Source organism: Amphritea opalescens (assembly GCF_003957515.1).
GTDB classification, from domain to species: Bacteria; Pseudomonadota; Gammaproteobacteria; order Pseudomonadales; family Balneatricaceae; genus Amphritea; species Amphritea opalescens.
In genome coordinates, this window is record NZ_RQXW01000001.1 from 1 (window position 1) to 57,671 (window position 57,671).

51 protein-coding genes (1 of these 51 running past the window's edge) are annotated in these 57,671 nt (G+C 49.0%); 39 read left to right on the plus strand and 12 right to left on the minus strand.

Annotated features, from left to right (window positions below):
- Nucleotides 1-381 precede the first annotated feature (381 nt).
- The 12 genes from EH243_RS00005 to EH243_RS00060 all read left to right on the plus strand — a co-directional run bounded on the left by EH243_RS00005 (nucleotide 382) and on the right by EH243_RS00060 (nucleotide 10,501).
- Nucleotides 382-1,479 carry a hypothetical protein gene (locus EH243_RS00005; RefSeq protein ID WP_164549003.1) on the plus strand — a complete coding sequence of 366 codons (1,098 nt, stop codon included), beginning with the start codon at nucleotides 382-384 and terminating at the stop codon, nucleotides 1,477-1,479.
- Entirely contained in the window at nucleotides 1,472-1,993 is a 522-nt protein-coding gene (locus EH243_RS00010) for a hypothetical protein (RefSeq protein ID WP_126156585.1), read from the plus strand. The genes EH243_RS00005 and EH243_RS00010 overlap by 8 nt, the downstream gene beginning before the upstream one ends.
- A gap of 18 nt (nucleotides 1,994-2,011) precedes the next feature.
- Nucleotides 2,012-2,635 carry a hypothetical protein gene (locus EH243_RS00015; protein ID WP_126156586.1) on the plus strand — a complete coding sequence of 208 codons (624 nt, stop codon included), beginning with the start codon at nucleotides 2,012-2,014 and terminating at the stop codon, nucleotides 2,633-2,635.
- A gap of 14 nt (nucleotides 2,636-2,649) precedes the next feature.
- Nucleotides 2,650-3,138, plus strand: coding sequence for a hypothetical protein (locus EH243_RS00020; protein ID WP_126156587.1), 489 nt, complete (start codon nucleotides 2,650-2,652; stop codon nucleotides 3,136-3,138).
- Nucleotides 3,139-3,179: 41 nt separating this feature from the next.
- Nucleotides 3,180-3,740 (plus strand): hypothetical protein, encoded by a 561-nt coding sequence (locus EH243_RS00025; protein WP_206441454.1) that lies wholly within the window; start codon nucleotides 3,180-3,182, stop codon nucleotides 3,738-3,740.
- 25 nt (nucleotides 3,741-3,765) lie between these two features.
- On the plus strand, nucleotides 3,766-4,323 hold the full coding sequence (locus EH243_RS00030; RefSeq protein ID WP_126156588.1) for a hypothetical protein: 558 nt from the start codon (nucleotides 3,766-3,768) through the stop codon (nucleotides 4,321-4,323).
- A gap of 56 nt (nucleotides 4,324-4,379) precedes the next feature.
- Nucleotides 4,380-5,312, plus strand: a complete 933-nt coding sequence (locus EH243_RS00035; RefSeq protein ID WP_126156589.1) for a coiled-coil domain-containing protein — start codon at nucleotides 4,380-4,382, stop codon at nucleotides 5,310-5,312.
- Nucleotides 5,313-5,333: 21 nt separating this feature from the next.
- Nucleotides 5,334-5,996 carry a hypothetical protein gene (locus EH243_RS00040; RefSeq protein WP_126156590.1) on the plus strand — a complete coding sequence of 221 codons (663 nt, stop codon included), beginning with the start codon at nucleotides 5,334-5,336 and terminating at the stop codon, nucleotides 5,994-5,996.
- A 3-nt stretch (nucleotides 5,997-5,999) separates the two neighbouring features.
- The gene (locus EH243_RS00045; RefSeq protein WP_126156591.1) at nucleotides 6,000-7,280 is read left to right on the plus strand and encodes a PASTA domain-containing protein; all 1,281 of its coding nucleotides are present in this window, start codon (nucleotides 6,000-6,002) and stop codon (nucleotides 7,278-7,280) included.
- Nucleotides 7,281-7,297: 17 nt separating this feature from the next.
- Nucleotides 7,298-7,873, plus strand: coding sequence for a PASTA domain-containing protein (locus tag EH243_RS00050; RefSeq protein ID WP_126156592.1), 576 nt, complete (start codon nucleotides 7,298-7,300; stop codon nucleotides 7,871-7,873).
- 18 nt (nucleotides 7,874-7,891) lie between these two features.
- On the plus strand, nucleotides 7,892-8,242 hold the full coding sequence (locus EH243_RS00055; protein ID WP_126156593.1) for a hypothetical protein: 351 nt from the start codon (nucleotides 7,892-7,894) through the stop codon (nucleotides 8,240-8,242).
- 111 nt (nucleotides 8,243-8,353) lie between these two features.
- Complete coding sequence (locus tag EH243_RS00060) at nucleotides 8,354-10,501, plus strand: hypothetical protein (RefSeq protein ID WP_126156594.1); 2,148 nt, start codon at nucleotides 8,354-8,356, stop codon at nucleotides 10,499-10,501.
- Here EH243_RS00060 and EH243_RS00065 read toward each other — a convergent pair.
- On the minus strand, nucleotides 10,498-11,388 hold the full coding sequence (locus tag EH243_RS00065; protein WP_126156595.1) for a DMT family transporter: 891 nt from the start codon (nucleotides 11,386-11,388) through the stop codon (nucleotides 10,498-10,500). The two genes, EH243_RS00060 and EH243_RS00065, sit on opposite strands and share 4 nt — an antisense overlap.
- A 58-nt stretch (nucleotides 11,389-11,446) precedes the next feature.
- Nucleotides 11,447-11,908: an Lrp/AsnC family transcriptional regulator gene (locus tag EH243_RS00070; protein ID WP_126156596.1), complete on the minus strand. Its 462-nt coding sequence runs from the start codon at nucleotides 11,906-11,908 to the stop codon at nucleotides 11,447-11,449.
- 285 nt (nucleotides 11,909-12,193) lie between these two features.
- Between EH243_RS00070 and EH243_RS00075 the strand changes: the two genes are divergently transcribed.
- The 4 genes from EH243_RS00075 (at nucleotide 12,194) to EH243_RS00090 (ending at nucleotide 24,785) form a co-directional block, all read left to right on the plus strand.
- Nucleotides 12,194-16,987, plus strand: a complete 4,794-nt coding sequence (locus EH243_RS00075) for an NAD-glutamate dehydrogenase (RefSeq protein ID WP_126156597.1) — start codon at nucleotides 12,194-12,196, stop codon at nucleotides 16,985-16,987.
- A gap of 393 nt (nucleotides 16,988-17,380) precedes the next feature.
- Nucleotides 17,381-18,850 (plus strand): sodium/proline symporter PutP, encoded by a 1,470-nt coding sequence (gene putP / locus EH243_RS00080; RefSeq protein ID WP_126156598.1) that lies wholly within the window; start codon nucleotides 17,381-17,383, stop codon nucleotides 18,848-18,850.
- Nucleotides 18,851-19,170: 320 nt separating this feature from the next.
- The gene (gene putA / locus EH243_RS00085) at nucleotides 19,171-22,794 is read left to right on the plus strand and encodes a bifunctional proline dehydrogenase/L-glutamate gamma-semialdehyde dehydrogenase PutA (RefSeq protein WP_126156599.1); all 3,624 of its coding nucleotides are present in this window, start codon (nucleotides 19,171-19,173) and stop codon (nucleotides 22,792-22,794) included.
- Nucleotides 22,795-23,132: 338 nt separating this feature from the next.
- Nucleotides 23,133-24,785, plus strand: coding sequence for a putative bifunctional diguanylate cyclase/phosphodiesterase (locus tag EH243_RS00090; RefSeq protein WP_126156600.1), 1,653 nt, complete (start codon nucleotides 23,133-23,135; stop codon nucleotides 24,783-24,785).
- 93 nt (nucleotides 24,786-24,878) lie between these two features.
- On the opposite strand, the gene EH243_RS00095 is transcribed toward EH243_RS00090, so the two are convergent.
- The gene (locus tag EH243_RS00095) at nucleotides 24,879-25,583 is read right to left on the minus strand and encodes a TatD family nuclease-associated radical SAM protein (protein ID WP_126156601.1); all 705 of its coding nucleotides are present in this window, start codon (nucleotides 25,581-25,583) and stop codon (nucleotides 24,879-24,881) included.
- 326 nt (nucleotides 25,584-25,909) lie between these two features.
- On the opposite strand from EH243_RS00095, the gene EH243_RS00100 reads away from it, so the two are divergent.
- From EH243_RS00100 to EH243_RS00125, 6 genes are all read left to right on the plus strand, one after another.
- Nucleotides 25,910-26,440 carry a dimethylamine monooxygenase subunit DmmA family protein gene (locus EH243_RS00100; RefSeq protein ID WP_126156602.1) on the plus strand — a complete coding sequence of 177 codons (531 nt, stop codon included), beginning with the start codon at nucleotides 25,910-25,912 and terminating at the stop codon, nucleotides 26,438-26,440.
- Entirely contained in the window at nucleotides 26,440-27,393 is a 954-nt protein-coding gene (locus tag EH243_RS00105; protein WP_126156603.1) for a PDR/VanB family oxidoreductase, read from the plus strand. The genes EH243_RS00100 and EH243_RS00105 overlap by 1 nt, the downstream gene beginning before the upstream one ends.
- 12 nt (nucleotides 27,394-27,405) lie before the next feature.
- Nucleotides 27,406-28,425, plus strand: a complete 1,020-nt coding sequence (locus tag EH243_RS00110) for a heme-dependent oxidative N-demethylase family protein (protein WP_126156604.1) — start codon at nucleotides 27,406-27,408, stop codon at nucleotides 28,423-28,425.
- Nucleotides 28,426-28,602: 177 nt separating this feature from the next.
- Entirely contained in the window at nucleotides 28,603-28,917 is a 315-nt protein-coding gene (locus EH243_RS00115; protein ID WP_126156605.1) for a DMT family transporter, read from the plus strand.
- Nucleotides 28,918-29,610 carry a type 1 glutamine amidotransferase gene (locus tag EH243_RS00120; protein WP_126156606.1) on the plus strand — a complete coding sequence of 231 codons (693 nt, stop codon included), beginning with the start codon at nucleotides 28,918-28,920 and terminating at the stop codon, nucleotides 29,608-29,610.
- Nucleotides 29,611-29,665: 55 nt separating this feature from the next.
- On the plus strand, nucleotides 29,666-30,124 hold the full coding sequence (locus tag EH243_RS00125; protein ID WP_126156607.1) for a GNAT family N-acetyltransferase: 459 nt from the start codon (nucleotides 29,666-29,668) through the stop codon (nucleotides 30,122-30,124).
- Nucleotides 30,125-30,377: 253 nt separating this feature from the next.
- Here the strand turns inward: EH243_RS00125 and EH243_RS00130 are convergent, their stop codons facing one another.
- Both EH243_RS00130 and EH243_RS00135 read right to left on the minus strand, forming a co-directional pair.
- A complete protein-coding gene (locus EH243_RS00130; RefSeq protein ID WP_126156608.1) occupies nucleotides 30,378-30,914 on the minus strand; it encodes a DUF6515 family protein in 537 nt (178 codons plus the stop codon).
- Entirely contained in the window at nucleotides 30,911-31,165 is a 255-nt protein-coding gene (locus EH243_RS00135) for a hypothetical protein (protein ID WP_126156609.1), read from the minus strand. The genes EH243_RS00130 and EH243_RS00135 overlap by 4 nt, the downstream gene beginning before the upstream one ends.
- 301 nt (nucleotides 31,166-31,466) lie before the next feature.
- Here EH243_RS00135 and EH243_RS00140 point away from each other — a divergent pair, with 301 nt between their 5' ends.
- From EH243_RS00140 to EH243_RS00160, 5 genes are all read left to right on the plus strand, one after another.
- A complete protein-coding gene (locus EH243_RS00140; RefSeq protein ID WP_126156610.1) occupies nucleotides 31,467-32,150 on the plus strand; it encodes a response regulator transcription factor in 684 nt (227 codons plus the stop codon).
- A gap of 8 nt (nucleotides 32,151-32,158) precedes the next feature.
- Nucleotides 32,159-33,586 (plus strand): ATP-binding protein, encoded by a 1,428-nt coding sequence (locus tag EH243_RS00145; protein ID WP_126156611.1) that lies wholly within the window; start codon nucleotides 32,159-32,161, stop codon nucleotides 33,584-33,586.
- Between the two features lie 249 nt (nucleotides 33,587-33,835).
- Nucleotides 33,836-35,059, plus strand: coding sequence for an efflux RND transporter periplasmic adaptor subunit (locus EH243_RS00150; RefSeq protein ID WP_126156612.1), 1,224 nt, complete (start codon nucleotides 33,836-33,838; stop codon nucleotides 35,057-35,059).
- Nucleotides 35,060-35,065: 6 nt separating this feature from the next.
- The gene (locus EH243_RS00155) at nucleotides 35,066-37,078 is read left to right on the plus strand and encodes a MacB family efflux pump subunit (protein WP_126156613.1); all 2,013 of its coding nucleotides are present in this window, start codon (nucleotides 35,066-35,068) and stop codon (nucleotides 37,076-37,078) included.
- A gap of 17 nt (nucleotides 37,079-37,095) precedes the next feature.
- Nucleotides 37,096-38,484, plus strand: a complete 1,389-nt coding sequence (locus EH243_RS00160; RefSeq protein ID WP_126156614.1) for an efflux transporter outer membrane subunit — start codon at nucleotides 37,096-37,098, stop codon at nucleotides 38,482-38,484.
- Nucleotides 38,485-38,497: 13 nt separating this feature from the next.
- Here EH243_RS00160 and EH243_RS00165 read toward each other — a convergent pair whose 3' ends face one another.
- The 6 genes from EH243_RS00165 to EH243_RS00190 form a co-directional block, all read right to left on the minus strand.
- Nucleotides 38,498-38,725, minus strand: coding sequence for a hypothetical protein (locus EH243_RS00165; protein WP_126156615.1), 228 nt, complete (start codon nucleotides 38,723-38,725; stop codon nucleotides 38,498-38,500).
- A 477-nt stretch (nucleotides 38,726-39,202) separates the two neighbouring features.
- Nucleotides 39,203-39,553: a cupin domain-containing protein gene (locus tag EH243_RS00170; protein ID WP_126156616.1), complete on the minus strand. Its 351-nt coding sequence runs from the start codon at nucleotides 39,551-39,553 to the stop codon at nucleotides 39,203-39,205.
- A gap of 90 nt (nucleotides 39,554-39,643) precedes the next feature.
- Complete coding sequence (locus tag EH243_RS00175) at nucleotides 39,644-41,011, minus strand: flavin-containing monooxygenase (protein WP_126156617.1); 1,368 nt, start codon at nucleotides 41,009-41,011, stop codon at nucleotides 39,644-39,646.
- A 102-nt stretch (nucleotides 41,012-41,113) separates the two neighbouring features.
- Entirely contained in the window at nucleotides 41,114-41,905 is a 792-nt protein-coding gene (locus EH243_RS00180) for a PAS domain-containing protein (RefSeq protein WP_126156618.1), read from the minus strand.
- Complete coding sequence (locus EH243_RS00185; protein WP_206441456.1) at nucleotides 41,905-42,585, minus strand: response regulator; 681 nt, start codon at nucleotides 42,583-42,585, stop codon at nucleotides 41,905-41,907. The genes EH243_RS00180 and EH243_RS00185 overlap by 1 nt, the downstream gene beginning before the upstream one ends.
- Before the next feature lie 70 nt (nucleotides 42,586-42,655).
- A complete protein-coding gene (locus tag EH243_RS00190; protein WP_126156619.1) occupies nucleotides 42,656-43,816 on the minus strand; it encodes a sensor histidine kinase in 1,161 nt (386 codons plus the stop codon).
- Between the two features lie 309 nt (nucleotides 43,817-44,125).
- On the opposite strand from EH243_RS00190, the gene EH243_RS00195 reads away from it, so the two are divergent.
- From EH243_RS00195 to EH243_RS00225, 8 genes are all read left to right on the plus strand, one after another.
- Complete coding sequence (locus tag EH243_RS00195; protein ID WP_126156620.1) at nucleotides 44,126-46,429, plus strand: DUF1989 domain-containing protein; 2,304 nt, start codon at nucleotides 44,126-44,128, stop codon at nucleotides 46,427-46,429.
- A gap of 486 nt (nucleotides 46,430-46,915) precedes the next feature.
- Entirely contained in the window at nucleotides 46,916-48,268 is a 1,353-nt protein-coding gene (locus EH243_RS00200) for an ammonium transporter (protein WP_126156621.1), read from the plus strand.
- A gap of 11 nt (nucleotides 48,269-48,279) precedes the next feature.
- Nucleotides 48,280-48,447 (plus strand): hypothetical protein, encoded by a 168-nt coding sequence (locus EH243_RS18485; protein WP_164549005.1) that lies wholly within the window; start codon nucleotides 48,280-48,282, stop codon nucleotides 48,445-48,447.
- A gap of 130 nt (nucleotides 48,448-48,577) precedes the next feature.
- Nucleotides 48,578-49,960: an ethanolamine ammonia-lyase subunit EutB gene (locus tag EH243_RS00205; RefSeq protein WP_126156622.1), complete on the plus strand. Its 1,383-nt coding sequence runs from the start codon at nucleotides 48,578-48,580 to the stop codon at nucleotides 49,958-49,960.
- 82 nt (nucleotides 49,961-50,042) lie between these two features.
- Nucleotides 50,043-50,870 carry an ethanolamine ammonia-lyase subunit EutC gene (gene eutC, locus EH243_RS00210; RefSeq protein ID WP_126156623.1) on the plus strand — a complete coding sequence of 276 codons (828 nt, stop codon included), beginning with the start codon at nucleotides 50,043-50,045 and terminating at the stop codon, nucleotides 50,868-50,870.
- Between the two features lie 264 nt (nucleotides 50,871-51,134).
- Nucleotides 51,135-51,473 (plus strand): P-II family nitrogen regulator, encoded by a 339-nt coding sequence (locus tag EH243_RS00215; RefSeq protein WP_126156624.1) that lies wholly within the window; start codon nucleotides 51,135-51,137, stop codon nucleotides 51,471-51,473.
- Between the two features lie 9 nt (nucleotides 51,474-51,482).
- Nucleotides 51,483-52,736 carry an ammonium transporter gene (locus EH243_RS00220; protein ID WP_126156625.1) on the plus strand — a complete coding sequence of 418 codons (1,254 nt, stop codon included), beginning with the start codon at nucleotides 51,483-51,485 and terminating at the stop codon, nucleotides 52,734-52,736.
- A gap of 100 nt (nucleotides 52,737-52,836) precedes the next feature.
- On the plus strand, nucleotides 52,837-53,421 hold the full coding sequence (locus tag EH243_RS00225) for an IclR family transcriptional regulator (protein ID WP_126156626.1): 585 nt from the start codon (nucleotides 52,837-52,839) through the stop codon (nucleotides 53,419-53,421).
- Nucleotides 53,422-53,603: 182 nt separating this feature from the next.
- Here EH243_RS00225 and EH243_RS00230 read toward each other — a convergent pair whose 3' ends face one another.
- Nucleotides 53,604-54,200 carry a helix-turn-helix domain-containing protein gene (locus EH243_RS00230; RefSeq protein WP_126156627.1) on the minus strand — a complete coding sequence of 199 codons (597 nt, stop codon included), beginning with the start codon at nucleotides 54,198-54,200 and terminating at the stop codon, nucleotides 53,604-53,606.
- Nucleotides 54,201-54,475: 275 nt separating this feature from the next.
- Here EH243_RS00230 and glnT point away from each other — a divergent pair, with 275 nt between their 5' ends.
- The 4 genes in view from glnT to EH243_RS00250 are tightly spaced (at most 40 nt apart) and all read left to right on the plus strand, a layout consistent with a single transcriptional unit that may run on beyond the window.
- Nucleotides 54,476-55,807, plus strand: coding sequence for a type III glutamate--ammonia ligase (gene glnT / locus EH243_RS00235; RefSeq protein WP_126156992.1), 1,332 nt, complete (start codon nucleotides 54,476-54,478; stop codon nucleotides 55,805-55,807).
- Between the two features lie 40 nt (nucleotides 55,808-55,847).
- A complete protein-coding gene (locus EH243_RS00240; protein ID WP_126156628.1) occupies nucleotides 55,848-56,765 on the plus strand; it encodes a class II glutamine amidotransferase in 918 nt (305 codons plus the stop codon).
- A complete protein-coding gene (locus tag EH243_RS00245; protein WP_126156629.1) occupies nucleotides 56,765-57,448 on the plus strand; it encodes a GltB/FmdC/FwdC-like GXGXG domain-containing protein in 684 nt (227 codons plus the stop codon). The genes EH243_RS00240 and EH243_RS00245 overlap by 1 nt, the downstream gene beginning before the upstream one ends.
- 22 nt (nucleotides 57,449-57,470) lie before the next feature.
- Nucleotides 57,471-57,671 carry the 5' end (the start) of an FMN-binding glutamate synthase family protein gene (locus EH243_RS00250; RefSeq protein WP_126156630.1) on the plus strand. It continues 1,128 nt past the right edge of the window, so 201 of the gene's 1,329 nt are visible here — the first part of the coding sequence; it begins with the start codon at nucleotides 57,471-57,473; the stop codon falls past the right edge of the window.

Consider the following 57,671-nt stretch of genomic DNA (forward strand, 5'->3'; position numbering starts at 1 on the left):
GATCTTTAGGCACAAGCTCATCAATACAGACAAACTCAAGGGTGGACTGGGTTTGGGGGCGTTCTTTTAACATGGCTCTATTATAAAAAATCCTCGTCATTTGACGAGGACTTTTTCAGCAGTCTGAAACCGCTCCGTTGAGCGGTTTTTTTTGTTCTCGACATGATTAATTATTGTTGCCCCTTTTTTATTTTCAAACTTATGTTTGATTCTTTCAGATTCTGTCCTAAGCTTTTTTTACCCGTCATGAAGATGGGGTGCAAAAAGCATCGGTCGTGGCTGTCCCGGATCCGTAAGTTTGTAAAAAACCGGTTATAGCTGAAAAATCACTTTTTCAAGAGTGGCTATATCGTGCATCAGCAAAGTTACCAGGTAAGGGTTTTGGGTGTCGGCAATGCCGATGTTCTGTCAATCGGACGCTTTCATCAGCGCTTGGGGTTAAGCCGTCAAGATTGTATTCGGCGCATTTTGACAGCCCCCTCTATATTGCAAGCTAAGCTAGATATTCATAGCGCGGAAGAGATGGTGAGTGTGCTTAAAGAGGCAGATCTCCCCTGTGACCTCTTACCGCAAAGTGAACAGTGTTTGTCTCCCCCTGAACGTTTTGAATTAGCCGTTTATATCTCTGATTTCACTCACATCACCTCATTTATCACCGATCTTGCCCTATTTACCGGCCAAAGTAGCGAAGAGCTGCTGAGTTGTCTGAGTAAAACTCCCGCCATTATTTTAGGAAATCTCTCTGAGCAGGTGGCGAATGAACTGATTGCGCGCTTTAGTAAGCCGGGTATTGAACTGATGAAGTCCTGCAGTGATACCGCGAAATATACAGTGGTGGCTTACGCGCCTGGTGGTGACCGGGGTCTCATTGCTTATTATCGAGAGTTCGGCTTACAACAAGCCGGTGCTCAGCCAGAGCAGTCGCAGTGTTGGCAATTGACCGATTTAACGGTCCAAAAAGCCCAGGCTTTATGGCAAAAAGCGAATGAATTACACCTGCCCTTGGTGATTCATAATCAGGATTATTATCGTTTTGACCTGTTGCTTAAGTCAGTACCTGAATCGGCTCAGCAGCAACAGGCGATCTCGACGATTCTGTCGTCACAGCTGAGTATTCCGCTACATCTTCATCCGCGCCTTTTTACCAGTCTACCCATCATCTTAAAACGCTCCGCGTCGATAGCAGATTATGAGCCCATTATGAATGCGTTGGTGGCGCAGGGCTGCGCCGTCACTGCTGAATGGGTTGGGGGCATTCGTTTCAACCTCCGGTTTGAAAATATTACCGATGCGCCGGTGCAATGCGCTCGGTTAGAAAAGCTTTGCACTGCGATTATGGGACGTTCAGTTAACTTTGTTGAAACAACGGAGGGTTGGTCTGTCAAGGCGGATGCCAACCTTCATCAAGGGTTGTGGATTCAATATGAAGCTCATCAATTTGATGTTCACTGCCGCTTAATGAGAAATACCCATGAATAAAACAACGATCCCGAAAATAAAGCTGGAGGTTGTACTCCAGGATGTTGGTAAACAGTTACGGCAACAAAAATATGAGGCCGCGTTACTAACATTACAAAAATTATTACAGGCGGGGATGGCACAGCAGTTTCCCTTGATGTTACAGCGTTATATATCGGAGCTGGTCTTTGAATGTCTTGAGCAGGCGGGCGAAGAGGAGGCCGCGTTGGATTATTGTGAGCGGGCCATCGCTGAGTATGAAGCCCAGACGCTACCGGTTTCGGTGGCGGTGGAAAATGATCTAGCGGTATTGAAGTTTCGCCGGATCTGCCTATTGGTCAAGTTAGATCAGCATCTGCAGGCACGGGATGCGGTGTCCGAATATCAGCAGAGCAGGGTGCAGGATAAGTCGCGCTATACCAAAGCCTTCACACGCATTCTGAAGTATTCCAAAGCAACCAAAAATCAGTTGTTAAAAGAGCAGAAACAGATGGGGTCGTTTCAGCTATCACAACAGTTAATTGTGTCAGGTTAATTCAGAGAGGTGAGGGAGATGAATTTTGATAATCAGGTAGCTGGGATGACGCCGGGACAAGCGTTAATGGATGTCCCCATCCCTAAGTTAATTGAAAATACCGCGAAAGCGATTGCCGCCGCGCAATATGAACTCGATTCCACTTCGGTGCGTGCGGCGACGATGCTGAGTGAAACGCGGATTAGTTTTAATGATGCGGATGGCACGTCTCGGGAGAGAAGCCTGCTAGAACTGGGTTTTATACCGCAGTTTTACCACTTCAAAGAAACCGAGATGGAATTTAAGGTGACGATCTCTGTACGAGTAGAGTCAGGAATCGATTTTGGGGTTGAGGCAGGTTTAGGCAGTACCGAAAGTGCCGGTCTGCCGGTGGCTTTTGCTGGCACTATCTCCTTTGATCTGCACCATAAATATGAGTTCGATATGGAAGCGGTGTCGCGGATTAAAACGACCATGAAGTCGATACCCCCACCGCAGGCGTTTCTGGATGCTATTCGTAATCATGCGGCTTCCGGAGGCGGCACCATTTCCGCCCCCGATGGCCCTGCCGTGACACCAGAGCCCGTTGACCCTGTTGATCCAGTGCCAGCAGATCCTGATCCGGCACCAGCGGATCCCGTAGATCCTGTCGATCCAGGCTAACAGAGGATAAAGCGATGTCGAATAGCAAAGTGATGGCCTCATTAGAGAAGTCACCCCTGCCTGGGTTGCTAACTCAGCTGGGTACTGCGATTGCGTCGGCTCAACGAGCCCTCGATGATAATTCGATTCAGATGGCGATGCAACTGGGCGATGCTGAGGAGCATGGGGTTGATATCGGAGATGGTGAACGGGTGTCGCTTATCTCGCTAGGGTTTGCGCCGGTGTTTTATCACTTCAATGAGGCGACCATCGATATTCGGGTGTCATTGTCCACCTCAACCACCACTGAGACTAAATTTGGTACCTCTGCCACGGTGGGCGGCGCCGTATATTTTGTCATGTTCGCAGCGACGGTCAGCGCTGAATTTAGTAATAAATACAGTTTTTCATCCGAGGCCAGTAGTTCGATTACGGCACGGATCTCATCCATTCCGCCACCTAATGCTTTTCAAAACTGGATCGCCAGTCGGCATCAGGCAGCTCAGTCCACAGAGACGGAATAACGTTTATTTAATCACCGCTAACGGTTAGCAAGGAGTTAACTATGTCGATTGGTCAGGAACTACTCAACGTCCCCATGGGGGAGATGATCAGAGAGATGGCGTTCGCCATTGCCGATGCGCAATACGAATTGGATGAAGCCAGTATCAGAGTGGCCCAGATGATGGGGGGACGTGTCCCTATTCTCGATGAGGCGGGTACGGTTACCGGTTCCGAGGATTCGCGTGTCTATTTTGGTACGGATGCCGAGGGCAAGGCGCAGAAAGTCAGCATGTTGGAGCTAGGCTTTTCACCAACGTTTTATCAGTTCACCAACAATATTATTGAAGTCAAAATCGCCATTAAGATAACCCGGGAAAGTTCCTATACCCGGAATACCAAAACCACCGGTACTAAACGCAGCAAACCTGCATTTGGTGGTTTTTTTGGTGGTAGTTCCAAGCTTAAAACCACCACCGTGGATGCCACTTACGCCAGCAAATATAGCTATAGCGCAGAGGGTGCGAGTTTATTGCGTTGTAATCTCGTTCCGATTCCACCGCCAGCTATTTTTGAAGAGCGAGTAAGGGATCTGTTCGATACTGAGGATGAGACAGAAGCCTAATCGTGCCAGCTGAAGGAGAATAACAATGGCCAGACCAAGTATTGGACGTGAACTGAGTGATGTGCCCTTTGGGGAGATGATTACCAGTATGGGGCTTGCGATCGCGGAAGCCCAGTATGCCATGGATGAAACCAGCCTCAGACTCGCCCAGATGATGGGCGGCGAATATGAGGTACCAGAGGTCGACCCGATTACGGGTGAAGTCACCACGGTGACTAAAAAATCACTGGTTAAATTTGATGGTGAAGAGATGTCACTGTTAGAGCTGGGTTTTACGCCCACCTTCTATCAATTTACGGAGTCATTGATTGAGATAAAGGTATCAATCAGCTTCACACAGAGCTCCGAGTTTGAACGTAAATCATCGACCAAAACGATCAGTGCGATGGCCGGTGGGTTTCTCGGGATGGGGATGGCAAGAGCAAGAACGACCTCCGTTAGCGCCCGTTATGCGAATAAATTTAATTACAGTGCAGAGGGTTCGAGCTTAATGCGCACGAAGATTTTACCGACACCGGCCCCCGCGGTATTGGAGGAACGTATTCGCGCAATCGTGGAGAGGAATAAGGTTGCTGAGGGCTGATCGGTGTTGTTTGATCGCGGCTTAGCTAGAGATAAACAACCGTGCGAGGGACGCTGATGTCGAGTGAATATCTTGATTGGACGGCACTGGATAGTCGTGCAGAACCTAGGGCTGATTCTAACAAATTAGCCTCTTCGGTGCGTAGCGCTGAGGCAGGCATTTCTGCTTTGACGACCGCTCCTGATACTGCGCAGCGACCGCTGACGCAGTTGTTGGAGATGGGCGATGTGCCGGATGAGTTAAAGGCGTTGGTCAATCGGCAACAGCTGTTAGCACAGCAACTTGATGAACTCACGGGACATACGGTCGCCCCTGATTGGAATGAGCAACGCTTTTCGATGCCGCAGCATTCGGCTCAATCCCGTCTGGCCGATAAGCAACAGGCGCAGCGGCAAGAGTCTTGCCGTAGTCGGGTTAGGCAGCAGATCAATCAACGGTCGCTCACGCGTCTGCGCCTTGATCGAGGGTTAAAAGAGGCGGAGCTAGCGCGGCTGGAAAAGCTTAAGCAGAAGAAGCGTCAGGCGTTGCAGATGCAACAACGACTTGCCCAGCTTGAACAGCAGAAACGTAAAGCGCTGCAAGACAATGCTCAACGTCGATTGAAGGAGGTGCAACGGCAGTGGGAACAAGGCTATCAGCGGCATCAGCGTATTTTGACGCAAGCGTTAGAACGTCGGCAAGCGTTGATGAAAGCTTATGAAGCGGATGGTCAAAAGAGGCAACGCTTAGAGCAAGCTTGTTTATTACAACGGCAGGAGCAGCAAGATTGGCAAGCGCAGCGGGAGCGACAGTTACAGGCCCGCGAAAATGCCAGCTCAGATGCCCGTATAGCAGCAAAGCGACAGCAGGATATATTAGCTGAACAGCTTGCAAAATCAGAGGCTAAACGGGAGCAGCGATTGGCTAACATTGCCCGTGATCGACAGATAGAGCGTTTAGCTGCGCGAAGAGCGATGGCCAAGCAGGAAAAAAAGCTTTTTTTTAGTTGATCAGTACCAGGAGATATTTGAATGGATGACGTAGCTAAAGGGCAAAACCTGGATGACTTTTTGATTAATCTGGCGGATGGCCTGAGTAAAGCCCAGAGTCGGTTGAATCAGTATCCGGTGATGAACGCTATGGGTCAGCAAAGTATGGTTTATCACATCCCTCGGATGGAGTTTGAGTTGAAGTTACAGATGACGGCGTCAGGTACGGCACCGGTTGGTGCGGGTCGCAGCCAAGCCTACCAAAAGAAAGCCCGTCTACAGTTCTTACCGATTAAAACCTCACAGCAGAGCAGCAGCTCAGCCACTAGTATTATTAAAGGTGTCATGGTGGCCGCACCAATGGATGCAACGGTACCGCAGATTCAATTGAGTCTCAGTGTCGAAAAAACGTCAGCCCGTAAAGCTGAGGTGAAGGTGCTTGCGCAGACATCAACCGACAGTTCGCTCAAGGGTGCGGTGGTGGAGTTGAATATTGATCGAGAGCTGTCCGAAAAGATGGGTAAGGGCGCCCTCAAAACATCAACCCGGTTGGAACGTGCCGCGCTGGTATTAGATGAAAATGGCCGTGCTGAAGCCGGCTTAGTCATCTCAAACCAAGAAGCGGAAGGGCAGATGATTGCTCTGACGGCGGATCTGTTCGGGCAGTCTCAGACGTTACTGTATCGCTTTGAACAAGGACGATAATTTATGGCTACCAATATTAAGGCCGTGTTACGAGATAGCAACAACAAACCATTAGCCAACATCGATGCTCAGTTATTTTTCTACACGATGAACGGTGGGGTAACAGCGGTCGCCAAGGGCAAAAGTGCCGTTAATGGGGCGTTGAGTATGGTCTGTGGTAGTCGCTTTAGTGGCTTTCTACCGCGGGTTTTGCTCAAAGTGAAGTTGAATAGCCAATGGGTGAATGCCAGTAATACCCCTAAAACTTATAGTCAGAAAACCATCGACTTCGGCACGATTAAATTGAGCCATGAGCCCGTGATTACCTTGGCGTCAACGGTTCTATATAGCATTCCTGCGGGCACGGTTCCGAAAGCTGCACTCAATACAGTAGCGAGCAAGCAATCTAAACTGCTAGAAACACAAAACCTAAAGCTAAATGAAGAAACCAAAGCGCTAACCTTGCAGTTGAGACGACAGGAACAGGCGCGTAAAGCGTTAGAAAGTGAATTGCAGGAAAGGCCAACACAGCAGATGCTTAAGGCTGAAAAAACTCAGGTAACGCAGTTAGAAACGCAACTGAAACAGCGGGATGAGCGTATTCGGTCGTTAGAGCGAAACGGTAGTCAACTGAGTGAAATAAGCCAGCAGTTAGCGTCAAATGAGCAGCTGCGTAAAAAGCTTGAGAGTGAGTTAAAACAGCGGCCAACGCTTGAAGGGTTAAACTTCGAAAAGCGGCGGGTGACGGAACTTCAGAACCAGTTAACACTGAAAGATAATCGTATCGGCGAGTTGGAAGGGTTGATTAAAAAGGGAAGTGGCGTTGTGCCGATTAAGTCGAAAATAGTTAAGAGTGAAGATCTTATCTTTTCGGCTTCAGATGCGATCTCTCGGGCCAGTACGAAATTGGCGAAGCAGGGAGGCTATCGTATCAGCAAGGCCAGCGTTGATCTGAAAGTGGTGGCGGCGGCGAACCATACCGATTTGATGTTATTTGAAACCGCCGATGATCTCGCCCGCATCCCATCAAACTGTTTTGGTAATGTCCGCTTTGATATTGACCTCACCGACAAGGACGAGAGTGTAGAAACGGTTGATAGCGCCGCGAAGATGCCGGATGTCAGTGGTTACACCCGTCAGTTAGCGGAGCGCAAACTAGGTGAACTACAAGATCAGACCTTTTGGTATGAGCAGCAGCTGTCTGAAAAAGATCCTTTCTCGGCAGGACAGATCATGAGTCAGCACCCTAAAGCGAACACCCCATTACAACCTGATACTCAGATCATCCTGATTATCGGTGTCTGAGTCTCAAGGAGAGCGTTATGGCAGAGAATCCTTTTACAAAAGTATTGGCGACGCCACTAGGCGATATGATCGCGGAGATGGGCATCGGTGTGGCGCAGGCGCAATACGCGATCGACGCAAAAACCATCGAAAACCTGAAACAGATTTATAGCCTTGATGATGAATTACTCAAAGAGATGCGTCGGATCGGTTATCGCCCTACTTGGTATGTTATTCCCGAAGCGGAAGCTGAAATCAGTATGGCGTTAACCGTGCAGCAGTCTATCGGCAGTGACCGGAAAGTAAAAACGGAGCTCCGAGGGACGACCGTCGATGCTGCCTATCAGAATCAGTATGACTTTAAGATCGAGGGGGCAAGTAAGCTGAAATTGACCTTCAGACCGGTGCCTGCACCCCTAGAAATCGACAATATGCAGGTGGTGCCACTGCTCTCGGGTATCCCGCTAGGGGAAGCCAAAGAGTTGCTGGAAAAAATGGGTATCGAGTTTACGGTTTCTCCTGGAAGTGCGAAAGATTCGGCGATTGTGGCCTCGACCAAACCGGTGGCTGGATCGTTTATTGATGCCGGTAACCTGATTACGGTAGGCGTATAAACGCCTAAGGAGTCTGAAATGAGTAACGGTGGTCAGCAAATAGAATCGCTACTAAGGCGAATATCGCAACAGCAGAATGCACCCGCAGGGGAAACCTTTGATCTGCAAAACCCAATTGCCGGCGGGTTAGGCAGGGTTGGGTCTGTCAGCCTGAGTAACAATAGCCGGCAGAGTCAGCAAGGTTTTAGCAGTTTAATCTCAACGATGAGAATGCTGCGGGAGATACCGGGGTTGAATGCCGAACAGTTACAGCAGAACCAACAACGACAGGCCGCTTGGCCAGATCCCGAGACAGTACCGATGCCGCCGGTGGATGAACAGTTTAATACTCAACCCGATCCAGCCGATGAGGATATTATTCCAGACTAACCATATTGCTGAACGTTGCTGTATCAGCCCGTCGATTAGCCTAGATAAACATCTGCCTAGATAAAAAACGTAACAGTCTGTGGCGTTAGCCAGCGGCTAGGGAGCAAAGCTATGTGTGATCAAGTTTGTGATGTCAGCAGTCCAGGAACGGATATAAGCGAGGAGTTCGCCTGTGTGAGTGATGCGGTTAATTATTCTGAGATCTATAACCAGCAGATAGAAGATGTTCGTCATGCGGATCGTAATGAGCGGACTCGAATGCCGGGTGTTTTTTTATACCGCATCGCCAATTTTGATTACCCACTGGTACGCGTTGAACTGAGCACATATAGCGAAACTCATCCTAACCCGACCATTGGTACCTTAGCCGAGGCGCTCAAGCTGGAACGGAGAAGCTTATTTAGCCGTATTCTCAGTTGGTATAACGGCCCTAATGGATTTGTGCGTGAATACCTTTATCGGCGTTATGTTGGCGGTGATGCTACTTCAGTCGAGGATCAAACCGCGGCACTCAGGGCGGTGATGAATGGTGATGCAGATGCCGGGACGCCCCGTTATCATCGATGGCGTTTACCTGTTGGGCGTAATTATCGGCTGATACTGCCTCGCACCGAAGCACTGGAACAGGAAATCGCACTCAACCGCACCGCATTGGTGTCGGCGAACATGCAGCAGTTAAGTAGTTCGTTATTGACCGAAGTCGATAATGCACTCGCCAAAGCCGAACGAATTGCGGCTAATCAGCAGGCCTTAGGGCGTATTTTGCAACCCTATCAGCAAGAGCTAGGCTCACTTGGGTTATTAATTGAGTTTGTTGATATTGCTGAAGTGAACCCCGCATCGGGGTATTCAAGTACGCAGCAGAGCAACATTGATACGCTTCAGCGGAAGTTGAATTCACTCAAGGACTATGCCGAAAGAACCTTAGGACGTGAACCGACGACGAGAGCGCGTTCACTGCAAGGGGCTATTCGCCGGGATTCTGACAGCCTATACCAGATGCTCGAAGGCGATAGTCGATTGTATGAGCTGTTGGCTCAGGCATGCCAAAGTGATGACATGATCACCAGCCGCTTTATGCAGGGCGTTTACAGTAAACTAGGGGCCTGTTATCGAGTGGTGCTGACCAGCAGTCATGCCGTGACGTTTATTACTGGGCGTTTACAACCCGCATTAGAAATGATCGATAGAGGTGAGTGGCGCAGCTTTGCGTCTTCATCCTGCTTAGGCACGGTGGCGGCAAAAATAAGCCTTGTTCCTACTATTGCCGGTAACCTGCCGGGGCCGCCCTCATTGCTGATGGGGGTGTTGGAAGCGTCAATGGCAAAAATAATTCAGATAGCGTCGGAAAACCACAGCACTGGGCTGATAATGCGGAACCTAAGCGTGCGCGTGACCGCTAAATTAATTGGTTTGAGTGGTCCTGACAAAAACGAATTTATCCTCCGTATGAGCTCCACGGACCCTGAAGAGGTTATCGGGGTTAAAGGGTGGAGTGAGAGGGTCGTTAATTCTAATGTTATGAGCAGCCCCGGCTGGGGCGTGTTTATGTCGCTGATCACCGGCATACTCTTTCTCAATGCCTTCGTCACTGCTGCTACCACAACGACCGATAGTATGATCACTCGGATTCGTTTATGGGGTGATACGGCTGCCCAATTCACGGGGTTTGCCTCGTCCTTGATACAGGCGTTACAGCGTTTTAAATTTGTCAGTCAAGGTAGACTTGGGACGGCGGCTGTTGGCCGAACATTAGGCTTTTTTGGTTCATTAGCCGCGATTGCATCCAGTAGTGCGATGATGGCTGAGGAACATCGTACTCGGGACTATGCAGGGATGACGGTTGCTGGTATAGGGCTAGCCAGTGGTCTTTTGAGCTTGTTCGGGTTCATGCTCTGGATGTCGGCCGGTACGGCGGCGGTACCCCCAGCGGCGGCCGTATTGTTTGTTGCCGCATTAATCGTCGGGCTCATTGGTGCGATCGTGGGGTATTTTACCTCCGATACCAACGGCGAAGCATTAGTTGAAGGGCTGGTAGAACACCTCGGTGGGGCTAACCTTTTTGCGGCCCAACTGCGTGGGGACAGAAGTCTGAATAGCCTGTTTGAGGAGGTCAGACATTATCATCATAACGTCACGATTAAAGACCTTAGTCGTGATGCACGTAACGCCTTAAACTATCTATTTGGCCTTAACCAGATAACCGATACTGCTAAGCGCGAACAAACCGAAGAGCTGATTAATGCGTTAATCGCTTAGTCTGTAGCTGATGAGGATTTACCTTTGAGCTGCTGAAATAGCACCCCACTAATAATCAACACTAACCCGATGATGGTGGAGACCATCACGGGTTCATCCGCAAGGGTCGATAGTAAGATCAATGACAGAGGTGGTGATAGATACACGAGATTACTCAACTGGGCGGTGTTATCGGTCATTCGCATGGCCTGCATCCAAAGTAAAAAGGCAAAGCCCATCTCAAAGGCACCGATATAGATACCGCCCGCAACGGCCTGCCAAGGTATAGCCGTCACTTCCCCTTGTATGACGAGCAAGACACTCAACATCGGCAAGCTTAGGCCAAAGCAGAGTAATAATGACACGACCGCATCGCGAGGTTTGCGAGTGGTAAGAATCCAGTAGCTGGCAAAAAAAACGGAACTGCCGACGCCAAGCGCAACGCCTAGCGGGTTTTTGAAATCTAGCGCCAATAGATTGCCCTGTGTAGCGATCACGATGACACCGCTGTAAGCCAAAATAATGCTAATGAGTTTTTTGAGGGTAAAGGTTTGCCCCAAAAAAGGCACAGCCATGATGCTTAACACGACCGCCCAAGTATAGTTCAGCGCCTGTGCTTGTTGAGCGGGTAATCGATCATAGGCGGCGAAGAGAATTAAGTAATATAGGGTGGGGTTGAGTAGCGCCAGCAGGAGAAAATAACCGCCGGATTGACGCAGATACTGACAAGCCAACGGTAGTTTTTTCTGTAGTACTGTGGCGATCAACAGGATAGTCGAAGAGGTCGCTACGGCGATCCAAAGCATTTGTAGAGGGCTAATCAGATCGAGGGTGAGTTTAAAGGCGGTCGCGACGGTCGACCACATGAGTACCACGGCTAATGCCAGTATGAGTGAGGTTCGGTTCACAGTCTGTACTCAGAAAAAGGTTATGTGATGTCTTGGCTGAGGTGTTAGTAAAGAATGATTAGAGTAGTTTTGACTCAATATCTTTTACGTCTTCCATCACCACAAAGGTACTGGTTTGTGTCACGTAGGGTAGGGACGATATTTTCTCCCCGAGCACCTCACGATAGGATTCCATACCGGTGGTACGCACCTTGAGCAGATAGTCAAAATTAGCGGCGACCATATGGCACTGTTCGATCTCTGGAATCTCTCGCACCGCTGCGTTAAACGCTTGTAGTGCTTTGGTTTTGGTATCGCTGAGTTTTACCTGTACAAAGGCTACATGCTTAGTGCCGAGTTTTTTCTGATCAACCAGTGCGATATAACCAAGGATATAACCCTGTTCTTCCAAACGTTTCATGCGAATTTGGCAGGGGGTTTTTGACAGGCCCACGCGTGCGGCGAGTTCGGTGACGGTAATACGGGCATTTTTCTGCAGTTCTCGCAGAATGGCCATATCTAATTTATCCAGTTTATCCATAATATTTTATTGTTCTGGTTGTTCGTTTGTTGAAAACATCGTTAACAGAAGGATACGGCTATAAAAAACAAAAATACAGTGAAAAAGACTCCTGTTCTTTTTCTATACTTTATCCTTAACTAATACCTATCGATTTTTACGTCTATCCTGTTACTGTCGGGGTAATGGTATCGTAGGTATCAGCACAACCACTCTGTCTCTTGGCAGTTATGTGAGCCGATGCAGGGAATAATAACAATCCGGTTTTGACCGGACGTAGCGAAAGCTATCTGGAGTCTATACAACATGCATGATTTAGTGGGTCTGACCAAGTCTCAGATTATTGATCTGCTCAGCGAAAAGCTCTGTGCTCAGGTGAGCAAAAGTTTGCAACCGTCGATGCAGCTATTTACACAAAAATTTCTCAGTGTCGCAGCACCTGAAGAACTACAGAGTCGCTCGTTGGAATACCTGTATTCGGCGTCGCTATCATACTGGCAACTGATGCAGGATTATCATGGGCCAGCGCCGGATGTCAGAGTCTTTAACCCGGATTACGAGCAGCATGGTTGGCATTCGAATCATACGGTCATTCAGATTCACAACGTTGATGTGCCGTTTTTGGTTGATTCTGTGCGCATGGAACTGAACCGTCGTGAACTGGGTATTTTGACGATCAATAACTGTGTGTTGGCTTGCGAACGCACTAAAACCCATAAACTAAAAAGCCTAAAACCGGCCCGTGAACGGGATGAAAACACTCAGGTTGAGTCGCTGATCTATCTGGAGATCGAACGGCATTCATCACCGGAAACGCTCAATGAGTTGCGTGACGGTTTATTAAAAGTGCTGGCGGATGTTAAAGCCGTTGTCGATGACTTTGAGCCGATTAAAGAGAAAGCGCAGGAGCTGAAAGAAGAGCTGCGTTTGCGTGATGCCAATAGTGCTGAGGTTAAAGAGACCCGTAAGCTGCTTGATTGGTTGCTGGATGAGAACTTTATCTTCCAAGGCTATGAAGAGGCGGTTATTCGTCAGGAAGGCGGTAAGGTTTTTGTTGATACGGTGGATGGTTCACAGCTTGGTACGCAGCGTCATGCACAGCAGAGTAAAGAGTTAAGCCAGCTAGAGCAGCAATTTGTACTGGCGGATAAGCTGGTGATGTTCAGTAAAGATGTGGTGCGCTCCACGGTGCATCGTTCGGTTTACCGCGACCTGATTATCATTAAGCGCTTTGATGACCAAGGTAATGTCTGTGGTGAGTGCCGTATTTACGGTCTCTATACCTCAACTGTATTCCTGACAAACCCGTTACGGATTCCAGTGGTGCGTTTGAAACTCATCAGCATTCTCTCTGAGTGTGGTTTCGAACCCGGCGGACATAGCCATAAAGCACTGGTACAAATCCTCACCGATATGCCACGTGAAGAGTTGATTCTGGCGCAAACCAGCGATCTTAAGCGAACCAGTATCGGTATCTTTAACATGCAGGAGCGTCGCCGTGCCTGCCTATTTGTGCGTCAAGATGCGAGTAAGCGTTTTTACTCTTGTCTCTATTATATCCCCCGCGACCTCTACACCACCAAGTTGCGTACCTCGGTGCTTAGCCTGTTGTATAAAGGCTTGCATGGACGGGATTATGAGGCTAACTCTCAGATTTCTGAATCAGTATTGTCGCGCACCCATTTTGTTATCTATGGTGACCCTGATCAGCAGGAAGAGGTCGACCTCGATACCATCGAAGCGAAAATTTTAGAGATTTCCCGTTCTTGGGATGATGATTTAAATGTCAACCTGATCGAAACCTACGGTGAAGAGAAGGGTAGCCGCTTTGTTAACCGCTTTAGCGGTGGTTTTAGTTCGGCGTATAAAGAGAACTTCTCGACCGGTAATGGGGTTTACGACCTCCAGCATATCTCTTATCTTCAATCGCCTAACGATATCGCGATGAGCTTCTATCGATCGTTTGAAGAATCCGACGGTATTTTGAAGTTTAAGCTGTTTAGTATTGAGCATCCGTTGGTGCTTTCCGATGTTATTCCGTTGTTGGAAAATCTCGGTTTGAAGGTGATGAGCGAGCATCCCTATGTGGTCACCGACCGGGATGACAAACAGTTTTGGATCAGTGATTTCCGCGTTAGCTATGATCGCCAAACCGTAGTAGAATTAGACAAAGTTAAAACTATTCTGCAGGAAGCCTTTGCCAAAGTTTGGGATGGGCAGGCGGATAGTGATGAGTTTAACCGCTTGGTGATTGCCGGTGGGCTTAACTGGCGAGAAGTGGCCATGTTGCGTGCCTATGGCCGTTATATCAAACAGTTACGTTTCGGTTTTTCACAGCCATTCCTAGCGGATGTGTTAGTACGTAATGTGGCGATTAGCCGTCAATTGGTTGATCTTTTCCGCTGTCGCTTTCAGCCGGGCAAACAAGACGTCGGTTTAGAAGAGGCGATCGAGCAGAGCATCCTGAATGCACTGGAAGCAGTTAACAGTCTGGATGACGATAAGATTTTGCGCCGCTTTATGGTGATGATTAAAGCCACTCTGCGGACGAACTTCTATCAACAAAATGATGGTGTTGATAAACCTTACTTTTCATTCAAAATCGATTCGCAATCGATTCCGGATATTCCACAGCCGAAACCTAAGTTTGAAGTATTTATCTATTCGCCGCGGGTGGAAGGTGTGCATCTTCGGGTCGGTAAAGTGGCGCGGGGTGGTTTGCGTTGGTCCGACCGAATGGAGGATTATCGTACCGAAGTGCTGGGCTTGGTTAAGGCTCAGCAGGTGAAAAACTCAGTCATAGTGCCGATGGGCGCCAAAGGCTGCTTTATCTGTAAGCGGATGCCCGATACCACCGACCGAGAAGTGATTCAGGCGGAAGGCATCGAGTGTTACAAAACCTATATCCGAGCACTGTTGGATATCACCGATAACTTGGTGGCAGGGGAAGTTGTTCATCCCGAGTCGGTGGTTCGTCATGATGAAGATGACCCCTATCTGGTGGTTGCAGCGGATAAAGGTACCGCGACCTTCTCTGATATCGCGAACTCTATTTCTGACGAATATGGTTTCTGGTTGGGGGATGCGTTTGCCTCCGGTGGTAGCCAAGGGTATGACCACAAAGGCATGGGTATTACCGCCCGTGGTGCATGGGAATCGGTTAAACGCCATTTCCGCGAGCAGGGTATCAATACTCAGCAGGAAGCCTTTACGGTGATTGGGATCGGCGATATGGCCGGCGATGTCTTTGGTAACGGGATGTTGCTGTCCGAGACCATTAGCCTAGTCGCTGCGTTTAACCATATGCATATCTTTATCGACCCTGAGCCTGATCTTGCCAGCGCTTTTGCTGAACGCAAGCGGATGTTTGCGCTACCCCGTTCAAGCTGGAGCGATTACAACACTTCGCTGATTAGTGAAGGTGGTGGTATTTTTAATCGTTCTGCCAAGTGGATCGAGATTAGTCCACAGATGAAAGCGCGGTTTGCCATTACCGAAAATCGTTTAGCCCCTAACGATCTGATTCATGCGTTATTGAAAGCACCGGTGGATATGCTTTGGAATGGTGGTATTGGCACCTATGTTAAAGCGAGCCAGGAAACCCATGCGGATGTGGGCGACAAGGCTAATGATAATCTGCGTGTAAACGGTAATGAACTGAGATGTAAAGTGCTCGGTGAAGGGGGTAATTTAGGCTTTACCCAGTTGGGGCGGATTGAATTTGCCCTGAACGGTGGCGCATCGAATACCGACTTTATCGATAATGCGGGCGGTGTCGATTGTTCCGACCATGAGGTTAATATCAAGATCCTGCTGAACGAATTGGTCAACCAGGGTGATATGACCATGAAGCAGCGTAATAAACTGCTGCGGGATATGACCGATGATGTGTCCGAACTGGTACTGAAGAATAACTACCGTCAGGCACAGGCACTGAATATTGCCGAAGCGGTCTCGCAGGAATCGCTGGATGATTATATCCGTCTGATTAAAAGCTTAGAGCGGGAAGGTAAGCTTAATCCTGAGCTAGAGTTCTTGCCGACAGAGAAGCAATTACGGGTACGCCATGAAAATGGTCAAGGCCTTACGCGTCCAGAGCTATCGGTATTGATCTGTTATGCTCGGATCGAACTCAAGCAGGCGCTGATCAACTCTTGGTTGACCGAGAACAAAGGTTTTTCTAAAGAGATGGAAACCGCTTTCCCTGCGCGGTTGTTGAAAGAGTTTCCGGAAGCGCTGCATAACCATCGGTTGCATCGTGAGATTACCGCGACTCAGATCGCCAATGATCTGATCAACCGGATGGGTATTACCTTCGTCAATAATCTTAGTTCGGCTATTGGCGCGAGTTATGCCGATATTGCCGCGGCTTATATGGTCGCCCGTGAAGTCTTTAATATCGAGGCTCAGTGGCAACAGATTGAATCCCTTGATAATCAGGTGCCGGCTGAACTGCAGGTAGCGATGATGAAGGATCTGATTCAACTACTGGCTCGGGGTACGCAGTGGTTACTGCGGCATCACCGTGATGGTCTCGATATGCAGTACTGCATAGATGTGTACAAACCAGCGATTGATCAGGTGGTGATCTCCGACGAACAGATTCATAAGGTGATTCCTGGGGATCGATTAGAAGAGAAGTATGAGCGTTATACCGCGGCAGGTATTTCAGGAAAATTATCCGCCTTCTGTGCCGCGAGCGAAAACATCTATTGGTTGCTGGATGTGATCGATGTGGCGCGTGAAACGAATGAGGATGTCGAGCAGGTAGCCATTACCTACTTTGGTGTGGGGACTAGCTTGAATCTGATCTGGCTGGATCAACAGATTCGTCAGTTTAGTGCGGTTAACCACTGGCAAGCGCTGGCGAAGAACAGTTATCGGATTGAGTTGGATAATCAGCACAGGGCGTTGACGCTTAAAGTGCTGCAGTCCGGTGAAGCGAATACTGATGTTAAGCAGCGGCTCGCAGGTTGGGAGGAAGATAAAGCCATACAGCTAGAACGTTGGCACCATACGCTCAGAGATATTCAGAACACTAAGTTGATTGATTCTTCAATCTTCTCGGTGGCGCTGAGTGTTTTACTTGAGTTAAGTTAAGCGCAACCTGTTCGCTTGCGACAGCGAGCTAACGGCAATAGCGTTCTTTTAAGAGCGGCTTAGGATTTTTTCTGAGCCGCTTTTTTTATGGCTAATAAGAGTCGTATTCGCTGCAGAAATGAAGGATAAGTACGTATCTGTATTAGAGGCGAATGAATATAGCCATAATTTCCCTTTATGGCTTATAAAAAAGGTAAAAAGTCTAGTCGTTGTTCTGTAAGCTTGCCCGTTCATCTGGCCTTTACCCGGTCCGATTTTTTGGCCCCGTTTCTGACAGTGAACAGGGCTTATTAAATTGGTTTGTGGCTTTAGGGTTAACGGCAGAAGAGCGGCCAGCTATAAAAAATGCCGAGGGAGATCCTTGGTAAATATAATAATGATGAGGTTTATTGAATGGTCATTACGATTACTTTTATCATCTATTTGGTGTTGATGTTAGCGATTGGTATTGTGGCTTATCGCCGTACACAGGATCTATCTGATTACGTGCTGGGTGGACGTAATTTGGGGCCGATTCCTAGCGCGCTGAGTGCTGGTGCGTCAGATATGAGTGGTTGGTTACTCATGGGTTTGCCCGGATATGCGATGGTTGCCGGTTATGGTTCTTTCTGGTTAGCGGGTGGCTTGCTAGCCGGGACTTGGCTGAACTGGTTGTTAGTGGCTGAACGGCTGCGGGTTTACTCTCAACAGGCGGGCGACGCCTTAACAATACCGGCTTATTTTGAAAAACGTTTTCATGATAGTAGTCATACGTTGCGGGTCGTGTCAGCCTTTTTTGTCTTGGTCTTTTTCCTGTTTTATACCAGCTCTGGCTTAGTGGCTGGCGGGAAACTATTTGAAACCGTATTTGGTTTTGATTACACCCTAGCGGTTCTTGTCGGAGCTATTGCGGTGATCTCTTATACCCTATTCGGAGGTTTTCTGGCGGTTTCTTGGACCGATGTTGTGCAAGGTCTGCTGATGGTGGGGGCGCTGATTATGGTGCCGCTCGTGGCGATCGGTGAACTCGGCGGTATGGACGCGACCTTAGCGGCGGTTAACGCCAAGAATCCTGAACTACTCAATATGTTTACCAATAAAGATGGTACTGCGATCACGCTGATCGGCACACTGTCATTAGTCGGTTGGGGGCTTGGGTATTTCGGTCAGCCACATATCTTGGCGCGCTTTAAAGGCATCAAGAGTAAAGATTCGGTTCCGGCTGCCCGTCGTATTGCCGTGGTTTGGACAGGTATATCGATGTCTGGCGCTTGTCTGATCGGTCTAGCGGCGATCGGTTATCTGCCTGAAGGTTTGGGCGATAACGAAACGGTCTTTATGGTGATGGTCAATACGCTGTTTCATCCTGCGGTTGCCGGTATCTTATTGGCGGCCATTCTGGCAGCGGTGATGAGCACGGCGGATTCTCAGCTATTGGTGTCTTCATCCGCATTGGCTGAAGATTTCTATAAGGCGCTATTCAATAAAGAAGCGAGTCAGGAACAGTTGGTGCAAGTGGGGCGTATCGCCGTGGTGGTGATCGCCTTAATCGCCACTTATCTGGCGCTGGATAAAGATTCAAAAGTACTGGGCTTAGTGTCCTATGCTTGGGCGGGTTTTGGCGCGGCCTTTGGGCCTGCACTGATTCTGTCGCTGTATTGGAAGCGCATGAATAAAGCCGGTGCGTTAGCGGGCATCATTGTTGGTGGCGTGACCGTTGTGGTTTGGAAGCAACTGACCGGTGGCTGGTTTGATGTCTATGAGATTATTCCAGGCGTACTGTTTGCGTCGATTGCGGTGGTTGCCGCTACTCTGCTGACGGCACCCCCTGTTCGTGCCATCGAAGAGCGCTTTGAAAAGGTGCTGGTAGAATTGAGAAGCTGATGAAAGGTTTATCTTGTCCTGTGAGTCAATCCATATGACAAGATAACCCGCCCCGTTTAGGGAAACTAGCTCTATACTGTTAACTAAAGCCTCGTTTATCGAGGCTTTTTTATGTCTGATCGTTAATTTCAGGATAGTCTATTCGATTCGTTTTTGGCGATAATATTTTGTTTAATATTTAATATCTGTTTTAAATAAAGTCCATATGTCTGATTATTTTCTATAATTAGTGAAAGTGACTTTTTGGTTGTGGTTACAATAGGTAAAACAAAAACCGTTTATGTGAGTGGCTAAACGGTATAACGATTGAAGGCGAGATTATGACCCATACAACCGACCCGTTACGGACCAAAATTCGAGAGTATTATTTGGCTAATGAAAGTCAGGTCATTCGTGAACTGATGAGTAATGCGCATTTGACGGTTGAAGATCGTCAGCAGATCTCTACAAATGCTGCGCAATTAGTAACAAGTGTGCGTCAGGATAGCTCGCCTTCAATGATGGAAAAGTTTCTCGGCGAATACGGTCTGACAACCAAAGAGGGTGTTGCCTTGATGTGTTTGGCCGAAGCCCTGCTGCGGGTGCCTGATGCACTGACCATTGACGCGTTGATCGAAGATAAGGTCGCTTCAGGTAATTGGGGCGAGCATCTCGGTAAATCATCGTCATCCTTGGTCAACTCCTCGACTTGGGCATTATTACTCACCGGTAAGCTGATTGCTCCGAGTGAAGATAAAGGTGTGACACAAACGGTTCGCGGCATGGTTAAACGTCTAGGTGAGCCGTTGGTACGTACCGCTGTGGGCCAAGCGATGAAAGAGTTGGGTCGTCAGTTTGTATTGGGTCGCACCATTGAAGAGGCAACCAAACGGGCCCGTAAACTTGAAAAGCAGGGTTATTCATACTCATACGATATGCTGGGTGAAGCAGCGCGTACCGATGCTGATGCGCTGCGCTATCATCAGGCTTACAGTGTTGCTATTGGTAAGTTGACGCCTGCTTGTATCCATTCGGATATCCGCATGAACCCGGGTATCTCGGTAAAACTCTCTGCGTTACATGCTCGCTATGAATTTGCCCAGAAAGATCGGGTGATGACGGAGCTAGTGGAACGGACTAAAACATTGGCCTTGCAAGCTAAGCAGGCGAATATGGGCTTCAACATCGATGCTGAAGAGCAGGATCGTCTCGATCTTTCACTCGATGTGATTGAAGCGGTGCTTGCCGACGAGGCGTTAGCCGGTTGGGATGGTTTTGGTATCGTGGTTCAGGCATTTGGCCCTCGGGCGTCATTCGTTCTGGAGTGGTTGTATGCTTTGGCGGCGCGTCTGGATCGTAAAATCATGGTGCGTCTGGTCAAGGGCGCATACTGGGATGCGGAGATCAAACGCTCGCAAGAGATGGGTCTAGATGGTTTCCCTGTGTATACCCGCAAGGTTAACTCCGATGTGTCATATCTCTGTTGTGCCGAAAAACTGCTGGGGATGACCGATCGTATCTATCCGCAATTTGCCACCCATAATGCCCATTCCGTTTCAGGTATTTTGCACCTAGCGCGTAATCTAGATAGCAAGAAGTTTGAGTTTCAGCGGCTACACGGCATGGGAGAATCGCTGCACGATACGGTACTGCAAGCTCAGGGGACTCGTTGTCGTATCTATGCCCCCGTGGGTGCGCACCGTGACCTGCTGGCTTACCTAGTACGTCGGTTGTTGGAAAATGGCGCTAACAGCTCTTTCGTTAATCAGATCGTCGACACCCGTATCAAACCGGAAGAGATCGCCCGAGATCCATTTGCGGCTATTGAGGCGATGGGTGAAAACATCAGTAGTGCTGCGATTGTCCGTCCTGCGGCGCTGTTCGGCGATAAACGTAAAAATGCGCGTGGTTGGGACATTACCGATCCGGTGCAGATTGCCGAGCTCGATGCCCAGCAAACCGAGTTTAAAACCACTCAATGGCAGGCAGCGCCTATGATTGCAGGCAGTTCTGTTAGCCATGAAACGGCGGCTATTCATAACCCAGCCATACCCGATGACTGTGTAGGGCAGGTGATTAACAGTGCGGCAGGAGATATTGAAACTGCGATTGTGGCGGCTCAAGCGGGGTATGGCCGTTGGTCACAAACAGCGGCGGCTGAACGGGCAGACTGTCTGCGTCAGTTTGCTGATTTATTGGAACAGAATGCGGCTGAGCTCTTTACTTTGGTGACCCGTGAAGCGGGTAAAACCTTGCTGGATGCTGTCGGCGAGCTACGTGAAGCGGTGGATTTTGCCCGTTTCTATGCCAACGAAGCTGAACGCAATGACACAGAAGGGGAAGCACGGGGTGTGATCACCTGTATCTCTCCGTGGAACTTCCCGATGGCTATTTTCTCTGGTCAAGTGTTAGCGGCGCTAGCAGCGGGGAATGCGGTATTGGCTAAACCGGCAGATCAAACGCCGTTGGTTGCTGCACGTACCGTCGCCTTGATGCATCAGGCGGGCATTCCCGTGGATGTGATTCAATTGCTGCCGGGCAGTGGAGTGGCGGTCGGTGCACCCTTGACATCGGATAGTCGGATTGCCGGTGTCTGCTTTACCGGTTCTACCTTGACGGCACAACGGATTAACCGCGTTATGGCCGAGAATATGGCGCCTGACGCGCCGCTGGTGGCAGAGACGGGCGGTATGAATGCGATGATCGTCGACTCAACGGCCCTTCCAGAGCAGGTGGTCCGAGATGTTCTGGCATCCTCTTTTCAGAGTGCTGGTCAGCGCTGTTCCGCATTGCGAGTGCTCTATGTACAGAAAGATATTGCCGATAACCTGTTGGAGATGTTGTTTGGTGCGATGGATGAGCTGCGAGTGGGTAATCCCGCACTGTTGAGTACCGATGTGGGACCCGTGATCGATCAGATGGCTAAAGCTAAGATTGAAGCCCACTGTGCTAAATATGCCGCTAAAGGCTTGGTGCTGAAATCATTGGCGGTTCCTGAACAGGGACTGTTTGTTGCGCCGACCGTGATTAAGATTGAAAGTATTGCCGAGCTAGAAGAGGAGATCTTTGGGCCGGTACTGCATGTGGTCACTTTTGACGCCGAACATCTTGATCAGGTGGTCGATAGTATCAATGCAACGGGGTATGGACTGACCTTCGGCCTGCATACTCGGGTTGATAATCGCGTGAATCAGATCTGTAGCCGTATTAAGGTTGGTAACCTCTATGTTAACCGTAACCAGATCGGCGCCATTGTTGGGTCTCAACCATTCGGCGGTGAGGGCTTATCGGGTACCGGTCCTAAGGCGGGTGGTCCGCAATATGTAAAACGTTTTATGCGGGTAGAAGCGGTTACACCGGTAGCCTCCGACCTTATTGCCGCGGTTGGCAGCGCTACATTGCAGCAGGCGATCAACGCGCTTGATAATAGCCAGTGGGCCGCGAATGATGATCGTATCAGCAGCTTAAAATCACTGTTTGCTGGACAGAGTATTGATTTTGCAGCGTTACAGCATGAGGCCGAGGTGATGCCTGGGCCAACCGGTGAGCTGAATGTACTCTCAACCCATGCGCGGGGCATCGTGCTCTGTTTGGGGCCTGATTTGGCAACGGCGATGCAACATGCGGTATTAGCGCTATCACAAGGCAATGCGGTGGTTGTTGTCGCCCCTAACGCGAAGGCAGAGTGTCAAGCGGCGATACAGAGTGGGTTGCCAATTCAGGCGATCGATGGCTTATTGCAGCCCGATGCCTTGGTTGATGTGACAGGCTTTGCTGCCGTCGCCAGCGGTGCTGATCAGGCGGTGTTGCATGCGTATCGGGTGGCGTTGGCTGCCCGTGATGGGGTGATTATCCCCTTGATCACCGAACGTAATGCGGCCGATCGTTTCGCGATTGAACGGCATCTGTGTATCGATACGACGGCCGCTGGCGGTAACGCAAGCCTAATCGCGGCGTCTGAATAAAGACAGCACATAAATCTGCCCGCCGGCTGTTATTGGGTCGCGCTGGGCTCAACTACACCGTTGTTAGTCTTTCAACTAAGAAGGCTAATGACCGCCGGTGAACTATTTTTTTTGCCCCTCGCCCTGAGGGGCTTTTTTTTATCTGCAAAGTCCATAAATTCAATACAAAAAGATCTCTCGGGTGAAGCTTTTACCCTAGGGATGTTTTTACACTCAATTAACGACTGTACTGGAGGGCTTTAGTGAGTTTGCTGACATTGATCAAGCCTTAAGGGGCCCATTCTCTGTATATTGTTTGTTTCGGGAAGTAAATGACGACAACAACAAGGAGTTGAGTTGTGAATGTTAGAAATGGTTCTACCAGTGATTTTCTGCATAATAATGTCAAAGTTTTACGATCCCGCGTGTCCAAAACCGCTTGGCAGGGGATTTCGATTGCCGTCATTGCGCTCATTGTTGCGACCCTTACCGTTTCCCATCTTGAGTATGGCGATATCAGTGTTACCCACCTGATTAATGTTCAGAAAACTAATTTTGCGCTCTGGATTTTGGACGTCATCCCTTTTGTGTTCGCCTTTTGGGGGCAATATTCCAGCACTGTGCTTGCCTATGAAGCCAGCGCGATGGTCATGGACCAAACCAAAGAGTTGCGAGATAAAGCCGATACTTTTGAGAAGCAGGCCCGTCATAGCATTACCCATGATCTGCTGACCGATATGCCGAATAAAGAGCTGTTTTATGATCGAGTGGAACAGCAAATCGTCTCCCCGCGGGGGAAGGTGGCTTTTTCTGTATTGTTGGTTGAGGTGTCTAACTACAAGGAAATTAGTGACACCTTAGGCCGAAATAGTAGTGACAGTCTGATCAAGCAGGTTGCGGTACGTTTGGAGAGTGCTTTCCCGCCGCCATGGACCATTGCCCGCTTGGAAAGCAATACCTTTAGTCTGCTGATCAACCAACAGCTGACAGAAAAGCAGGTGATGGAGTTAGCTGATAGTGTGCATCGGGTGTTGCATGATGTGTTCTACATCGAGCAGGTGAAGCTATCGGCTCAAGCCAATATTGGTATTGTTCACTTTCCTCAGCACGGTACCGATGTCGATACCTTGGTTCAGCGCGCAGGCATTGCCCTGTATATGGCACAGAATTCCAATAAAGGCAGTGCCGTGTACGATCCATCCTTTGATGCGCATAGCCCGAAACAGTTAACGCTGATGAGCGAACTTCATCAATCGATTGAGAATCAGGAGCTCGAGCTTTTTTATCAACCCAAAGTGAGGGTTAAAGATGGCGTGTTAACGGGGGCCGAAGCATTAGTGCGTTGGAATCACCCGAAGCATGGTTTATTAGGGCCGGATCTATTTATCCCACTTATGGAGCGTTCAAGACTGATTCAAGGGCTCACCAGCTGGGTTATACAGGAAGGTTTTGCACAGTGCGCGCAGTGGCATCAAGAGGGGCTAGACATCGTGCTATCGATCAACCTTTCAGCGAAAGATCTTAATAATCCTGAGCTGCCAGATTTGATTGCCGGTATCAAAGGGGCTACTGGTATTAATCCTGCGTGGATTACCCTTGAGATCACCGAAAGTTCATTGATGACCGATCCCGATGCTGCAATGGCGGTGATCAACCGTATCCACGCTATGGGATTCCAGTTCTCCATTGATGATTATGGTACGGGCTATTCATCATTATCTTATTTGAAACAACTACCGCTAAAAGAGCTTAAGATCGATCGCTCCTTTGTATCCGATATTGTGCAGAACGAAAGTGATGCGGTGATTGTTAATGCCACTATCAATCTAGCCCATAACTTGGGCTTGGAAGTAACCGCGGAAGGGGTAGAGGATGCCGACACCTTGGCATTACTAAAAGCGGAAGGTTGTGACATCGTTCAGGGTTATTACTTGGGACGGCCGATGACTAAAGATGCCTTTAGCCAATGGAGCCAAGAACAGGAATCGCCGTCAGAAACCGGCCCCCATTAATATTCGCTACCCTGCGGTGTTAGTTTGCTTCTATTGTTCCATGTTTGCGGCAAACCTATTTCCATCTTGGTTTGCCGTTTTAGTCTGCGTCGGTTAACCAACAACATCGAGTTCTCGTTGCTTAAACTGAACCCCATAGCTTTCTGCCAATTGACGACAGGCTGCGATATCGACCCCCTCTAATCCATTGATCGCGCTTGCGCTGACCTCTTTTATATAGTGCGGCGCAAGGGCAACAAAAGCTAACATCGCCTCATAAGAACCCTGCAGTGCCGGTTGGCAATGCTGAATATAGACGGCCTCATTGTGGGCATTGAGGGAGATGGATAACGCATCAATACATTCACTCAATTCCGGCAGAATATTGCGTTTATTCACCAGATTACCTAGACCATCGGTGTTGAGGCGGGTGTTACCGCCATGTTGTTTCACCCAGTGGGCTATCTCTAGCAGTGGTTTGAGGCGCAGGGTCGGTTCGCCATAGCCACAGAACACAATGCAGTCGTAGCGGCTCGGGTCAGCAATTAACGCGATGATCTGCTGTGCCGATGGGCGCACATCTAGCGTAAGGTCATAGCCTTTAACATCGGTACAACCGTTATGCTTTGGACAGAACTGGCAGCTCAAGGTGCAGCGGTCGGTCAGGTTGATATACAGATTATGACCAATTTGATACACCAGTGTTTCATCATGGGCCTTGGTATTCGCGTGCGTGGCCGGATGGCTTCGGTTAGGCCGCAGAGTGTCGAGGCTATGTTCAGTTAAGCCTTGCTCAGCGCTATGTTTTAGAGAATGCATGAGTTGATCCATTATGTTTTTGCAGCTTTAAAGGATAACAGCCCCTAAATCGGTAGGAGGTGATAGTGATCAATACTCTGATGAAGTTATTGTTTATATCTCTCGTTTGAATCATTTCTGGATCGGTGCACTTAACTAAGAGCCATATTCCGGCTGCTTGTTGAATCGTTGTGCCTCTTAAGGGATTACCTGCCTCTTAAAGGATTACCTACTTGGTTGTACCTCTTCATGACAATTGAGGCTGACGTCATGCTCTCATAATATTCTTCATAGGAATTTTATTTGCACATCATGATGCTAACCGAACTTGAATCAGGAGGGCTCAGATGCAAACAGAGCAGTTGAACGGGGTTGCCAGTAAGCCGGCCTACGGGCCAGTTGAATTGAACCCAAAGTCTAGTTTTCATCTTTTTGTTGCCGAACAACTTTTACCCAAGGCGATGGAATGCTTGTATGACGCCTGCCAGCCTAACGAAGGCCGTAAAGAGAAGGCGGTTGTTGAGGATGCCAGTGATCCCGAATTGCGGAACTTATTAGCGACATTTCCACTTAATGGAACCCTTTATTTAGCAGGCACAGAGCCATTTCTCTGGCGGGTGGCCAGCCATGCGCGGGCGTTGGGGCTTTGTCCTGAGCAGATCCGTTTAATGGCACCGGTGACGCGAGAACGCCACCTGTTTTGCTGTCACTGCCATACGATAACCGAAGGGGTGACTTATTCGCCTTATGCCTGCAGTGGCTGCGGTGCGATGCTGGAAGTGACGGATCATTTCTCCCGCCTACATGGCGCTTACTTTTCGTTTCAGGCCAACGCCGAAGATAGTGCCGATATGCCTGAACAAAGGGAGGTGAACTGATGAGCACCATTGATCAGATTGACGTTAAGGTGGTTGCGATTGAACAGGTCGCGCCGATGATTAAAGCCTTTACCTTAGAGCCTTTGAAAGGGGAGTTGACGCCTTTCTCGGCGGGTGCCCATGTTGTGGTTGAGATGGATGGAAGCGAGCAGCGTTATCGCAATGCCTACTCGTTGATGAGCGATCCTAATGATAACCGTCAATATCAGATTGCGGTACGTTTGCAGGAAACATCCCGCGGTGGCTCTATCTATATGCATGACCAGGTCGCCTTGGGAGATGAGTTGAAGATATCCCCGCCGGCGAATCTATTTGCCCCAGCATGGCGGGCAAAAAAACATATCCTGTTTGCTGGTGGCGTTGGCATCACACCATTTTTATCTTATCTACCTCTGTTCAAGCAACGAGAAGTTGAGTTTGAATTGCACTACTTGTTCCGTAGCCATCAGACCGGTGCTTATAGCGCGGAGCTGGCAGCGGAGTTCGGCGACCAGTGCTGCTGTTATGACGCCGATCAGGGTAAGCGATGTGATATTGCCGAGGTGATGTCCGGCCAGCCACTAGGCACCCATTTCTATATCTGTGGTCCAGAGTCGCTGATTGAGGCCGTGAGGGCAACGGCTGAAGAGATGGGTATTCCTGCTAGTGCGATTCATTGGGAAGAGTTTGCCGGAGCAAAACCGGGATTGCCGTTTAAGGTTGAGCTGAGCCGCCAAGGGATTGAGTTGGATGTAGCCGCGGATAGCAGCTTACTTGAAGCCTTAGAAGGGGCTGAGGTCGATATCCCCAATCTGTGTCGTGCGGGTGTTTGTGGTCAATGTGTTTGTAACGTGACAGAAGGTGAGGTTGAGCACCGTGATAGCTACCTTAGTGATACTGAAAAGCAGTCGGGTCAGGTAATCATGCCCTGTGTTTCCAGAGCCGCAGGCGGACGACTGGTTTTAGATATTTAGGAGAACAGAATAATGCGTGTAGCACCGAAAGAGATTCAGAGTTTTCGTGACGATTTTACCTATACAAACAGCGCCGCGGCGATTGAACGTTTTCCGTTTCCGTTCCCTGAAGATGAGTATCGTTACTCGGTCAATATTGAAGCTCATCAGCCTAAAGGTGGGGAAGGTTCGGCGTTTGAGCATTATATCGATATTGATGAGCATTATTTATCCGAAATGGCCGAGCGCGAGCTGGTTTTGAAAGATATGCCCAATCGCTGCTTGGTGATGGAACATATGGATCTAGCCTGTTGGGAGATGCTGGAACGCTACATGGTGTCGTTAGCCGAAGACTACCCTGAGCATTTCACACTGACCCGTGATGGTGACAGTTGGCGCTGGGAGAATAAGCTGCTTCATATTGATGATCACTTTACGTTCGGTGATAGCGCTACGTTACCCCGTCCACCATTGGATTATATTGGTCGTCAGGTGCAGGGTGATTTTGCCTTGATGGATCAGCGTGAAGGCAACCTATTTATGGATGCCGGGATGGTCACTTGCCCAGCGGACTGGTCTCTTGCATTTGATGCGGGCATGAGCTTTGACGAGTGGCATGGGCCGGTACCCATGGTGCACAATGAAGGCATTATTGATCGGGCGCGAAAATATCTTATGGCGCTTCCTGTGGGTCAGCCGGTGCGGCGACTAAACTGGACGCTAACAGTGAATGCGCGCATGGATACCTCGTCCGAGACATATAATGAGTGGGGTCATGAGCGTGCATCTATCACGCCCGAGAACGTGGGTGAAAAAATCTATCTGCGGGTCGAAGTGCAGGTGCTGGATAGAATGCCGCGCAGTAATGCGGTAACGATCAGTATTCGTACCTATTTGCTTAGCTTAGAAGATTTAGTCACCAATAAAGCATGGGCTGTGCGTATGCATAGAACGATGAAAACCCTACCTGAAGCATTGATTCATTATAAAGGCTTAACCCGCTTTCATGGCATGGTCGTGGATTATTTAGCGCAGTTCGATCCAGCTAATTAAATGCTCGCAGGATCCACACGAACAGGGCTTCGCTTGAGTGGGCTGTTGATTAACCGTGATGCGGCTCATAGGCCCGGTGAGTGGTGGGCATGTTTGTAATCAGAAGTTCAAGTCGTCGTACTGACAGAACAGTCTTGAGTGATGTTTGTTGTCGGTGATAAACATGAGGAGAAAGCCATGGGCTGGGTTTATATATGCATAGCGGGAATCTTGGAGTGCCTCTGGGCGGTTGGCTTGAAATACAGTGATGGCTTTACTCGGTTATGGCCGACGGTCATCAGTATTATTTTGATTGTCGTAAGCTTGGGGTTGCTGTCACTGGCGATGCGGACGATTCCGGTGGGTACCGCCTATGCGGTCTGGACCGGCATTGGGGCGTCGATACTGGCGACCTACGGTATTTTGTTTATGGATGAATCGGGCAGTCTGCTACGAATTTTGTGTATAGCAATGATTGTTGCAGGGGTTGGCGGTTTAAAGGTTTTTGCCTGAATGCCGCAGATGATACGGGTCTTGATACTGCAACATGCCGAGGGTGAATGGATCGGTTCGATGCACGATTGGTTCACTGATTCATCCCGTTGTAACGGATTTATACTCACCACGGTGCGTCTCGATCAGGGGGAAGCGCTACTGGATGTTAACGCATTCGATTGGCTACTAGTGATGGGCGGGCCGATGAGTGTTAATGACGAGGCTCACTATCCTTGGCTGATAGATGAGAAAAAGCTCATTCGTCAGGCGGTTGAACAGGATAAAACCATTCTCGGGATCTGCCTCGGTGGTCAATTGATTGCCGCGGCCTTAGGCGCGCAGGTCTATCAGAATAGTACTGTCGAAATTGGCTGGTTTCCGGTCAGCAGTACGGACGCCAAGGTAACATGGTTGCCCCGTACATTTAGCCCCTTAAGTTGGCACGGTGATTGTTTTAAACTGCCCGCCGGTGCGAGGGCTTTTGCCAGTAGTGCTGTGACACCCTGTCAGGGGTTCAGTGTTGGGCAACGTATTTGGGCTTTGCAGTTTCACTTAGAAGCAACTTTCGGCACGGTGGATGCTTTTTTAGCCTGTGAAACATCAGGTTTGCCTGAAGGGGAGTATGTGCAGAGCAAAACACAGCTGAACAGTGATAAGCATTTACCCCAGAGCCGCCAGGCGATGCATGGGTTGTTAGCCTCGTTATGTTAGGTTGATTGAGTCATCGCCGTTACTGCTTTAAATAGTCTAATTAAATGAGAACCGTATGAGTATTGCCATAGCAACCGAAGCCGATATTCCGGCACTGTGTCATTTGCTCGGTTATCTATTCGCCCAAGAAGCGGAGTTTGAGGCGGATATTGAGGCCCAGCAACAGGGGCTGAAAATGATTATTAGGTCACCACAGGTTGGCACTATCTTGCTGAGTCGGCAGCAGGGCCGCATTGTGGGTATGGTGAGTTTACTGTACAGCGTCTCTACGGCGCTGGGTGGTCGCGTTTGTATGCTTGAAGATATGGTGGTTGCGCCAGAGTATCGACGCTTAGAGGATGGCTCTCATATTGGTACTGAGTTATTAGAGCAGGCGGTGGTTTATGCGCGACAACAGGGCGTTCTGCGCATTACGCTTTTGACGGATGATGACAATATCGCTGCTCAGCGGTTTTATCAGCGGCAAGGGTTTCATTTTTCTACGATGCAGGCCATGCGCAAATCGCTTGTATGAAGATAAGGTAACGCACAGCCCTGATCTGCCAACCGTTTTTACACTTGATTCATTTCTTCAGTCTCTTTTCTTATGCTATGGCATTGATGTTTTACATTATCTCAGTCTGCACGCTTTTTGTGTGATGCTTAAATGTACAGCAGGACAACCGAGTTTTAATCGATTGCCCTGTTAGTTCTAATGTTGCGCCCAGATGTTGTGTTGGCGTCAATACCGGCTGACTTTAGTTGGCAAACCTCGCTACATTAGCGCATCAATCTATATCCACGACCACATAAACTTGCTTACCGTTACGCTCGCTCGGTAGAAAATAGTTACCCGCATGACGGAAATATTGCACGCCGTTAATCGATATGGCGTTACTGCCATTGGGTAGTGTTGTCAGCACCGAGCCAGCAGCGTAGTGAGATACCTGTTCTGTCTCGGGCTCTGCAATCGAAGGCTCAATTACATAGATCTTTCTTTCAGGCACCCAGCGGTAGTAAGCACCATGATAGCGGAAGTAGTCACGACCATGACGCGTTACAACCACGGCATCTGCCGGTAGACGTTTATAGTATGACCCTTTGGGGGGTTCTACCACGACATACCCATTATTGGCTTTGCGATAAAATAGAGAGTCCAATACCCAGTAAGTGGCGCCCGCAATCACCGTCGTTACGGCGGCACCTGGCAGGTGATCAACATGATGGCCGTGGGGTTGGGGTGACGGCCTAGGGCCTGCCGATAGCGGCGTTACGGTTGCGAATGTGAGGCTGGTAATGAGTAGTGAAATAGTTAATTTGTTCATGGGTTGACCTCTGTTGACTGAGCGCGAGTGAGGGCGAGCGATAAGGTTTTACCGATCGCAGGGCTATGAGGTGTTGTGTTTTGTAAACGGTTTAAATCCCAGCATGGGCTGATAACAAAGTGGCGCGTGGGAGTGATAGGCTCAGCGATGCTAAAGGCATAATGCGTAGGCACCATTTGCGGCGTAGCGGATAGGCTAGTAGACATGACGCGTGCGCCGCTAACGCTGCTGGAATGTAAAGGAAATTGCATGGCTGTTCTCCGTTTGGATATGAATCCATTTTGACAGCAACGGACGTTAAGTTGAGTTAAGCGGATGTAAAGCTGAGTAAATAAATGATTGGGCCTCTGTAAGGGAAGGATCGCTGTAAAAAAGGCACTCGAATTTTTTAAGTATTTCTAGTCTATCCAAGTCTTAGCATGTGGTAGTGGAGAAAAAGGGGAGGGTTACCATCGCTTTATCAGTCTTTTAAAATGACAAGTTTGTCATATTGATTGCGGTGATGTTGGCTCAACTGAGATACTGACCGGCATGATCTAAGGAAGCGTCTCAATGAAACTATTGCTGGTTGAAGATGAACAAAAAATTGCCGATTTTATCTGTGAAGGTTTACGGGCAAAAAACTTCAGTGTTAGCCATTATGCCGATGGTAATAAAGGATATGAAGCGGCGAGTTGTGAGGTTTTCGACGTTATCATTCTCGATATTATGCTGCCGGGTCGGGATGGTCTGGATATTCTTCGTTCGCTTCGGCATGACGGGGTTGATACGCCGGTTATTCTGCTGACGGCCCGAAACGAGTTGGGCGATCGGGTGCAGGGCTTAGAGATGGGGGCCGATGATTATCTAGCCAAGCCTTTCTATGTGGAAGAGTTGAATGCGCGGATTCAAGCGTTACTGAGACGTCATAGTGGCAGGGTGCAACATCTTCTCGAGGTAGGGGAACTGCAATTGGATTGCATTAACCGCAGCCTCCATTGTCAAGGGCAAGCAGTCGAGCTGACTAGCCGTGAGTTCAGCCTACTTGAGTATTTGATGCGTTCGCCGAATCAAGTTTTAACCCGGGGGCAATTGTTGGAGCATGTTTGGGGCTATGACTTTGATCCTTGCACCAATGTTGTCGATGTCTGTATTAAGCGGATTCGTCGTAAGATTACCTCACTGGAAGGGGTCGGCAAGATGGTGGGTGCGATTGAGTCGGTACGTGGTACGGGTTATCGATTTAAAGCATGTTGAGGGGCGGCATGTATTTTCGAACACGGATTATTAGTATCTCTTTGCTAACGGTAAGTGTGGTGCTGGCAATTGTGATCACCCTGAGTTGGTCGCGCATTATGCAAGTAGAGCTGAATCGTCTTGATGCACGTTTGTGCATGGAAGCAAGGCGTCTCATTCCACGGGTTGATGCTAATGGCAGCCCGCGTTATCGGCCTATTGCTAATGGCAGCAGGCCTTCCGACGGTCAGGTTGTGGATGAGTTAGTTAACAAACTAAGAGTTAGTTCACCGAACGAGATAATGATATATCTCGAAGCGGCAGAGACTGGTGTTTTGAGAGCCCCGGAGGGGGTTGATATTGAAGCGATCATTAATACAGTCAGCTGGCCCAGCGCCGCACCGTTAACCTTAGCCGATAAAAGCCAACCCAAAGCCTTTTGCCAGGTTGGTTCTTTTGAACATGAACAAAAGCAATGGCGTAGTGCATTACTAAATGTTCGAGACCAACGGAGTTTTATCGGGGTTGATGTAGCAGCAACCACCCGTGAATTAAAAAGCACCCTGAATGAAACGCTTATTGTGATTATTCCGTTCTCTTTTTTGCTCAGTCTGATGGGCTCTTGGGTGATTACAAGTCATACGGTTCGGCCGATCAATCGGTTGCATCGTTCCATGGGGATGGTAACCGAAAAAGAGCTTAGCCATCGCTTGCCTGAGCATAAAGAAGATAAAGAGTTTCAGCGCTTAATTGATGCTTACAATACGATGTTAGATCGACTTGAGGATAGTTTTCAGCAAGTCTCTCGTTTTACCGCCGATGCCGCCCATGAGTTAAAAACACCACTGACTGTTTTAAGAGGTAAGCTGGAACAAGCGGTGCTGGCTGAAAACCCATCGCTATTAGATCTCAACGCTATTCTTGATGAAGTCGGTCACCTGTCGGCGATCACGCGTAAATTACTGTTGCTGTCACAGGCCGATTCTGGCTCTATGGCGCTGCATCTAGAGGCGATCAATATGACCGACCTATTGGATGAACTGACCAGTGATATGGGGCTGTTGTCCGAGGAACTGGTGCAGGATTGTTCGATTGATCGCGACTTAATAACCCCAGGGGATCGTGTCTTGCTGACGCAGTTGTTGAACAATTTACTCGTTAATGTGATGCGCTATAGCTTGCCAGAGAAGGGCGTCACAATTCACGCGTGTGAAAAAGCAGCAATCATCGAGGTGGTGATCAGCAACGTTTGTTTGCCGTTGTCCGAACTGGTTAGAAGTCAGTTATTCGAGCGCTTTTACCGAGGAGAATCAGCACAAACCCAAGGCGTTTCCGGTAGTGGTCTTGGCTTGAGTTTGGCGCGTGAAATCGCCCGTGCTCATGGGGGTGATCTGATGCTGGAGCCCAGTGCAGAAGATAGGGTGGTGATGAAATTAGTCTTGCCGAGCGCTAAATGACAGCATTGTCATCCAGCCTGTCCGCTTAATCGTTAGACTTAAGTTAATTGATGAAATCATTATCGTAATGACTAAAGAAGATGCGCGGCTTGGTACTGGATTCGGCTTCTTTAAGTGTATATTTTGAACGCCATAGTCAAATCCAACCACCATCCCGCTTAGTATCGTAGCGCTTAGCAACAGTGCCTATGGGATACTCTTTTTGGTGCCCGTTGCCGATAAACCGTCGTAAGACTTTAAGAGATTGACATGAAAAAGAAGATGAAAAAAACATTGATCGTGCTCCTTCTGATCGTGGCTGTTGCCATCGGGGTGGGTTATAAATACACCTTGGATCAGCAGGTTAAGCCTGCCGTCATTACCGATACTGTCAGGCGAGACAGTATTGAAAACGTGGTATTGACGAACGGCGTTTTGTATCCCTCGAAACTGGTCAGTGTGGGCGCGCAGGTGTCGGGTTTAATCGAAAAAATCGATGTTCAGGTGGGCGATGTTTTAAAAAAGGGTGAGCTGATTGCACAGATCGATAATCTAACCCAGCAAAACGCTCTGAAAGAAGCGCAAGCATCGCTCCAGAGTATTAATGCTCAATACAAAGCTAAGCAGGCGCAGATAAAAGCGGCACAAGCCGAATTTAAACGTAAGCAAAATTTGTTGGCAGATGGAGCCACTTCGCAAGCGGAATATGATGCGGCGGAATCTGCTCTGGCTGTCTATCGGGCAGAGTTGGATCAACTGAGTGCCGAGAAACAGAAGTCGATTATCAGTGTGGATAACGCCGAGCTCGATTTAGGTTACACCACCATTACATCACCCATTGATGGCACGGTGGTTTATGTCTCGGTTGAAGAGGGGCAGACGGTGAATAACAGTCAGTCTACGCCCAGTATTATCGAGCTGGCGCAACTGGATGTGATGACTATCAAGGCACAGGTGTCGGAAGCTGACATTATCAATGTGACTGCCGGACAGGAGGTTTATTTCACCATCTTTGGGGCGGCGGATAAAAAATATCCTGGTGTTTTACGCGCGATAGAACCCGGCCCTACCTTACTCACGGGTGATGATAGCGATTTGACGATTGGCGATGATGAGGCGATTTATTACAACGCCCTGTTTGATGTGGAAAATCCCGACAAGCTGTTGCGTTTCGGTATGACCGCGCAGGTCTCGATTATTTTAGAACGGGCAGAGGACGCATTACTGGTGCCCTCGCAGGTGTTAGTTTCAAAGCGGGGCTCCAAGACCGACTATCGTGTGTTGGTCAAAAACAAAGATGAGGTGGAATACCGCGATGTGACGGTAGGCATCAATAATAAAATCTATGCACAAATATTATCGGGCCTTGACGAAACAGACGAGATTGTTATTAGTCAGTCATCTGGCGAGAGCAGTTCAAGGCCAAGCCGAGCCAGTGGTGGCCTTACCAGTGGGTTGATGGGGCAAACCCGTACCGGCTCAGGCAGAAGGTAATCAGCCATGACTGAAGCACTGTTAAATGTGGTGGGGGTGAGTCGCAGCTTTGCGGCTGGAGAAGACGAACTGACGGTTTTGAAGGAGATTAACTTACAGATTAATCGCGGCGAGATGGTGGCGATTATCGGGGCTTCAGGCTCGGGAAAATCGACCTTGATGAATATCCTTGGGTGTTTAGATAAACCTAATAAAGGCCATTACTTGATCAATGGTCAGGATACCTCGGCGATGGATGAAAATGAGCTGGCGGCACTGCGACGTGAATACTTTGGCTTTATTTTTCAGCGTTATCATCTGTTGGGTGATTTAACCGCGCTGGGAAACGTCGAAGTACCGGCACTTTATGCGAATGAGGGCCCGCGTGCGCGACAGGAAAAAGCGACCAAGTTGCTGACTCGATTGGGGTTGAGTGATCGCTTAGAGCATAAGCCAAATCAGTTGAGTGGTGGCCAGCAGCAACGTGTGAGTGTGGCTCGAGCGCTGATTAATGGCGGGGATGTGATTCTTGCAGATGAGCCGACCGGAGCGTTAGATAGCAGCAGCGGTGAAGAGATGATGAAGCTGCTGCGCGAGCTACACCGCGATGGTCACACCATTATTCTGGTGACACATGATGCGCATATTGCCGAGTTTGCCGATCGCGTGATTGAAATCAAAGATGGCGAGATCATTGGCGATACACTCAATAACAAAGCTAATGTGCATCAATCTAACGAGAGTACGGCAGAGGGTGCCGCAGAGTCGGTAGCGGTGCTTGAAGATAACCATACACAAGCTCCTCAGCAAACGCTTAAGTCTCGCAGATTGGCAAGCAAAATTTACTGGTCGCGTTATCTTGAAGCGTTAAAAATGGCGCTAATTGGAATGTCTAATAACCGCCTGCGAACGTTTCTGACCATGCTCGGTATTATTATTGGTATTGCATCGGTGGTGTCGGTGGTGGCACTGGGGGCTGGGTCGCAGCAATCGATTATGAATAATATTGCCTCCATGGGCACCAATACCATTGAGATAAAACCCGGCACCGGTCTCGGTGATCGGCGTTCTGCTCGGGTTCGCTCATTAACCGCGGCGGATGCCGATGCGCTAAAAAGTTTGTCTTTTGTCGATAGCGTCACGCCAACGGTAAAAGCGAATGTGGCGATTCGTTACTCCAGTGAAACGGTTACCGGCTCGGTAGAGGGGGTCGGCACTGATTATTTCCGAGTGCGCGGCTATAGTTTGGCGCAGGGGCAGTTTTTTGCCGCAGACAGTGTGGTCGCGATGGAGCAGGTGGCAGTGATTGACGAGAACACCTCGCAAGCACTGTTTTCTGAAGAGAGTGCGTTGGGTCAGGTGATTTTTTTGGGTAGCCTGCCAGTACGGGTGATTGGTGTGACCCAGCCCATTGAAAGTGCCTCAGGTAACAGTGATGAACTGAATGTTTGGTTGCCGTATACCACTGTATCGGGGCGTATTTTTCGGCAAAACTATGTCGATGATATCACCGTGAGAGTGGATGAGAATGTCGAGAGTGAGGTAGCAGAGCAGGGCATTATTAGTTTACTGACGATGCGTCATGGGGTGGTGGATTTTTTCACAATAAATACCGACACCATCCGCAAAAGTATTGAGAAAACATCGGAAACCATGACCATGCTTATATCCGCTATCGCGTTTATTTCACTGCTGGTCGGCGGCATTGGCGTGATGAATATTATGCTGGTCTCCGTCACCGAACGAACTCGTGAGATCGGTATACGTATCGCTGTCGGTGCTAGGCAAACCGATATCATGCTGCAGTTTTTGATTGAGGCGGTGTTGGTGTGTTTTTGTGGGGGAGCGTTAGGCATCGGGTTGGCTTATTTGGTTGGCGTTATCTTTAGCTACAGCGGTAGTGATTTTCAGATGATCTACTCGGCCACCTCTATCGTTGCGGCGTTTGCCTGTTCGACATTAATTGGCGTTATGTTTGGTTATCTGCCTGCTCGCAATGCCGCACGACTTAACCCGATTGAGGCACTTTCCCGAGATTAGGGTAAAGGATATTAAAAATGAAAACTGTGAAAAAAAACGCTTTCGTCATACTGTCATGCGTGTTTGCCTTGTCTGGGTGTAGTTCAATGCGAAGTGATTATCAATCGCCAGTATTAGAGGTTCCACAAAGCTGGTCTCAAACTCAGGTGAGCGCAGCAGTGGTGCGACCTGATGCTTGGTGGACGTTATTTGACGATCCACAGTTAAACCGTTTGGTTGATCAGGTATTGGTGTCAAACAATGATTTGGCAACGGCGACACTGACATTAAAAAAAGCACGGCTGGCGGCGGGTGTCAGTGAAAATAACAAAGTGCCGAGCATCAATGCGGCACAATCCTCAGCACGTGAATATGATCTTGATTCTGGCACATCAGCGAGTAGCTTTGGTCTGGGCTTGTCTCTAGCCTATGAGCTGGATCTTTGGGGACGGGTCGATGCGGTAGCCGATGCCGCCGAGTGGACCGCCAATGCGCGTTATGAAGATCGCGAGAATACGGCCCATAACCTCGTGGTGACAACCGCAATGCTGTATTGGAAAGTCGCTTACCTGAGACAGGTCATTGCGTTGAGTGAGCAGAACATTACCGATACCGAGCGGGTTGTTAGGCTGACACAAAGCAAGTATGACGTGGGTGCCGAGAGTCGTTTGGCAGTGCTGGAATCAACGCAGTCGCTGTACAATCAGCGGGTGGAATTAAGCCAATTACAACAAACCCTATCAGAGACGCAAAATGCGATTGGCACCTTGCTTAATCAGCCTTTGCAAGCGAGCGGTATCAGCGTCGATCGGTTACCGACTCAAGCTATCCCTGACATCGAGGCGGGGGTTCCGGCGGATCTACTGTTACGCAGGCCCGATGTAAAAGCCAGTTTGTATGCGCTGAAATCCTCGCTAGCGTCCCAAGATGCTGTAGACGCCAGCTATATGCCGACTTTTACCTTAACCGGGGCGTTAAACACCTCTTCTAGCAGTCTATTGAATGTCTTACACAATCCGGTTGCTACACTAGGCAACGGCATTGTCTTGCCTTTTTTAGAGTGGCAAAAGATGACGTTAAACAAAGATATTGCTGAAGTCGATTATCAATTGGCCGTAGTGGATTATCGAGATACACTTTATCAAGCGTTCGAAGAGGTGGCTAACCTGTTGATGGCGAAGCAAAATTTCGATCATCAGGGCAATATCTATCGAGCGCAGTATGAGAATGCGCAAGCGATTGAAGCGATCTACGGGAGCCGCTATCAACAGGGTGAAACGGATATTATCGACTGGCTCGGTGTTATGGAGTCGAGACGTAGCATCGAAACATCGTTGTTGGAAAATCGCTATAACCAATTCGTCATTCAAGCAAAACTTTATCAATCGTTAGGTGGTGGCGATATAGCCCCAGAGGTTGAGGGGTAGGGGTGTTGTCTAATTAAGGTCTTTGTTTAAATACTCGATGCCGGCACTGATTGCAGATGTCGCTGTTAAGGCGCGGTGTCAGGGCGGCGAGGGCATCATCTAGGGTGGCGTCAAAGTTTTCTTCTCCGAGCTTGTCCAGAAAGTTCAAGGCGGCGAGTTGATCTTTGACGCTGTTCTTCAGGGCGCAAAAGCTGAGGCTAAAGCCTTTTTCTTGCAACTGCGGCGCCTCTTTCATCAGCATTTCGGCCCCAGCAAACTGTGTAGGGTGATTGATGCGATGAGTTCGCTATATCAGACTCATGACGAGGGGATACCTTGATGGTGCGATTCGCGAGCTCATCGGCACCCTACGGCAGTGTTACACTCGGTGGGTTTAGAGTCATGAGAGGCATTTTTTAGGCTGATATGCCCGATCGAAACAACCCCCTTAGGTCATCGCAAACAAAAGGCGACTCGATAGCGAAGGTGCTGATGGGGTACCACAGGGTCAAAGCCCTTTATCTCTTGGTGTTAATGCCCACGTTGGGCTTTCTGTGATAGATATTGCCACTGAAAATTTTGGCGATGGGGCTGGACAGATATGTATCTCACCTCTACTGCATGGTTGGGTTATCCAGTGCGATAGAGGTTTTTTTGAGAAAGGGGCGCTTGATTAATTACACGACAAGGCAATAGCTTGTAGGTAACGCCTTTTGGGAATGAGAGCTCGGCGATAGGGCTATTTTAATTTAATCGCGAAGTGCTTGAAGACCGGTTTAAGGATCTCCCAGGTGCCGGTAAAACCCGCTTCTACCATAAAAGCATCACCGGGTTTTAGAGTAACAGGCGCTTCGCCATCTTGAGTCACGATGACTTCACCTTCAATCAGGTGGATGAATTCCCAGCTGGCATAGGTGGCCCGATAGGTACCGGTAGTGGCCGCCCAACAGCCGGTAATCATACTGCCATCCGGGCTGGTATATTCAATCCAGGTGGTCATGGATGGATCACCGGTCACTTTTTCCCAACCGTCTAAATCCTCGGTGATGGGCGCGACGGTTTTATCGATTATTTTACTGACCATATTCATGGGGTATTCCTTAGTCTGTTCGTCTAGAAACGGGAGAAAATCAGGCGTGAGAAAATCAGGGCCGGTCGATGACCGGCCTGCCCGTTATTGTTAAATAGCTTGTTTCATCTCGGGTTTGATCGAGAGGTAGGTTTCCAGCGAGTCATCGAGTGCGTCGATCCAAGGGGTATGGTGCTTAGGAGACATCGTGCCGGTCATCAGTGAACGGTAGGCGTGATCCCTAAAGGTCATGATGTTTTCTTTCTTATGGTGTTTCCACTCAAGGAAGGTTTGTCGAACCCCTTCAATATCGAAGGTTGGGTAGTCGGTGGCTTCAATCAACTCAAGGATGTAGTCGCCCTGGAAGGTAAACATCTCTTCAGCGGTGGTCAGCGTAAGTTCTCTCGCTTGCCACTCTTTGCTGTTGGCGGTCATCTCTTCTTTTGTCGCCGGTAGTTCTATACGGCCGAGAATAACATCCCGCGCATACCATGCTTGGGCATCAAACATGTTGAAGGTGTACCACTGATCCTGCATGCCCAGATAGAACATCTGTGGATTATCTTCCCATACAACGCCTTTATAAAGGTCCATGGTCCAGAGGCGGTTATCGGTTTTCAGTCGTAGAGACTCATCGATGAAGGGGAAGTGATGGAGATAGCCGGTGCAGAGTATGATCGCATCGATTTTACGGCTGGTGCCGTCGGCAAAATAAGCGGTATCGGTATCAACGCGCTGCAGTAAGGGTTTTTCTTCCCAGTTATCTGGCCATTTGAAACCCATCGGCGCGGAACGATAACAGCTGGTCAGACTGCGGGCACCGTATTTATAACACTGCGAACCTACGTCTTCTGCAGAATAACTGCTGCCGACCAATAGAATATCTTTATCTTTAAATTCCAGCGCATCACGGAAGTCATGGGCATGCATGATGCGGCCGCCGAAGTGGCTAAAGCCTTCGAATTCGGGCACGCGAGGCGTGGAAAAGTGGCCAGAGGCGCAAATAACATAGTCAAAGGTTTCTGAATACACGGTATCGCTGTCGTGATCGTGCACGGTCACCGTGAAGAGCTTGGTGCTGTCATCAAAGGTAATGGTACGTACTGGGGTATTAAAGCGAATATAGTCACGCACGCCTGCTTTTTCGACTCGGCCTTTAATATAGTCCCATAGTACTTCGCGGGGTGGGTAAGAGGGGATTGCTTTACCAAAGTGTTCTTCAAAACTGTAATCGGCAAACTCTAAACACTCTTTCGGTCCATTGGACCAGAGGTAGCGGTACATACTGCCATGAACGGGTTCTCCGTGCTCGTCTAAGCCTGTACGCCAGCTGTAATTCCATAAGCCGCCCCAGTCACTTTGTTTTTCGAAACAGACTATCTCAGGGATCTCAGCGCCTTTCTCTTCAGCTGATTGGAACGCTCTGAGTTGAGCCAGACCGCTTGGACCCGCACCAATTATCGCAACTCGCTTCGTCATTTGTGATCTCCTAATGATTAATATTCACTTGCCATCAGGTTATGCAGTAAATGGCGGGGGATAAATTCCTCAGAGTGGATAAGTCAAAAGGGGTAAGAGGGGTTACTCCGTCGGGCTGATATTTAAAATAACGCCTTCAATACCTAGCACCGCGCCGGTAGAGGAGTAGATGCCTTGGCCTTTTTCATAAACTTGACGGTATTGGCCATCGGCATGGAGTAACTGATAGTAGAGTTCAAAACTCTGTTGCTGCTGTAGGGCCCGCTGTACCGTTTCCCACACTCGGCTGGCATCGTTGGGATGGATCAGCGCACCAATGGATAACTGTGTTTGGTTGAGTAGTTGATCTCGGCTATAACCGGTTAGCCCTAAGCAGCCTTCGCTGACATATTCCATGGTCCAACGGGTATCGTTTCGACCGCGATACAGCATGCCGGATAATCGGTTGACCAGCCCGGATAAGCTACGGTGGGTGGCTTTTCTAATCTCATCACTGCGTACCTGCGGGGTAATATCACAAAGGGTCGCGGTTAAAGGGGAAGGTTGATCGGCGTGTAGCGGTTGTAAGCGAATTTCACACCAACGGATTTCGCTATCTTTACGGATTAAGCGAAACCAGAGGCACTGACTCAAGCGTTCTCGATTGACCTGTTGGGTAAAGGCGACCCAGTTGTGTCGATCTTCTGGGTGAATATAGTCACTAAAGCAGGTTTCGATCGCCTCTTTTTGATGGTATCCGGTGAGGGTTTTCCAGCAGGCGTTCACATAACTGATCTCTAGTTGTGAATTAAACACCAACACTGCATCACTTAGGCTATCGAGTACCTCTGTCAGAACAGGTAACGCTTTTGAGCACTCTTTTTTCGGGCGGCGAAATAGTTTGAGTACCGCCATTATCCACGCTCGGTTTCAGATAGGGGTTGATTGGCGTGGGCCCAGGCGGCCAGTTCGAGCCTAGAACTGACGTTTAACTTGCGTAGCAGGTTTTTCACATAGACTTTAACCGTGCCGTCACTAATGCCTAGCTCACGGGCGATCAGTTTGTTGCTCATACCTTGGGTGATGAGTGCTAAGGTTTGTAGTTCTCGGTCAGTGAGCTCGGCATACTGCGCTGAGGCAGATTCGGGTGATGGCTGTTCACCCTTTCTCAGGTGGTGAGCCAACATGGTGACCCCGGTATTATCCATAGCGATATTACCGAGCATGGCATCCTTTAAGCCGTTGATAATCTGTTCAGGGGAGGAGTCTTTTAACAGGTAACCATTGGCGCCCGCTGAAATCGCGGCAAACAGCTCACTGCTGTCATCCGATGCGGTGAGGAAGATGATCTTTTGCTCGACACCTTGCTGTTTGAGTTGTTGTAACAGTTGCAGCCCTGATAGTTCAGGCATATGCATATCTAAGAGCAGTAGTTCAGGCTTGAGTTCTGGAAGGGCGTCGAGCAGTTGCTGACCACCATCAAAATCGGCCACCACATTGAATTCACCGCTGTCATTGAGCAGTTCGACAACGCCTCGTCGAAATAATGGATGATCATCAACGATGACCACATCTGTAATCTTATTGGTATTCATAATCGCTTCATTTATAAATATTGTGTTTATCGGCGACACTAAGTAACCATCGATCATTAGACGGTATCTTTTATTTGGCAGCCGGAATAATCAGATCTATCCGTGTTCCTCCCTGTACCCGAGGCAGTATGAATAGGTTGGCATGTATACGCTCAGCCCTTTCCTGCATGATTTTCATACCAAAGCTATCTTGGCGAGCTTGATCGGCACAGATCCCTTTACCGTTATCTTCGATACGAATTCTTACTGAACCATCATTTTGCCGCAGCAGTTGCACCCGTGCGTGGCTGGCATGTGCATGGCGAACAATATTGTTGAGCGCTTCACGGATAATAAAAATGGCTTGGGAATCATCTTCGGTGAACAGCTGCGTGCCTACTCGGTTGTCTAGCTCAAACACCATGGCGCAACGTTGTTCAAACTCGCCGATCGCCTGACTAATCGCCTCGACGAGATGGCCCTGCTCAATAGAGAGTCGAGAACAAGCAATTAGCTCACGGGTTTGTCGATAAGCACACTGAGCTTGATGGGATAGGTCTTCGCTAATCTTCGCCAGTTCAGGTTCCGAGGTGTTTTTACACTGCTGGGCGAGGCGGGAGGCTTTGATCCGCATATAGCCAAGAATCTGCGCTATTGAATCATGTAGCTCGGCGGCATGGGCCGCTTTTTCTGAGCTAATGGCCTCATTGATGCGGGATTGTTGTCGGCACCAACCATTTAAACCGCTGCCGAGTGCTTCGCCAACAGGGGTTAATAATCGATTTATGGGGGTGCTATCCGGCAGGTGGTCTTTAAAGCACAGCACGACCCAGCCGGTATTCTTGGCATCATCTAACGCGAGCTGTAAGGCGTGTATGGAAAGGTCACTGCCGGGTAACTTATAACGTAATTCGTTGGCATCTTGAATGCTATGTTCGTTTAACTGATAGCGAAGCTGTGCAGCCAGTCCCATTGGCGGGGCAATGTTGGCTGGGTGCAGTAACGCCTGTCTATCGGATGTTGGCATGCCAATGAGATAGATATCCGCTTCAAGATGCAGGCTGATATAGCGTTGCAGGTGGTCGAGGCTGTGTTGCAGGCTGTGGCTAATATTGTCACTGCAAGCCAGATCAATCACCAGTTGGCTCAGGGCAGGTGCATAGGTGATCTCTTTTCGCGTGACCTGCTGTTGACGTTGTTCACGCAACAGACGGGGAAAGTTGAGCAGCCACAGGGGCATGGATACAGCCATTTGAACCTCCTTTACAGCGCGTTCGCCGGGTAGGGAAACGTCTCGTTATGTTATTAACTAAGCAGTATCTGTGCCATCGATCGATGAATACTCACAATGGCTTACCCCTTCCTGAGAATTGTGCCAAAAATCACTATGAGTAAATATTTTTAACCAGCAAGAAATAAAATGTGAGCATTAATAGGGTGCTTAATCTGCACCATATTGGCTCTAAATGAGCAAATAGCGCACTTATATAGCGCTGAAACGAATCTGTATCAGGGTGAATTGAGTGACAGGTTTTGTCGATAAGTTTAACGGGATAACACTATGACGATTCATCAACAACAGGCTCAAGCAGTGAATGAGGTACTTAGCCCACAACCACGTTTATATCGGGTTGAGGGGCAGGATGCCGTGCGGCTAGAGTTACATGCTGGCGATAAGGTCTGTATTACGTCTGCGGATTCTCAGCAGGGCTGCGAACTGCTTTTTATGGATGCACAGAGTGGCGCTGCGGTGTCACCGTTAGTCAATGATTCGCAGAGTGATGCGCTGAATACCAAAGCGCAACTCGCGCAGGATAGCGTCTCGGCGTTACGTTTGAGCGAGTTGCTACAGGTCTGGAGTGTTGGCGAACAGGCGTTAGAAAAGGTCTATTGTTACCGCGCCGATAACTTGCCAGCGTTCGAGGTCAATGAGTCCTTGATCTTGATCGTGCTCTGTTGCGGCAAAGATATGCAGGTCATTGAGCAAACTCCCGTGACGGCATTGCAGGTGGAACACTTTACCCTTGAGACTGATTTACCACCGCCACTCGCAGCGCCTCGCAGCGAATTTCGTGTTCCTCGTGGGAGTGCGACAAGTTATGAGGTTAAAGCGGGTGAGTGGATTCAGATTATTGATGTAGAGGGAAAGCAGTGTAGTGACTTTATTGCTTTTGATGCGGCTGCCTTAGCGCAAGGGAGTGAGGTTGCATTAGATGCCGTGGCCACACGAACACTGAACGGACTCACCTTGCCTCAGCCTGGCATACATTCAAAATTGGCCGATACACGTCAACAAACCATGCTTGAGGTGGTGCAGGATACGGTCGGGCGACACGACAGTTTTCTGTTTGCCTGTAACAGTAAGTTTTACGAAGATAGCGGCTATTTTGGCCACATCAACTGCACCGACAACTTCAATCGCTGCTTGAGCCGTTACGGTATTGCCGCCCGTGCGGGTTGGCCGGCGATCAATTTCTTTTTTAATACCAGCGCTGGCGATTGCGGCACGATTGCATTTGAAGAGCCTTGGTCGCGCGCCGGTGATTATGTTTTGTTGCAGGCTAACAGAGATTTGATTTGTGCATCGTCTGCTTGTCCCGATGATATTGATCCTGCCAATGGTTGGAACCCAACCGATATTCATGTCCGTATCTATCCGGCAAGTTGTGAGTTTCCACGTTCTGTGGGCTACCGAATTACACCAGAGGAACAACCCCGTATGACTAAGCCAACCGGTTTCCATGGCCGCACATCAGCCCTGACAAAGCAGTTTACTGAATACCGAGGGTACTGGGTGGCATCGACATATCAGAATTATGGTGCCCGAGCTGAATATTTAGCCTGTCGTGAACGAGTGGCCATGATTGATTTAACGCCACTGAGAAAGTTTGAAGTGGTCGGTCCCGATGCGGAAACCCTACTGCAATATGCCCTAACCCGAAATGTCTCGCGGATGTCTATCGGTGAAGTGGTCTATTCGGCGGTGTGCCACAGTACTGGAGGCATGATCGATGACGGCACCTTGTTTCGCATGGGGCAGCATGCGTTCCGTTGGATCTGTGGTGATTCATATTGCGGTATCTGGTTGCGTCAGTTAGCGACAGAAAATGGCTGGCAAGTACAGGTGCGGGAATCTACGGATCAGATTCATAACGTGGCGGTGCAGGGGCCGGACAGCCGTAACCTACTGCAGCAGATTATTTGGAACCCTGAGTATTGTACGCCGGTGTCTGAGCTGGGTTGGTTCCGCTTCATGACAGGGCGCGTGGGTGGCCCAGATGGCATACCTGTCATGGTGTCTCGTACGGGTTACACCGGTGAGCTTGGCTTTGAGGTTTGGTGTCATCCGGATCAGGGCGAGCAGCTATGGGATACGATTTGGCAGGCTGGCGAGCCATATGGTATCGCGCCGTTGGGTTTTGATGCCTTGGATACGTTACGCATCGAAGCCGGGCTTATTTTTGCTGAGCACGAGTTCTGCGCCGAAACTAACCCTTATGAAGCGGGTATTGGCTTTACCGTGCCGATGAAAACCAAGACCGATGACTTTGTCGGCCGAGAGGCCATCGCTGCACAAAATCCTCTGAGTCGGAAAAAACTGGTCGGTCTGATGATCGATAGCCAAGAAACCGTCAGCCATGGTGATTCAATCTTTAACGGTCGCTTCCCCGTAGGCGTGGTGACCAGTGCTACCTATTCGCCGAGCCTCAAAAGCCAGATTGCGCTGTGTCGTGTCGAGCCTCAATTTGCAGAACCTGGCACTGAGCTGGAAGTTGGTCAGTTGGATGGTCAACGTAAACGTATTCCGGTTCGCACCACAACATTGCCGTTTTACGATCCAGAAAGAACTCGCGTCAGAAGTTAATAGAATCCAACGCTATATCAGCGCGGTCTAGCGTTTAGAGCGCTCGATATAACGTGATATATGAGGGTGATTCACAAGGGTTGGACGCCCATCATCCGCGGATGATGGGTGTTAATCAAAAGGGGGATGCGGTTGTATTTCAATAAGACCGATGATGAGTTTTCAGCTCTTAGTGTTGGCCAGATGGGCTCTGCGGTTGATGCCGTCGAGATCAGCCCTCGGGCCTGTTAGGAGTGATGGTTCAGATTGGTTCTTTTTGGTGCGGCGCATCATTTAAGGTCAATTAAAGCTAGGAGAATATAAGGATATCAGCGGTATTTATTACTTAAGTGATTGATATTAAGAAATAAATATCATTGGTGGTATAGAAAATGCATTTCCTGAAGGGAAATAAAGTTTACTAATGATAAATAAAAACTAACCGTTTAAATCGCAGTTCTAAACGATTGAGCAATAGAAAATTTAACAGATGAGAGGTTTCCCAATATGGAGCAGACAGCCCCAACACTAGCAGAGTTACAAACTCTGATTGAGATGACGGGCACCATCAATATGGAAGTATTCTATTGGTGGTGTACCGGCTTGATGATCATTATTCATGCAGGCTTTTTGGCGTACGAAATGGGTGCTTCACGCCTGAAGAACGCGCTGGCATCCGGTGTGAAAAATATTTTGGCATTTGCGTTTATTATTCCTACCTTCTTCTTCTTCGGCTGGTGGATCTATCTGGCCATGTACAATGGTTTCACGCCAGACTACGAGGCGGGTGCAGCCGGTCTACCTTGGTCTATGAATATGGGCCCCAACTTAACCGATAATGCGAGTGGTATCTTCTGGGGTGCGTTCGTACTCTTTGCTGCAACCACTGCATCTATCTTCTCCGGTGCTGTGATTGAGCGGATTCGCATGAGTTCTTTCTTGATCCTCGCGATTATCTTGGGATCGGTTGTTTGGATTCTGGGCGCGGCTTGGGGCTGGCATCCAAGCGGTTGGTTAACCGTTGAGTGGGGCTTCCATGACTTTGGTGCGGCGGGTTGCGTACATATGGTTGCTGGTTTCTTTGCGCTGGGCGTCACGATTAACCTTGGACCACGTATCGGCCGTTTCCTCGCGGATGGTACGCCGATTGAGATTAAAGGCCATAGTATGCCGATGACCATCATCGGTCTGATGCTGATCATTGTGGGTTTCTTCGGTTTCCTCGGCGGCTGCATCATCTATGCCGGTAGCGCTCAATGGACCACTATCTTTGGTACGCCTGTTACCTTATCAGCGGTTAGCTTCAATACGCTGATGGCCTTATCTGGTGGTATTATCGGTGCTTACTTTGTTACCCGCCAGCCTTTCTGGATGATGTCTGGTGCACTGGCAGGTATCATCTCTGCGGCGCCGGGTCTGGATCTTTACTATCCACCACTGGCGTTCCTGTTAGGTATCTCCGGCGGTGTTATTGCACCACTAGCCGATAAGTTCATCACCAATAAATTTAAGGTTGATGATGCGGTTGGCGCATTCGCTGTTCATGGTATGGGTGGTCTGATCGGTTTGATTGGTCTGGGTATCTTCGCCAGCGGTTTCCCGAATGTGATCGAAGGTGCTCCTGATGTGTCCTTCACCGGTCAGCTCATGAGTGCGGGTGTTATGGCTCTGCTCGGTTTCGTACCAGGCTACGGTCTATCTTGGGTGATGGCGAAAGTTAACTTCCTTCGTGTACCACCTAAAGCGGAAGAGATGGGTCTTGATATTGTTGAAGTACCTCTGGAAGCTTATCCAGAATCAGTGCCTGCATATTCATCTGAAATGCCGGCAACTAAAGTCACTGCCACAGCAACTGCTTAAGGAGAACGACGATGAACTCAAGTCCTATTACTACTTGGGAAGGCGCAGAAGCGTACTTTACCTTTGCCGATAGCCCAACCGCTATTATGGTTATTCTCGGCTTGGCAGTACTTGCTACGGCGGGTGCGGTGTTGGCCAGTGTGCTGCATGAAAATCACACCTATATCGATTATAAGTAGTGATTAACCCTATTGTTTAACGATAGGGTGTAACCTGTTCCGGAGTAGCATTCGCTACTCCGGAATTTATGTTTCTAACGTTGTTTATTAACTGTTTATTTAAAAAGACCTTTGTGGAGTGTGCATTTTAATGACCGGTTATTCCGCGACAGCAGGCCAGCAGCGCTGGCAGTTTGAAGACTTAAAAACACTGTTGGCGAAAGCGACACCGTTACGTTCCGGTGATTGCTTAGCGGGATTAGCGGCCGGTTCGGCACGGGAGCGGGTAGCCGCACAGATAGCACTAGCGAATCTGCCCCTGAAGGTATTTTTTAATGAGCAGGTGATTTCACCGGACATCGACGAGGTCAGCCGACTGATCGTCGATAGTCATGATGTAGTTGCTTTTGCGCCGATATCCCATTTAACGGTGGGCGATTTTCGTAACTGGTTATTATCAGATAAGGCGACCAGTGATAGTTTGAAACGTTTATCGCCGGGATTAACGCCGGAGATGGTCGCAGCGGTATCTAAACTGATGCGGGTACAGGATCTGATTCTGGTCGCGTCGAAGTGTCGCAACGAAACCGCTTTTCGTAATTCTCTCGGTGGTAAGGGGGTGCTATCGACCCGTTTACAGCCGAATCATCCGATCGATGATCCAGCGGGGGTGGCGGCCAGTATTCTTGATGGCTTGATGTATGGCAGTGGTGATGCGGTGATCGGTATTAATCCGGCCACGGATAACTATGCGGCGGTGACCGACTTATTGAAAATGTTGGATGATATTATTCAACACTATGAGATCCCGACACAATCCTGTGTGTTAACCCACGTGACCAATCAAATTGAAGCGATTAATCGGGGCGTACCGATCGATTTAGTTTTTCAGTCAATTGCTGGCACTCAGGCGGCTAATGAAAGTTTTGGTATTAACCTAGCGATGCTCGGTGAAGCCAATCAGGCGGCGCGTGAACTCAATCGAGGCAGCGTCGGCAATAATGTGATGTATTTTGAAACTGGTCAGGGCAGTGCCTTATCGGCCAATGCCCATCATGGTGTGGATCAGCAAACCTGTGAGGTACGCGCCTACGCCGTGGCACGACACTTTGATCCTTTGTTAGTGAATACGGTGGTGGGCTTTATCGGTCCAGAATATCTCTATGATGGTAAGCAGATTATTCGTGCCGGCTTGGAGGACCATTTTTGTGGCAAGCTGCTGGGGCTGCCGATGGGCTGCGATATCTGCTACACCAACCATGCCGAAGCGGATCAAGATGATATGGATATGCTGCTGACGCAGATGGCGGTGGCGGGTATTAATTTTATTATGGGGATACCGGGGGGGGATGACATTATGCTCAACTATCAAACCACCTCTTTTCATGACGCCCTGTATATTCGCGAAGTGCTGGGGTTGCATCCAGCACCGGAGTTTGAACGTTGGTTGCAGCAAGTGGGTATCACTCAGCCATCAGGTAAATTATCTAACCGGATGCCGGATCAGTTTAGTGGCTTGCTTGATGGGTTATAGCGCAGTGCAGCTCGGTCCAGCAATCGATGCAAAAGGGTTAATACAGAACGGCTATCCTCGAATGTCCTGAAAGAGTGCAGCTATGAATGAGATAAAGAAAGCAGATTCGGATACGGTGATTGAAAACCGCTGGGCATCATTACGTCGTTATACCGATGCGCGTATTGCACAAGGACGTACCGGTGTCAGCTTACCAACCGAAGCCTTGTTGGCGTTTCAGATGGATCATGCCAGTGCGCGGGATGCGGTGCATATTGCGTTGCAAACCGAACCGTTGATGACCGCGCTACAAGCGGAGGGTTATCGGTCGCTGGTGCTGCAAAGTCGGGCCAACGATCGTAGTGAATATCTGCAACGGCCTGATCTCGGACGGCGTTTAAATGAGCTGGCGCTTGCTACCCTTCAGGCGTATCGACAGCAGCATCCGGAACCCGTGCAGGTCTCTTTGGTGATTGCCGACGGCCTGTCATCCATGGCGGTGCAAAGCCATGCGGCAGCCATGGCGACAGCGGTGTTAAATCGGCTTGAAACTCGTGGGTTGAGTATTGGGCCGGTCTCGATCGTCACCCAAGGGCGCGTCGCCGTGGGCGATGAGGTTGGCGAACAGTTAGGAGCGCAGTTATTGATTCTGCTAGTGGGAGAACGTCCTGGCCTGAGTTCGCCAGACAGCCTCGGTATCTATTATACCTATCAACCGGAAGTGGGCTTGACCGATGCCCGTCGTAACTGTATCTCCAACGTGCGTCCGGCGGGCATGAGTATTGCCGCGGCGAGTGACAAGCTGCTCTGGTTGATTGATGAATCGATGCGGCTTGGCTGTTCCGGCGTCGCTCTCAAGGATCAGTCGGTCTCAGCTACCGGTGTTAACAACCATAAGAACTTTCTGCTGCCCTCTGATCACTCTGCATAAGTTAATCTTTTCATTTCCCCCCAAACCAGTGTCATCTCCTCCGGTGTCACTGGTTTTTTTACGCTATTTCGCCGCGATTGCCTAAGGGTGCACGACGATATGATTCAAATCGGTGCAATGCTCTATTAGGGTGCGTGCTACTCGACGTTTAAAGCTATTTTTTATATTAACTATCTGAATTTAAACGGAAAAAATATATTGGCACGAATATTACATATTCCCAATAAGAATATTTTATTCTGTATATAAAAATTCGGAGGTCGGATGAAATTAATAGCAGCCATGATCAGGCCGCATATTCTGGAAGAGGTGAGGCAGGCGCTACAGTCTATTGGCGTAAACGGGCTGACCGTGACTGAAGTGAAAGGATATGGACGTCAACAGAGACACACCGAGCTTTATCGAGGCATGGAATCTCACATCGATTTTGCCTCGAAGGTAAAACTAGAAGTTGCGATTGATGATGCGCTGTTAGAACAGGCCATTGAGGCGGTTTCTGTGATCGCCAAAACCGGACGCTATGGCGACGGGAAGTTATTTATATCAGAGCTTGAACAGGTTTTTAGAATTCGTACCGGAGAGTCCGGTGCTTTTGCATTGTAGGAGAAACAGATGAGTAATCTACCGATTGAACTTTCATACGCACTCGATACATTTTATTTTTTAATGTGTACCGTGTTGGTGATGTGGATGGCAGCAGGCTTTGCCATGCTCGAAGCGGGGCTTGTGCGTAGCAAGAATACCGTTGAAATATTAAATAAAAATGCACTGCTATATGGCATCGCCTGTGTTGCTTATCTGGTTGTCGGTTACAACGTTATGTATCCTGCCAACCCGGTAAACTCAGTGATTCCAGGCTTAGATTTTCTACTAGGAGGTGATAATACCACTGAGTCAGTGGTCGCCGGTGGCGATGATGCGCCTTATTACTCCAACATGGCTGACTTTATCTTCCAAGCGGTATTTGCTGCGGCGACCATGTCGATTGTCTCGGGTGCGGTTGCCGAGCGGATGCGTCTCTGGCCATTTCTGATCTTTGCGGTGGTGATGGTTTCTGTTATCTATCCCGTTGAAGGTTACTGGAAGTGGGGCGGTGGTTTCCTTGATGAACTGGGTTTCCAAGACTTTGCTGGATCGGTTGTTGTTCATATGGCCGGTGCTGCCGCAGCACTCGCTGCCGTGATTTTGGTCGGTCCGCGTAAGGGTAAATATGGCCCTAACGGTCAGGTGCGTGCGATTCCTGGTGCTAACCTACCGATGGCTACCTTGGGTATGTTTATCCTGTGGATGGGTTGGTTCGGTTTCAATGGTGGTTCTGAACTGAAAATCGCCAATGTTGAAGAAGCTAACGCAGTGGCGAAGATCTTTGTTAATACTAACGCTGCGGCGGCGGCAGGTATGGTGGTTGCGGCGCTATTTGCCCGTGCACTGTTTGGTAAAACGGATTTAACCATGACGATCAATGGTGCCTTGGCGGGTCTGGTTGCTATCACGGCAGAGCCTTTAGCACCCGATGCTGGTACTGCTTCGCTTATCGGCGCAGTGGGTGGTTTAGTGGTGGTTGCCTCTGTCTTGGCGTTAGATAAATTGAAATTGGATGACCCTGTTGGTGCTATTTCTGTCCACGGCGCGGCGGGCATCTGGGGTATCTTTGCCGTACTCATCTCTAATCCGGATGCAACCTTTATGGGGCAGCTGATCGGTACGGTGGTGACGTTTGCTTGGATGTTTATCGCTTCGTTCATCGTTTTGTTGATCATTAAAGCGACGATTGGTCTACGTGCTAGTGAAGAGGAAGAGATGGAAGGTATGGATGTGTATGAGTGTGGTATGGAGGCCTATCCTGAATTTACCTCCGGTAAATAATAGCCTCGAGGTGTTATTTCAATAACGCTGAACTCTCTCGAGAAGTAAAAGCCATCTGCCTTTTTAAAGGCAGGTGGCTTTTCTGTTTATTTGGCGATGAATGATCGTGATTGCCCTGTCTGTTCTTTATTCCAGTCGACTCAAGGCGCCCCGTAAGGCGATTCTTAAAGACTTGGCTGATCAGATCGGCGAAACCTGCGGTATCTCCATCCCGGATGGTATCGATATGATCTATTATGATCGCATTCAAAGCGATTGGCCGCTGCAGATAAACCTGCCGATCGGTAGCCGGACGCCTATCTGGTGCACCGCGAGTGGCAAGCTCTACCTAAGTTCATTGGCGAAGGATAGGCGACAGCGTATTCTGAAAAAGCTGCCGTTAGAAAAGCGTGCGCGTAATACTCAGATTGATCCTTTGCAACTGGAAGCCGAATTAGCAGACACGGCTAAGCTTGAACGGGGTATCGATAATGAAGAGTTTATCGATGGTATGGTGGCGCTCGCCGTACCGATCAAGGATAAGAAGGGGCGGTTATTCGCCTGTTTATTTACCCATGCGCCGATTTTGCGTAAGAGTTTAGATGAACTACTCCAGTACGAAGCGTTGTTACGTGATGCCGCGAATGAATTAGGTGATTTGATTGGCGATAACGCGATTGAGTCAACCGATAGCGGTCGACAATAGGCTAATCAAACGTACTGATTGAACCCCAAGTGTATCTGCTTAACCTCTTAGCAAAACCCTCTTAGCAAAACCCTCTTAGCAAAACGCCATCGATGCTCGGTCGATGGCGTTTATCGTTTTAGCCAACGTCTCAGCATCAATGATGCTTTCCTATCTTTATTTCAATGATCTAGCAGTGCTTCTTACGTCTTATCTTCATAGTGAATAATAGATAGTAGCTTAATCGGCACTTCTAACAGGGTTTCCGGCCCGTGAGGGATTTCGGCATCAAAGGTCAGGCTATCGCCGGGCTCCATGTTGTAGAGATGATTACCGTGGCGATACAGGATCTTGCCACTCAGCAGGTGAAGAAACTCTTCGCCGGGGTGAGAGAAAGTAGGGAAGACCTCCGATAGATCATCCATGGTGACCAAAAAGGGCTCAAAGGTTTTTTTGCCGCCACGTTGATAGGTTAGCAGCTGGTAAGTGTGACCCTTCTCAGTGCCTCTGCGTACTACTTCTAAACCCGTATCCGCTTTGGTGAACTGCGCTCCCCCTTCAGGTCGGTCGAAGTCATTAAATAACTTTGAGATCGGTAATCCTAGCGTAGAACAAAGGCGGCTCAGTGTTTCTAGGCTGGTGGATACCTGGGCGTTTTCAATCTTACTGACCATGCCTTGGCTGATACCGGATATCCGTGCCACATCGGTAATTTTCAGTCCCTCATCAAGGCGAGCTTTTTTAACCTTCATACCGATGTAGTGATCGAGCTCGAATTTTTGTCCTTTATTATCTGCCATTTATTTGCCCTTGTTTGGGGCGTCGTGAACCAGCGTTGTGCGCCTGTTCATGCGTCCTGTAGCGAATTTTGATAAGGCATATATTCCCACAAAGATACTTTTTTTACTAGATGCTTTAAAATCAATGAGTTATCCTATGAGGAAAATAATATTCCTAAAAAGAACTTTTCTGGCACAGGCGTTGCTTTCTTAATAATCATAAATAATTACTGTTAAGAAAAATTATGGATCTGCTCTCTCTCGGGGCAGAACTCAGTATCAAACGGAGGGCTACCATGCCACAGGATTCAGAGAAGTTTATTGCGGATAACGACATTAAATATGTGTTGGCTCAGTTTGTTGATATCCATGGGGTGGCAAAGACAAAATCTGTGCCGGCTAACTGCTTGATGGATGTGGTTGAGAAGGGCGCTGGCTTTGCGGGTTTCGCGGTTAGCGGCATGGGCATGGAGCCTCATGGTCCTGACTTTATGGCACGGGGTGATCTTAGCACCTTGTCTACAGTACCTTGGCAGCCAGGTTATGCCCGCATCGTTTGTGAAGGTTATGTGAATGGTGAGCCGCATCCTTATGATAGTCGGGTGGTGCTAAAGCGTCAGTTGAAGCTGTTAGATGATAAAGGCTGGACGTTGAATACTGGGCTTGAGCCTGAATTTTACCTGTTCGAACGAGACAGTAACGGTGGTTTGGTGACCGTTGATAAAACCGATGTGTTGGATAAGCCTTGCTATGACTATAAAGGTCTATCTCGCTCACGGGCATTTTTGGAAACATTGGTTGAGTCACTGCAAGCCGTTGATTTTGATGTGTACCAGATCGACCATGAAGATGCTAACGGTCAGTTCGAAATCAACTACACCTACGGTGATGCGCTACAGTCCGCTGACCGATTCACCTTTGTCCGTATGGCGGCCGGTGAAATTGCTAATGATATGGGGATGGTCTGCTCCTTTATGCCAAAACCTGCCTCAGATCGCACCGGCAACGGCATGCACTTCCACCTGTCGATTACCGATGAAGAGGGTCGTAACCTGTTTGGTGATGATAGCGATGTGAATGGCATGGGCTTATCTAAAATGGCGTATCACTTCACCGCCGGTTTGCTGCATCACGCTAAAGCGCTATGTGCCTTCGCTGCACCTACCGTGAACTCCTATAAACGATTGGTGGTTGGCGGTTCTGCATCCGGTGCGACTTGGGCGCCAGCGTTCATCGCCTACGGTGACAATAACCGGACTGCCATGATTCGTGTGCCTTATGGTCGTCTTGAGTTCCGTCTACCGGATTCCGGCTGTAACCCTTATCTGGTACATGCTGCCATTATCGCCGCAGGTTTAGATGGTATTGAGCGTGAACTGGATCCAGGTACGCCTGAGAACATCAACCTGTATGCCATGACCGAGCAGGAACGTTTCGATAAAGGTATCGATATTTTACCTCAAAGCCTGAATGAAGCGATCAATGAGCTTGAGGCCGATACGGTACTAGCCGAGCGGATAGGCAACGAAGTGGTCGCCGAATTTATTAAAACAAAACGCGAAGAATGGATTGATTACAGTCGGCATGTGTCCGATTGGGAAGTTAACCGTTACGCAGAATTCTTCTAAGCCTAGAAAGCTTACATTGTCGATTTAAGAGGACATAACTATGTGTGGAATTGTTGGCCTTTATTTGAAAAACAAGGCTTTAGAAAATCAACTGGGTGAGTTGTTCGAACCTATGTTGATTGCGATGACCGATCGCGGCCCTGACAGTGCCGGTTTTGCAATCTACGGTGATGAAGTGCCTGAGGGCAGCATCAAACTAACCCTGCGTCATGCGAATGAAGATTATGATTGGGCTGGTTTGGCGGGCAAGCTGAAACATGAGTTGAATGTCGGCGTTGAGTGGTTCAATAACAGCAAAGTGGCGATCTTTAAAATTGCGACGAGCGATGGTATCGCCGAAGCCTTTATTACTGAAAATGCGCCGGATGTCCTGATCTTGAGTGCCGGTCAATCGATCGAAATTCTGAAAGAAGTTGGGTTGCCTGTAAATATCGCTAAAACCTTCAACCTGAAAGGGATGAAGGGCAGCCACATCATCGGTCATACCCGCATGGCGACTGAGTCTGCCGTCACCATGGAAGGTAGCCACCCGTTCTCAACCGGTATGGACCTTTGCTTGGTACATAACGGTTCACTGTCTAACCACAACCGTCTGCGTCAAGAACTGCAACGCGAAGGGATTGTGTTTGAAACCGAGAATGATTCGGAAGTGGCGGCAGGCTATCTGACTTGGCGTCTAAAGCAGGGCGACACACTTAATGAAGCACTGACCAACTCCTTGAAAGATCTGGATGGCTTTTTCACCTTTACCGTCGGTACTCGGGATGGTTTTGCCGTGATGCGTGATCCTATTGCTTGCAAACCGGCAGTGATGGCAGAAACCGATGACTATGTGGCGATGGCCTCTGAATACCAAGCATTAACCACTTTGCCGGGTATTGAAAACGCCAAAATTTGGGAACCAGAAGCCGCCACTATCTATGTCTGGGAACGCAGCAGCGAAACAGGAGTGAAATGATGAAAACAATTAATTTAGCTGAAAGCACCGTTCGCGACCTGAACCAGGCGCTGCATGATCAGGCGATTGAATGCACCGAGCGGGAATGGGAAGTATTAGAGCCTAAAGGCCAGCACAACATCGCTTGCGGCCTCGATCAGAATATCTCGGTCGATATTAAAGGCCCTACCGGTTATTTCTGTGCCGGTATGAATAAAAAAGCCCACATCACTATTCACGGCAATGCCGGTCAGGGTGTAGCGGAAAACATGATGTCAGGTTCTGTCCGGGTTAAGGGCAATGCCTCTCAAGCCGCAGGTGCGACCGCTCATGGTGGTTTGCTAGTGATCGAAGGTGATGCGGGCGCGCGTTGCGGTATCTCGATGAAAGGCGTGGATATTGTGGTTAAGGGTAGCGTTGGCCACATGAGTTGTTTCATGGGGCAGGCGGGTTCATTGGTGGTCTGCGGTGATGCGGGTGATGCCTTAGGTGATTCCCTGTATGAAACCCATATCTATGTGAAAGGCGAAGTGAAATCTCTAGGGGCTGACTGCATCGCCAAAGAGATGCGTGACGAACATATAGAAGAGCTATCAGAGCTGCTGAATCGTGCTGGCGTTGATGAAGATGTCACTGCATTTAAACGCTATGGCACTGCCCGCCAGCTTTACAACTTTAAAGTAGATAACACCGCTGCTTACTAAGGCCGATTTCGAGGATAAAACGATGAGTGACGATATTAATGTAAAACCAGGTCTGCGCGAGTCTGCAACGTTTGACCGCAATACGATGACCGAAATCCGCCGTGCTGCTGAAACCGGTATCTATGACATCCGTGGTTTTGGTGCGAAGCGTAAGCTGCCTCATTTTGATGATCTGCTGTTTTTGGGCGCCAGTATGTCCCGTTACCCATTGGAGGGTTACCGT

Excerpts from the sequence above, each read along its gene's own strand:
- EH243_RS00010 (WP_126156585.1), top strand. The coding sequence starts at position 1,472 with ATGAATAAAACAACGATCCCGAAAATAAAGCTGGAGGTTGTACTCCAG.
- EH243_RS00015 (WP_126156586.1), top strand. The coding sequence starts at position 2,012 with ATGAATTTTGATAATCAGGTAGCTGGGATGACGCCGGGACAAGCGTTA.
- EH243_RS00020 (WP_126156587.1), top strand. The coding sequence starts at position 2,650 with ATGTCGAATAGCAAAGTGATGGCCTCATTAGAGAAGTCACCCCTGCCT.
- EH243_RS00025 (WP_206441454.1), top strand. The coding sequence starts at position 3,180 with ATGTCGATTGGTCAGGAACTACTCAACGTCCCCATGGGGGAGATGATC.
- EH243_RS00030 (WP_126156588.1), top strand. The coding sequence starts at position 3,766 with ATGGCCAGACCAAGTATTGGACGTGAACTGAGTGATGTGCCCTTTGGG.
- EH243_RS00035 (WP_126156589.1), top strand. The coding sequence starts at position 4,380 with ATGTCGAGTGAATATCTTGATTGGACGGCACTGGATAGTCGTGCAGAA.
- EH243_RS00040 (WP_126156590.1), top strand. The coding sequence starts at position 5,334 with ATGGATGACGTAGCTAAAGGGCAAAACCTGGATGACTTTTTGATTAAT.
- EH243_RS00045 (WP_126156591.1), top strand. The coding sequence starts at position 6,000 with ATGGCTACCAATATTAAGGCCGTGTTACGAGATAGCAACAACAAACCA.
- EH243_RS00050 (WP_126156592.1), top strand. The coding sequence starts at position 7,298 with ATGGCAGAGAATCCTTTTACAAAAGTATTGGCGACGCCACTAGGCGAT.
- EH243_RS00055 (WP_126156593.1), top strand. The coding sequence starts at position 7,892 with ATGAGTAACGGTGGTCAGCAAATAGAATCGCTACTAAGGCGAATATCG.
- EH243_RS00060 (WP_126156594.1), top strand. The coding sequence starts at position 8,354 with ATGTGTGATCAAGTTTGTGATGTCAGCAGTCCAGGAACGGATATAAGC.
- EH243_RS00070 (WP_126156596.1), bottom strand. The coding sequence starts at position 11,908 with ATGGATAAACTGGATAAATTAGATATGGCCATTCTGCGAGAACTGCAG.
- EH243_RS00075 (WP_126156597.1), top strand. The coding sequence starts at position 12,194 with ATGCATGATTTAGTGGGTCTGACCAAGTCTCAGATTATTGATCTGCTC.
- putP (WP_126156598.1), top strand. The coding sequence starts at position 17,381 with ATGGTCATTACGATTACTTTTATCATCTATTTGGTGTTGATGTTAGCG.
- putA (WP_126156599.1), top strand. The coding sequence starts at position 19,171 with ATGACCCATACAACCGACCCGTTACGGACCAAAATTCGAGAGTATTAT.
- EH243_RS00095 (WP_126156601.1), bottom strand. The coding sequence starts at position 25,583 with ATGCATTCTCTAAAACATAGCGCTGAGCAAGGCTTAACTGAACATAGC.
- EH243_RS00100 (WP_126156602.1), top strand. The coding sequence starts at position 25,910 with ATGCAAACAGAGCAGTTGAACGGGGTTGCCAGTAAGCCGGCCTACGGG.
- EH243_RS00105 (WP_126156603.1), top strand. The coding sequence starts at position 26,440 with ATGAGCACCATTGATCAGATTGACGTTAAGGTGGTTGCGATTGAACAG.
- EH243_RS00110 (WP_126156604.1), top strand. The coding sequence starts at position 27,406 with ATGCGTGTAGCACCGAAAGAGATTCAGAGTTTTCGTGACGATTTTACC.
- EH243_RS00115 (WP_126156605.1), top strand. The coding sequence starts at position 28,603 with ATGGGCTGGGTTTATATATGCATAGCGGGAATCTTGGAGTGCCTCTGG.
- EH243_RS00120 (WP_126156606.1), top strand. The coding sequence starts at position 28,918 with ATGCCGCAGATGATACGGGTCTTGATACTGCAACATGCCGAGGGTGAA.
- EH243_RS00125 (WP_126156607.1), top strand. The coding sequence starts at position 29,666 with ATGAGTATTGCCATAGCAACCGAAGCCGATATTCCGGCACTGTGTCAT.
- EH243_RS00130 (WP_126156608.1), bottom strand. The coding sequence starts at position 30,914 with ATGAACAAATTAACTATTTCACTACTCATTACCAGCCTCACATTCGCA.
- EH243_RS00135 (WP_126156609.1), bottom strand. The coding sequence starts at position 31,165 with ATGCAATTTCCTTTACATTCCAGCAGCGTTAGCGGCGCACGCGTCATG.
- EH243_RS00140 (WP_126156610.1), top strand. The coding sequence starts at position 31,467 with ATGAAACTATTGCTGGTTGAAGATGAACAAAAAATTGCCGATTTTATC.
- EH243_RS00145 (WP_126156611.1), top strand. The coding sequence starts at position 32,159 with ATGTATTTTCGAACACGGATTATTAGTATCTCTTTGCTAACGGTAAGT.
- EH243_RS00150 (WP_126156612.1), top strand. The coding sequence starts at position 33,836 with ATGAAAAAGAAGATGAAAAAAACATTGATCGTGCTCCTTCTGATCGTG.
- EH243_RS00155 (WP_126156613.1), top strand. The coding sequence starts at position 35,066 with ATGACTGAAGCACTGTTAAATGTGGTGGGGGTGAGTCGCAGCTTTGCG.
- EH243_RS00160 (WP_126156614.1), top strand. The coding sequence starts at position 37,096 with ATGAAAACTGTGAAAAAAAACGCTTTCGTCATACTGTCATGCGTGTTT.
- EH243_RS00165 (WP_126156615.1), bottom strand. The coding sequence starts at position 38,725 with ATGCTGATGAAAGAGGCGCCGCAGTTGCAAGAAAAAGGCTTTAGCCTC.
- EH243_RS00170 (WP_126156616.1), bottom strand. The coding sequence starts at position 39,553 with ATGAATATGGTCAGTAAAATAATCGATAAAACCGTCGCGCCCATCACC.
- EH243_RS00175 (WP_126156617.1), bottom strand. The coding sequence starts at position 41,011 with ATGACGAAGCGAGTTGCGATAATTGGTGCGGGTCCAAGCGGTCTGGCT.
- EH243_RS00180 (WP_126156618.1), bottom strand. The coding sequence starts at position 41,905 with ATGGCGGTACTCAAACTATTTCGCCGCCCGAAAAAAGAGTGCTCAAAA.
- EH243_RS00185 (WP_206441456.1), bottom strand. The coding sequence starts at position 42,585 with ATGAATACCAATAAGATTACAGATGTGGTCATCGTTGATGATCATCCA.
- EH243_RS00190 (WP_126156619.1), bottom strand. The coding sequence starts at position 43,816 with ATGGCTGTATCCATGCCCCTGTGGCTGCTCAACTTTCCCCGTCTGTTG.
- EH243_RS00195 (WP_126156620.1), top strand. The coding sequence starts at position 44,126 with ATGACGATTCATCAACAACAGGCTCAAGCAGTGAATGAGGTACTTAGC.
- EH243_RS00200 (WP_126156621.1), top strand. The coding sequence starts at position 46,916 with ATGGAGCAGACAGCCCCAACACTAGCAGAGTTACAAACTCTGATTGAG.
- EH243_RS18485 (WP_164549005.1), top strand. The coding sequence starts at position 48,280 with ATGAACTCAAGTCCTATTACTACTTGGGAAGGCGCAGAAGCGTACTTT.
- EH243_RS00205 (WP_126156622.1), top strand. The coding sequence starts at position 48,578 with ATGACCGGTTATTCCGCGACAGCAGGCCAGCAGCGCTGGCAGTTTGAA.
- eutC (WP_126156623.1), top strand. The coding sequence starts at position 50,043 with ATGAATGAGATAAAGAAAGCAGATTCGGATACGGTGATTGAAAACCGC.
- EH243_RS00215 (WP_126156624.1), top strand. The coding sequence starts at position 51,135 with ATGAAATTAATAGCAGCCATGATCAGGCCGCATATTCTGGAAGAGGTG.
- EH243_RS00220 (WP_126156625.1), top strand. The coding sequence starts at position 51,483 with ATGAGTAATCTACCGATTGAACTTTCATACGCACTCGATACATTTTAT.
- EH243_RS00225 (WP_126156626.1), top strand. The coding sequence starts at position 52,837 with ATGATCGTGATTGCCCTGTCTGTTCTTTATTCCAGTCGACTCAAGGCG.
- EH243_RS00230 (WP_126156627.1), bottom strand. The coding sequence starts at position 54,200 with ATGGCAGATAATAAAGGACAAAAATTCGAGCTCGATCACTACATCGGT.
- glnT (WP_126156992.1), top strand. The coding sequence starts at position 54,476 with ATGCCACAGGATTCAGAGAAGTTTATTGCGGATAACGACATTAAATAT.
- EH243_RS00240 (WP_126156628.1), top strand. The coding sequence starts at position 55,848 with ATGTGTGGAATTGTTGGCCTTTATTTGAAAAACAAGGCTTTAGAAAAT.
- EH243_RS00245 (WP_126156629.1), top strand. The coding sequence starts at position 56,765 with ATGAAAACAATTAATTTAGCTGAAAGCACCGTTCGCGACCTGAACCAG.